Source organism: Pseudomonas sp. UBA6699, assembly GCF_002454615.1.
Lineage (GTDB): Bacteria > Pseudomonadota > Gammaproteobacteria > Pseudomonadales > Pseudomonadaceae > Aquipseudomonas > Aquipseudomonas juntendi.
Genome location: NZ_DKJF01000098.1, coordinates 1 through 55419 on the forward strand (window position 1 = coordinate 1; position 55419 = coordinate 55419).

58 protein-coding genes and 4 pseudogenes are annotated in these 55419 nt (G+C 63.6%); 29 read left to right on the top strand and 33 right to left on the bottom strand.

The features are described 5' to 3' along the window. The coding region (locus tag B3361_RS18390) for an anti-sigma factor family protein (RefSeq protein ID WP_414708902.1) at window positions 1–278 on the bottom strand (278 nt) is incomplete at its 3' end. After that, window positions 275–796, bottom strand: coding sequence for a sigma-70 family RNA polymerase sigma factor (locus B3361_RS18395; protein WP_009685428.1), 522 nt, complete (start codon window positions 794–796; stop codon window positions 275–277). The genes B3361_RS18395 and B3361_RS18390, both read right to left, overlap by 4 nt. Window positions 797–924: 128 nt before the next feature. Here B3361_RS18395 and B3361_RS18400 point away from each other — a divergent pair, with 128 nt between their 5' ends. The 5 genes from B3361_RS18400 (at window position 925) to B3361_RS18420 (ending at window position 4728) form a co-directional block, all read left to right on the top strand. Next, window positions 925–1971 (top strand): catalase family peroxidase, encoded by a 1047-nt coding sequence (locus B3361_RS18400; RefSeq protein ID WP_054904388.1) that lies wholly within the window; start codon window positions 925–927, stop codon window positions 1969–1971. Next, window positions 1968–2501: a cytochrome b gene (locus B3361_RS18405; RefSeq protein WP_054904387.1), complete on the top strand. Its 534-nt coding sequence runs from the start codon at window positions 1968–1970 to the stop codon at window positions 2499–2501. The genes B3361_RS18400 and B3361_RS18405 overlap by 4 nt, the downstream gene beginning before the upstream one ends. A gap of 72 nt (window positions 2502–2573) precedes the next feature. Further along, a complete protein-coding gene (locus tag B3361_RS18410) occupies window positions 2574–3779 on the top strand; it encodes an MFS transporter (protein ID WP_286920307.1) in 1206 nt (401 codons plus the stop codon). 81 nt (window positions 3780–3860) lie between these two features. Continuing rightward, a complete protein-coding gene (locus B3361_RS18415; RefSeq protein ID WP_003248033.1) occupies window positions 3861–4406 on the top strand; it encodes a cupin domain-containing protein in 546 nt (181 codons plus the stop codon). A gap of 4 nt (window positions 4407–4410) precedes the next feature. Next, window positions 4411–4728 (top strand): DUF7693 family protein, encoded by a 318-nt coding sequence (locus tag B3361_RS18420; protein WP_154211170.1) that lies wholly within the window; start codon window positions 4411–4413, stop codon window positions 4726–4728. Here B3361_RS18420 and B3361_RS18425 read toward each other — a convergent pair. Together B3361_RS18425 and B3361_RS18430 are read right to left on the bottom strand one after the other, a co-directional pair. Further along, window positions 4665–5279 (bottom strand): 2-hydroxychromene-2-carboxylate isomerase, encoded by a 615-nt coding sequence (locus B3361_RS18425; protein WP_054904407.1) that lies wholly within the window; start codon window positions 5277–5279, stop codon window positions 4665–4667. The two genes, B3361_RS18420 and B3361_RS18425, sit on opposite strands and share 64 nt — an antisense overlap. A 26-nt stretch (window positions 5280–5305) precedes the next feature. After that, window positions 5306–6037: an SDR family NAD(P)-dependent oxidoreductase gene (locus B3361_RS18430; RefSeq protein WP_029884833.1), complete on the bottom strand. Its 732-nt coding sequence runs from the start codon at window positions 6035–6037 to the stop codon at window positions 5306–5308. An 89-nt stretch (window positions 6038–6126) separates the two neighbouring features. On the opposite strand from B3361_RS18430, the gene B3361_RS18435 reads away from it, so the two are divergent. Further along, entirely contained in the window at window positions 6127–6687 is a 561-nt protein-coding gene (locus B3361_RS18435; RefSeq protein WP_054904385.1) for a TetR/AcrR family transcriptional regulator, read from the top strand. Here B3361_RS18435 and B3361_RS18440 read toward each other — a convergent pair whose 3' ends face one another. After that, window positions 6688–7722 (bottom strand): bile acid:sodium symporter family protein, encoded by a 1035-nt coding sequence (locus tag B3361_RS18440; RefSeq protein WP_144188453.1) that lies wholly within the window; start codon window positions 7720–7722, stop codon window positions 6688–6690. It abuts the gene before it with no gap. Between the two features lie 119 nt (window positions 7723–7841). On the opposite strand from B3361_RS18440, the gene ampC reads away from it, so the two are divergent. Then, on the top strand, window positions 7842–8984 hold the full coding sequence (ampC, locus tag B3361_RS18445; RefSeq protein ID WP_154211171.1) for a class C beta-lactamase: 1143 nt from the start codon (window positions 7842–7844) through the stop codon (window positions 8982–8984). A 300-nt stretch (window positions 8985–9284) separates the two neighbouring features. Next, complete coding sequence (locus B3361_RS18450) at window positions 9285–9617, top strand: hypothetical protein (RefSeq protein ID WP_029884829.1); 333 nt, start codon at window positions 9285–9287, stop codon at window positions 9615–9617. Window positions 9618–9662: 45 nt separating this feature from the next. Here B3361_RS18450 and B3361_RS18455 read toward each other — a convergent pair whose 3' ends face one another. From B3361_RS18455 to B3361_RS18475, 5 genes are all read right to left on the bottom strand, one after another. Beyond that, on the bottom strand, window positions 9663–9974 hold the full coding sequence (locus B3361_RS18455; RefSeq protein WP_054904382.1) for a hypothetical protein: 312 nt from the start codon (window positions 9972–9974) through the stop codon (window positions 9663–9665). Between the two features lie 129 nt (window positions 9975–10103). Then, window positions 10104–10292: a hypothetical protein gene (locus B3361_RS18460; RefSeq protein WP_003253897.1), complete on the bottom strand. Its 189-nt coding sequence runs from the start codon at window positions 10290–10292 to the stop codon at window positions 10104–10106. Between the two features lie 137 nt (window positions 10293–10429). Further along, the gene (locus B3361_RS18465) at window positions 10430–10750 is read right to left on the bottom strand and encodes a YbjQ family protein (protein WP_286920308.1); all 321 of its coding nucleotides are present in this window, start codon (window positions 10748–10750) and stop codon (window positions 10430–10432) included. A 129-nt stretch (window positions 10751–10879) separates the two neighbouring features. Then, complete coding sequence (locus tag B3361_RS18470) at window positions 10880–11764, bottom strand: EamA family transporter (protein ID WP_054904381.1); 885 nt, start codon at window positions 11762–11764, stop codon at window positions 10880–10882. Between the two features lie 252 nt (window positions 11765–12016). After that, window positions 12017–12628, bottom strand: coding sequence for an FMN-dependent NADH-azoreductase (locus B3361_RS18475; protein WP_009685442.1), 612 nt, complete (start codon window positions 12626–12628; stop codon window positions 12017–12019). Between the two features lie 133 nt (window positions 12629–12761). Here B3361_RS18475 and B3361_RS18480 point away from each other — a divergent pair, with 133 nt between their 5' ends. Both B3361_RS18480 and B3361_RS18485 read left to right on the top strand, forming a co-directional pair. Continuing rightward, on the top strand, window positions 12762–13664 hold the full coding sequence (locus B3361_RS18480) for a LysR substrate-binding domain-containing protein (protein ID WP_054904380.1): 903 nt from the start codon (window positions 12762–12764) through the stop codon (window positions 13662–13664). A gap of 8 nt (window positions 13665–13672) precedes the next feature. Continuing rightward, complete coding sequence (locus B3361_RS18485) at window positions 13673–14017, top strand: MmcQ/YjbR family DNA-binding protein (RefSeq protein ID WP_009685444.1); 345 nt, start codon at window positions 13673–13675, stop codon at window positions 14015–14017. 31 nt (window positions 14018–14048) lie between these two features. Here the strand turns inward: B3361_RS18485 and B3361_RS18490 are convergent, their stop codons facing one another. Together B3361_RS18490 and B3361_RS18495 are read right to left on the bottom strand one after the other, a co-directional pair. Continuing rightward, window positions 14049–14462, bottom strand: a complete 414-nt coding sequence (locus B3361_RS18490) for a DUF1294 domain-containing protein (protein WP_054904379.1) — start codon at window positions 14460–14462, stop codon at window positions 14049–14051. Then, window positions 14455–15285, bottom strand: coding sequence for an undecaprenyl-diphosphate phosphatase (locus B3361_RS18495; protein ID WP_054904406.1), 831 nt, complete (start codon window positions 15283–15285; stop codon window positions 14455–14457). The genes B3361_RS18490 and B3361_RS18495 overlap by 8 nt, the downstream gene beginning before the upstream one ends. A gap of 298 nt (window positions 15286–15583) precedes the next feature. On the opposite strand from B3361_RS18495, the gene mcpP reads away from it, so the two are divergent. The 10 genes from mcpP (at window position 15584) to B3361_RS18545 (ending at window position 26457) form a co-directional block, all read left to right on the top strand. After that, window positions 15584–17218, top strand: a complete 1635-nt coding sequence (gene mcpP / locus B3361_RS18500; protein ID WP_054904378.1) for a methyl-accepting chemotaxis protein McpP — start codon at window positions 15584–15586, stop codon at window positions 17216–17218. Window positions 17219–17304: 86 nt separating this feature from the next. Then, a complete protein-coding gene (pnuC, locus tag B3361_RS18505; RefSeq protein WP_029884823.1) occupies window positions 17305–17871 on the top strand; it encodes a nicotinamide riboside transporter PnuC in 567 nt (188 codons plus the stop codon). Further along, window positions 17868–18437, top strand: a complete 570-nt coding sequence (locus B3361_RS18510) for an AAA family ATPase (protein ID WP_054904377.1) — start codon at window positions 17868–17870, stop codon at window positions 18435–18437. Before pnuC ends, B3361_RS18510 begins: the two co-directional genes overlap by 4 nt. A gap of 332 nt (window positions 18438–18769) precedes the next feature. Further along, on the top strand, window positions 18770–19177 hold the full coding sequence (locus tag B3361_RS18515) for a hypothetical protein (protein ID WP_154211189.1): 408 nt from the start codon (window positions 18770–18772) through the stop codon (window positions 19175–19177). Window position 19178: 1 nt separating this feature from the next. Then, window positions 19179–19757: a hypothetical protein gene (locus tag B3361_RS18520; RefSeq protein ID WP_054904375.1), complete on the top strand. Its 579-nt coding sequence runs from the start codon at window positions 19179–19181 to the stop codon at window positions 19755–19757. A 50-nt stretch (window positions 19758–19807) separates the two neighbouring features. After that, window positions 19808–21256, top strand: coding sequence for a hypothetical protein (locus tag B3361_RS18525; RefSeq protein ID WP_054904374.1), 1449 nt, complete (start codon window positions 19808–19810; stop codon window positions 21254–21256). A gap of 61 nt (window positions 21257–21317) precedes the next feature. Further along, window positions 21318–21998 (top strand): C39 family peptidase, encoded by a 681-nt coding sequence (locus B3361_RS18530; RefSeq protein WP_009685453.1) that lies wholly within the window; start codon window positions 21318–21320, stop codon window positions 21996–21998. Between the two features lie 45 nt (window positions 21999–22043). Then, complete coding sequence (locus tag B3361_RS18535) at window positions 22044–22796, top strand: hypothetical protein (RefSeq protein ID WP_054904373.1); 753 nt, start codon at window positions 22044–22046, stop codon at window positions 22794–22796. Between the two features lie 46 nt (window positions 22797–22842). After that, window positions 22843–24123 (top strand): hypothetical protein, encoded by a 1281-nt coding sequence (locus tag B3361_RS18540; protein ID WP_029884820.1) that lies wholly within the window; start codon window positions 22843–22845, stop codon window positions 24121–24123. Between the two features lie 132 nt (window positions 24124–24255). Beyond that, window positions 24256–26457: an LTA synthase family protein gene (locus B3361_RS18545; protein WP_286920309.1), complete on the top strand. Its 2202-nt coding sequence runs from the start codon at window positions 24256–24258 to the stop codon at window positions 26455–26457. Window positions 26458–26511: 54 nt separating this feature from the next. Here the strand turns inward: B3361_RS18545 and ureG are convergent, their stop codons facing one another. The 14 genes from ureG to B3361_RS18615 all read right to left on the bottom strand — a co-directional run bounded on the left by ureG (window position 26512) and on the right by B3361_RS18615 (window position 41794). Continuing rightward, on the bottom strand, window positions 26512–27135 hold the full coding sequence (ureG, locus tag B3361_RS18550) for an urease accessory protein UreG (RefSeq protein ID WP_009685457.1): 624 nt from the start codon (window positions 27133–27135) through the stop codon (window positions 26512–26514). Between the two features lie 11 nt (window positions 27136–27146). Next, window positions 27147–27821: an urease accessory protein UreF gene (locus B3361_RS18555; protein ID WP_286920310.1), complete on the bottom strand. Its 675-nt coding sequence runs from the start codon at window positions 27819–27821 to the stop codon at window positions 27147–27149. Beyond that, window positions 27821–28366: a HupE/UreJ family protein gene (locus B3361_RS18560; protein WP_009685459.1), complete on the bottom strand. Its 546-nt coding sequence runs from the start codon at window positions 28364–28366 to the stop codon at window positions 27821–27823. The genes B3361_RS18555 and B3361_RS18560 overlap by 1 nt, the downstream gene beginning before the upstream one ends. Before the next feature lie 18 nt (window positions 28367–28384). Then, on the bottom strand, window positions 28385–28894 hold the full coding sequence (gene ureE, locus B3361_RS18565) for an urease accessory protein UreE (protein ID WP_054904370.1): 510 nt from the start codon (window positions 28892–28894) through the stop codon (window positions 28385–28387). Between the two features lie 10 nt (window positions 28895–28904). Continuing rightward, window positions 28905–30608: an urease subunit alpha gene (ureC, locus tag B3361_RS18570; RefSeq protein WP_009685461.1), complete on the bottom strand. Its 1704-nt coding sequence runs from the start codon at window positions 30606–30608 to the stop codon at window positions 28905–28907. Next, window positions 30605–30922, bottom strand: coding sequence for an urease subunit beta (locus B3361_RS18575; protein WP_286920316.1), 318 nt, complete (start codon window positions 30920–30922; stop codon window positions 30605–30607). Before B3361_RS18575 ends, ureC begins: the two co-directional genes overlap by 4 nt. Window positions 30923–30941: 19 nt before the next feature. Continuing rightward, on the bottom strand, window positions 30942–31244 hold the full coding sequence (locus B3361_RS18580; RefSeq protein WP_054904369.1) for an urease subunit gamma: 303 nt from the start codon (window positions 31242–31244) through the stop codon (window positions 30942–30944). A 9-nt stretch (window positions 31245–31253) separates the two neighbouring features. Continuing rightward, window positions 31254–32087, bottom strand: a complete 834-nt coding sequence (locus tag B3361_RS18585; protein ID WP_054904368.1) for an urease accessory protein UreD — start codon at window positions 32085–32087, stop codon at window positions 31254–31256. Between the two features lie 255 nt (window positions 32088–32342). After that, window positions 32343–33257, bottom strand: coding sequence for a site-specific integrase (locus tag B3361_RS18590; RefSeq protein WP_054904367.1), 915 nt, complete (start codon window positions 33255–33257; stop codon window positions 32343–32345). Between the two features lie 242 nt (window positions 33258–33499). Further along, window positions 33500–35767: an ATP-dependent DNA helicase gene (locus B3361_RS18595; protein ID WP_286920311.1), complete on the bottom strand. Its 2268-nt coding sequence runs from the start codon at window positions 35765–35767 to the stop codon at window positions 33500–33502. Next, on the bottom strand, window positions 35764–37413 hold the full coding sequence (locus B3361_RS18600) for a VRR-NUC domain-containing protein (protein ID WP_054912295.1): 1650 nt from the start codon (window positions 37411–37413) through the stop codon (window positions 35764–35766). The genes B3361_RS18595 and B3361_RS18600 overlap by 4 nt, the downstream gene beginning before the upstream one ends. A 125-nt stretch (window positions 37414–37538) precedes the next feature. After that, a complete protein-coding gene (locus tag B3361_RS18605) occupies window positions 37539–38900 on the bottom strand; it encodes an aminotransferase class I/II-fold pyridoxal phosphate-dependent enzyme (protein WP_054904292.1) in 1362 nt (453 codons plus the stop codon). Continuing rightward, window positions 38900–40288: a hypothetical protein gene (locus tag B3361_RS18610; protein WP_054904293.1), complete on the bottom strand. Its 1389-nt coding sequence runs from the start codon at window positions 40286–40288 to the stop codon at window positions 38900–38902. The genes B3361_RS18605 and B3361_RS18610 overlap by 1 nt, the downstream gene beginning before the upstream one ends. A 483-nt stretch (window positions 40289–40771) precedes the next feature. Continuing rightward, window positions 40772–41794 (bottom strand): zinc-dependent alcohol dehydrogenase family protein, encoded by a 1023-nt coding sequence (locus B3361_RS18615; RefSeq protein ID WP_054904294.1) that lies wholly within the window; start codon window positions 41792–41794, stop codon window positions 40772–40774. A 206-nt stretch (window positions 41795–42000) separates the two neighbouring features. Between B3361_RS18615 and B3361_RS18620 the strand changes: the two genes are divergently transcribed. The 6 genes and pseudogenes from B3361_RS18620 to B3361_RS18645 all read left to right on the top strand — a co-directional run bounded on the left by B3361_RS18620 (window position 42001) and on the right by B3361_RS18645 (window position 46476). After that, window positions 42001–42915: a LysR family transcriptional regulator gene (locus B3361_RS18620; RefSeq protein ID WP_029884809.1), complete on the top strand. Its 915-nt coding sequence runs from the start codon at window positions 42001–42003 to the stop codon at window positions 42913–42915. Window positions 42916–43226: 311 nt separating this feature from the next. After that, window positions 43227–43409: pseudogene (locus tag B3361_RS18625) on the top strand (AbrB family transcriptional regulator); the annotation flags it as partial. A 21-nt stretch (window positions 43410–43430) separates the two neighbouring features. After that, window positions 43431–43769: pseudogene (locus B3361_RS18630) on the top strand (aromatic alcohol reductase); the annotation flags it as partial. A 174-nt stretch (window positions 43770–43943) separates the two neighbouring features. After that, the gene (locus B3361_RS18635; RefSeq protein WP_225624672.1) at window positions 43944–45287 is read left to right on the top strand and encodes a chloride channel protein; all 1344 of its coding nucleotides are present in this window, start codon (window positions 43944–43946) and stop codon (window positions 45285–45287) included. A gap of 223 nt (window positions 45288–45510) precedes the next feature. Then, window positions 45511–46089 (top strand): annotated as a pseudogene (locus B3361_RS18640) (GNAT family N-acetyltransferase); the annotation flags it as partial. A gap of 27 nt (window positions 46090–46116) precedes the next feature. Continuing rightward, entirely contained in the window at window positions 46117–46476 is a 360-nt protein-coding gene (locus B3361_RS18645; RefSeq protein WP_054903858.1) for a cupin domain-containing protein, read from the top strand. A gap of 31 nt (window positions 46477–46507) precedes the next feature. On the opposite strand, the gene B3361_RS18650 is transcribed toward B3361_RS18645, so the two are convergent. The 3 genes and pseudogenes from B3361_RS18650 to B3361_RS18660 form a co-directional block, all read right to left on the bottom strand. Continuing rightward, window positions 46508–46924: a DUF6691 family protein gene (locus tag B3361_RS18650; RefSeq protein ID WP_009685506.1), complete on the bottom strand. Its 417-nt coding sequence runs from the start codon at window positions 46922–46924 to the stop codon at window positions 46508–46510. A 1-nt stretch (window position 46925) separates the two neighbouring features. Further along, window positions 46926–47351, bottom strand: a complete 426-nt coding sequence (locus B3361_RS18655; RefSeq protein ID WP_054903857.1) for a YeeE/YedE family protein — start codon at window positions 47349–47351, stop codon at window positions 46926–46928. A gap of 147 nt (window positions 47352–47498) precedes the next feature. Further along, window positions 47499–47975: pseudogene (locus B3361_RS18660) on the bottom strand (universal stress protein); the annotation flags it as partial. A 309-nt stretch (window positions 47976–48284) separates the two neighbouring features. On the opposite strand from B3361_RS18660, the gene B3361_RS18665 reads away from it, so the two are divergent. After that, window positions 48285–48521: a hypothetical protein gene (locus B3361_RS18665; RefSeq protein WP_054903856.1), complete on the top strand. Its 237-nt coding sequence runs from the start codon at window positions 48285–48287 to the stop codon at window positions 48519–48521. Between the two features lie 338 nt (window positions 48522–48859). Here B3361_RS18665 and B3361_RS18670 read toward each other — a convergent pair whose 3' ends face one another. The 3 genes from B3361_RS18670 to B3361_RS18680 all read right to left on the bottom strand — a co-directional run bounded on the left by B3361_RS18670 (window position 48860) and on the right by B3361_RS18680 (window position 51014). Next, window positions 48860–50407 (bottom strand): sensor histidine kinase, encoded by a 1548-nt coding sequence (locus B3361_RS18670; protein ID WP_054903855.1) that lies wholly within the window; start codon window positions 50405–50407, stop codon window positions 48860–48862. A gap of 248 nt (window positions 50408–50655) precedes the next feature. Then, a complete protein-coding gene (locus B3361_RS18675; protein ID WP_009685512.1) occupies window positions 50656–50838 on the bottom strand; it encodes a hypothetical protein in 183 nt (60 codons plus the stop codon). A gap of 38 nt (window positions 50839–50876) precedes the next feature. Next, window positions 50877–51014: a hypothetical protein gene (locus B3361_RS18680; RefSeq protein ID WP_154211174.1), complete on the bottom strand. Its 138-nt coding sequence runs from the start codon at window positions 51012–51014 to the stop codon at window positions 50877–50879. A 192-nt stretch (window positions 51015–51206) separates the two neighbouring features. Here B3361_RS18680 and B3361_RS18685 point away from each other — a divergent pair, with 192 nt between their 5' ends. Further along, window positions 51207–52214: a zinc-binding alcohol dehydrogenase family protein gene (locus B3361_RS18685; protein ID WP_054903854.1), complete on the top strand. Its 1008-nt coding sequence runs from the start codon at window positions 51207–51209 to the stop codon at window positions 52212–52214. A 139-nt stretch (window positions 52215–52353) separates the two neighbouring features. Then, a complete protein-coding gene (locus B3361_RS18690; protein WP_054903853.1) occupies window positions 52354–53211 on the top strand; it encodes an SDR family oxidoreductase in 858 nt (285 codons plus the stop codon). A gap of 28 nt (window positions 53212–53239) precedes the next feature. Here B3361_RS18690 and B3361_RS18695 read toward each other — a convergent pair whose 3' ends face one another. After that, on the bottom strand, window positions 53240–55312 hold the full coding sequence (locus tag B3361_RS18695) for a hybrid sensor histidine kinase/response regulator (protein ID WP_054903852.1): 2073 nt from the start codon (window positions 55310–55312) through the stop codon (window positions 53240–53242). Window positions 55313–55419 lie beyond the last annotated feature (107 nt).

Genomic DNA, 55419 nt, shown 5'->3' on the forward strand with positions numbered 1-55419 from the left:
GCCAGCACCATGGCCGCTGCCGCCGCCCAGCGCCGCTGCCGGCGTTGGCGCAGTTGCCGCCGCAGCTGGCCCAGCTCAAGCGCGGGGGCACCGGCTGGCTCGCCAAGCCCGGCCAGCGCCGTGCGCAGCCGCCGGGCATCGGTGCGCCAGCCTTCCACACGTGCCGCCGCCTGCGGGTTGGCCGCCAGCCAGGCTTGCACCTCGGCGCGCCGCGCCGGCTCCAGGCGCTCGTCGACGTAAGCGTGCAGTTCATCTTCGGTGGGGATAAGGCGCGTCATTTCAATCTCCGCAAGGCCGGTGGCTGGGGTGAGCCTTCGGTCAGTTCACGCAAGGCATTGCGCGCCCGCGAAAGGCGCGACATTACCGTGCCGATAGGAATGCCCAAGGCCTGGGCGGCCTCCTTGTAGCTCAGGCCCTCGACGCTGACCAGCAGCAGCAAGGCACGCTGCTCGGCACTCAGCCGGGAAAACGCTTGCAAGTCGGCCTGGGCCAGGATGATCGCTTCAAGGTTGTCACCAACGGGTTCGTCATCGCGCTCGGCACGGCCGAACCAGGACAGCCAGCGCGCATGCAGGCGCTCGCGGCGTTTACCGTCCAGGTACAAGCGATAAAGGATGGTGAACAGCCAGGCACGCAGCGCCTGCGCGTCGCGTTGCTGGTCTCGTCGGCTCAGCGCGCGCTCGACGGTAGCCTGCACCAGGTCGTCGGCGCTGCCCGGTTCACGGGTCAGCCATACGGCAAAGCGGCGCAAGCGGGCGAGCAGTTCGCGCCACTGCTGGTTGTCCAGGTCGTGCATGGTCAGGTCCGGCCTATGGGGCAGTCAGTGTAAGGGGCAGACGCGTGCAGGCCTATTTTATTCCCCCGTGGGAATAAATAGCGCGCTACCCCGTCGTACTCGCACCTTCACTGAACCGGACGCACACCATGAACTCACCTTTGCACGGCCCGGCCAAGGCCCTGCGCCTGGCCGCCATCGGCGCCGTGATGCTGGCCGCAGGTGCCGGCTTCGCGTATGCCGCTGGCTGGCTGGGCCAACCGCAGTTGACCCCGCAACGCATCATCGACACCTTCGAAGCCCAAGCCGGGCACTACCCCGGCTACCGCAAGAACCACGCCAAGGGGCTTTGCGTCAGTGGTTACTTCCAGCCCAGCGGCCAGGCAGCCAGCCTGTCCACGGCACGCGCATTCAGCCAGCCACGGGTGCCGGTCATTGGCCGTTTCGCCATCGGCGGGGCCAACCCGTTCGCCCCGGACACCAGCATACCGGTCCGCAGCCTGGCAATTGAGTTGACCACCGATGACGGCCAGGTCTGGCGCACCGGCATGAACAACCCGCCGGTGCTTGCCGTCAGCAACCCCCAAGGGTTCTACGAACAGGTGCTGGCCAGCGCACCGGTCAAGGCCACCGGCAAACCCGACCCGGCCAAGCTGCAGGCGTTCTTCGCCGCACACCCGGAAAGCGCAGCGTTTCGTCAATGGGCGGCCAGTTACAAACCCAGTGACAGCTTCGCCAGCACGCAGTACCACAGCATCAATGCCTTCCGCCTGATCGACACAGCCGGCGCGGCCCACCCGGTACGCTGGCAGCTGGAGCCACAGGCGCCGTTCGCCGCGCTGCCTGGGCAGGTCGACGACAAGTTGTTCCTCCAGCACGACTTGCAGCAGCGCCTGGCCCAAGGCCCGTTGCGCTGGACCCTGCGCCTGGTGCTGGCGGAACCGGGCGATGCGGTGGATGACCCGGCCCGCCCCTGGCCTGCCGAGCGGCGCAGCGTGGACGCCGGCACCCTGGTGCTGGAGCAGGTCGATGGGCCCGAACAAGGGGCCTGCCGCGACATCAACTTCGACCCCCTGATCCTGCCGCAAGGTATCGAAGCCTCCAACGACCCGATCCTCGCCGCCCGTTCCGCCGCCTATTCGGAATCTTTCAACCGCCGCAGCCGTGAATCGCTCGGCACCGGAGCCCGCCCATGAAGCCCGAAGCCTTCCACCCCCTTGCCCGCGCGCTGCATTGGTTGATGGCCGTGCTGATCCTGGCCATGCTGTTCATCGGCGTGACCATGGTTGCCGACCTGTCGTTGCGCCACCCTGTACTGATCAGCCTGCACAAGGCCACCGGCCTGGCGTTGCTGGTGCTGGTCGTGCTGCGTATTGGCGTGCGCCTGGCCGTACCCCATCCGCCGCTGCCTGCAGACCTGCCAACCGTGCAGCGCTGGGCTGCCCGCGCATCGCACCTGGCGCTTTATGGCCTGATGCTGGCGATGCCGCTGCTGGGCTGGGCCATGCTGTCCGCCGGCGACTACCCGCGCCCACTGGGCCTGCCCGCGATCGCGCCGCACAACCTGCAGCTGTATGCCGTGCTGCGCCAGGCCCATGGTTGGGCAGGCTACTTGCTGTTCGCCACCGTATTGGTGCATGTCGGTGCGGCGCTGATGCATGCCTGGGTGCGCCGCGACGGCGTGTTGCGTAGCATGTGGCCTGGCCCCCTGCGCGGCAATCAATGACCTGAGGCAGCCCAGGGCGGTCGACCTCCATCAATGACCGGCTGTCACCGGCCCTACTGCCCTGGAAACCCCATGACCCTCGCAAAGGATCCTGCAACGCTCAGCCCAGCCAGCACCCTCGATCTACGCCCGCTGCTGCTGGCCAACATGGCCTGTACGATGTCGATGATGGCCTTCGTCGCCTTGATCGGCCCGATCGCCCGCCAGTTGGGCATGGCCACCTGGCAAGCCGGCGCCGCCATTACCGTGGCCGGCGTGGTCTGGGTATTGCTGGCCCGCCCTTGGGGCCGCGCAGCTGACCGCCTTGGCCGTCGGCGCGTATTGCTGCTGGGTAGCGCGGGTTTCACCCTGGCCTACTGGCTGTTGTGCCTGTTTGTCGAAGGTGCACTGCGCTGGATGCCAGGTGCAACAATGGCCTTCATCGGCCTGATGGTCGCCCGCGGTTGCATCGGTGCCTTCTATGCCGCCATTCCGGTCGGCTGCAACGCCCTGATCGCCGACCATGTCGGGCCGCAGCAGCGGGCACGGGCCATGGCTTCGCTGGGGGCGGCCAACGCCGTGGGCCTGGTGGTCGGCCCAGCCCTGGCAGCGCTGCTGGCGCGGCATAGCCTGAGCCTGCCCTTTCTGGTCATGTCGCTGCTCCCTGCCAGTGCCTTCGTGGTGCTGCTGTTGGCCCTGAAGCCACAGGCGCTTGCACACAGCCACGCGCCCACCCCGGTCAGGCTCAACGACCCCCGCCTGCGCCGGCCGTTGCTGGTGGCGTTCAGCGCCATGCTGAGTGTGACCGTGTCGCAGATCACCGTCGGCTTCTTCGCCCTTGACCGCCTGCACCTGGGGCCAGCCCAGGCCGCCCAGGCTGCCGGCATTGCCCTCACCACCGTGGGTGTGGCGCTGATGCTGGCCCAGGTCCTGCTGCGCCAGCTGCAGTGGCCACCGCTGAAGATGATCCGGGTCGGTGCCACGGTTTCGGCGCTGGGCTTTGCCAGCGGCGCGCTGGCGACCACCGCCCCTTGGCTGTGGGCCTGCTACTTTGTGGCGGCGGCGGGCATGGGTTTTGTATTCCCGACGTTTTCGGCCCTGGCCGCCAATGCCATGCAGGCCGGCGAGCAAGGCGCCACGGCCGGCTCCATAGGTGCAGCCCAGGGTATGGGCGCGGTCATCGGCCCGCTGGCCGGGACCTTGGTCTATGCCGTGGACCCGCGCTTGCCATTCCTGGCCGTGGCAACGCTGTTGTTGCTGGTCGGGCTGTGGCCAATCCCGCGTGAACAAAGGCGTTGAGAAGCACAGCGCGCAACGCGGCAGAGTATGTTTTAATGCGCATCGCTCGTTATTTTAAACACCTCTGATTACAAGGCGGCTATGGACACGGGGACGCGACTCAAACTGGTGCGGGAACGCAACAACCTCTCCCAACGGGAATTGGCCCGCCGTAGCGGGCTGACCAACTCGACGATCTCGCAGATCGAACAGAACCGCGTGAGCCCTTCGGTCAGCTCCTTGAAAAAGCTCCTCGAAGGCATTCCCATGAGCCTGGCGGAGTTTTTCAGCTTCGACGAGCCGGTACGTGAAGAGCGCTATGTGTTCCGCGGCGGCGAACAGCCAGACCTGGGCCGTAACGGCCTGCGTATGCTATTGGTCGGTGCCAGTGTCGAAGGCCGGCAGATGCGCATGTTGCGTGAGCTGTACGCGCCGGGCGCAGACTCCGGCGAACCGATCGTGCATGCCGAAGGCGAAGAATGCGGGCTGGTCACGCGGGGGACTGTGGAGCTGTGGGTCGACGGCCAGGTCAGCGTGCTCAACTCGGGTGATGGCTACTACATCCCCACCACCCTGCCGCACAGCTTCAAGAACATCGGCCCGGACGAGGCCGAGATCATCAGCGCCAATACCCCGGCGAACTTCTGACGGCATGAACAGCCGGGTGGTCTATCAACGCCTGCGTGACGCAGCGCTCGGTATCCATACCCTGTCGATAGCCCAGCGCCATGACCACGCCCTGGTGGACGTGATCATCGACGGCTGGCAACTGACCCTCGCGCTGGACAGCGAGGGCCTTGCCCAGTGCATCCACTGCACGGCCCCGTGCGGGGCGCAGGCGGGGCTCGATGCCTGGCAACGGTATGGCAGCAACCCCTGCGATCTGCTCAGCCAGTGGGAACGCACTCAGCTGGAAAGGCTGCTCGCCCCCTGCTGCAGCGCTGCCTCGACGAAGTCCAGGCGGTCCTGACCGAAGAACATGTCTTCGCCGACAAAGCACGTCGGCGCACCAAATACCCCCCGCTGCACCGCAACCTCGGTCGCCTGCCGCAGTGCTGCCTTGATTTCGTCATCTGCTGCCAGTGCGTGAAACGCGTGTGGGTCAAAGCCGCCTTCAGCCAGGGTGGCGTCCAGTACCGCCACATCGCTCAGGGTGCGCTGCTGGGCAAACAAACCCTTGAACAACACCGCCAGCAGCCCCTCGAAACGCTCCGGCGCGCGTAATTGCGTACCCATGACGCCTCGCATCAAGTGCAGCGTATTGACCGGAAAACCCGGCGGCAGCCCAAACGGCACCCCGTAGCGGGCGGCAAAGCGCGCCAGGTCGGTGAACATATAGCGCCCTTTGGCGGGGATCATCGCTGGCGAAGCGTTGCCCGTGGCCTGGAATACGCCGCCCAGGAGCATTGGCCGGTAGTGCAGCGTTGCGCCGTGGCGGGCGCATAGCGCCGGCAGCTGGGTCCAGGCCAGGTAACTGGCTGGGCTACCCAGGTCAAAGTAGAAATCGACGTGCTTGTGCATGGTCATGTCCTTGCAGGGAAAAGGGTTTACCAGCCTTCCATCCAGGGCCGCAGGTCCAGCTCGAAGGTCCAGGCGTCGCGGGGCTGGGCGTGCAGGAACCAATAGCTGTCGGCGATGTGTGCAGGGTTCAGGATGCCACCCTCACCCTTGAGGGCGTAGCGCTCGGGGAAGCTGTCGCGAATGAAGGCAGTGTCGATGGCCCCGTCCACCACCACATGGGCGACATGAATATTGCGCGGCCCCAACTCGCGGGCCATGCTCTGGGCCAATGCACGCAAGCCATGCTTGGCGCCGGCGAAGGCGGCAAAACCGGCCGCACCACGGGTTGCGGCGGTGGCGCCAGTGAACAGCAGCGTGCCGCGCTCGCGCCGGACCATGCGCCGCGCTACCGCCTGGGCAGTCAGAAAGCCGGCGAAGCAAGCCATTTCCCAGATCTTGAAATACTTGCGTGGGGTTTCGTCCAGAATGCTGCATGGCACATTGGCGCCGATATTGAACACAAAGGCTTCGATCGGGCCGATATCGCGCTCGATGGTTTCGACCAGTTCCGCCACGTCGTCTTCCTTGCGCGCATCGGAGCCGAACCCGTAGGCCTGGCCACCGGCAGCGCGTATTTCTTCCAGCAACGGCTGCAGCTTGTCAGCCTGGCGCCGGGTGACACAGGCGATATAGCCCTCGCGGGCAAAACGCTTGGCAATCTCGCCGCCGGTGGCATCCCCCGCACCAATCACCAGCACGACTTTTTGTTGTTCCGACATGCCTGCACCCATTGATGAATGATCGTTTAGTAAACGAACGCTATGCTACTATGCCGGCTTTCGTCAAGCCGTCTTGCAGAGGCACGCCCATGCGCTACCCAAACGAACACAAGCAGCAAACCCGTGAACGCTTGCTCGCCAGCAGCGGTGCGCTGGCCAAGCGCGGGGGCTTTGCCAGCACGGGCGTTGCCGGCTTGATGAAAGCCATTGGCCTGACCGGGGGGGCGTTCTACAACCACTTTCCGTCCAAGGATGACCTGTTCACCGAGGTGGTCCGGCAGGAACTCTGCAACAGCCCACTCGCCCGGCTGGCCAACCAAGGTGCCAGCCGCGAGCGCCTGGCCCGCTGCCTGCAGCAATACCTTAGCCTGGCGCACCTGCACAACGCCGAGCAGGGTTGCCCGTTGCCGCCGCTAGGGGTGGAGATAGCCCGCGCTGACACGCCTGTGCGGGAAGTGGCCGAGCACTGGTTAGTGCAGCTGCACCAGGCCTGGAGCGCCACCCTGGAGGATGAGCAGTTGGCCTGGGTATTGATCAGTCAGTGCGTGGGCGCGCTGCTGGTTGGCCGCATGCTGGTCAGCGAAAGCGTGCAAGGCCAGGTGCTTGGCGCCAGCCGCGCGTTTGTAGAACGCGCGCTGGAGGGCGACTGATCACGGGTTGGCTGGGGGTTGGCGGGGGCCCGCCGCAGCACGTTCAGCGCCTGCCAGAGCCTCTGGCAAACCTTGCTCACGGCTGGCATAACGCTGCGCCAGCACCGCGCACACCATCAACTGGATCTGGTGGAACAGCATCAGCGGCAGGATCATCGCGCCAATGCCACTGCCCACGAACAGCACCTGCGCCATGGGTACACCGGTGGCCAGGCTTTTCTTCGAGCCGGCGAACAGGATGGTGATACGGTCCTCGAGGTCGAAGCCCAGCGCCTTGCCCAACAAGCGGGTAGCGAACAACACCACCGCCAGCAGAATGCCGCATACCGCGAACAACCCCGCCAGGTGCTGCGACGAAACCGTGTGCCACAGGCCGGTCACCACTGCCTCGCTGAAGGCGGTATACACCACCAGCAGAATCGACCCCTGGTCGACCACCTTGAGCCAGCGGGCATTGCGCTTTACCCAGGCGCCAATCCAGCGCCGCGCGATCTGCCCGGCCACGAATGGCACCAGCAGTTGCAAGGTGATCTTGAGGACCGCATCCAGGCCGGAGCCAGTATCGCCACTGGCGCCCAGCAACATCACCACCAGCAATGGGGTGAGGAAGATACCCAGCAGGCTGGACGCCGCCGCACTGCAGATGGCTGCCGGCACATTGCCGCGGGCCAGCGAAGTGAAGGCGATGGCCGACTGCACGGTTGCGGGCAAGGCGCACAGGTACAGCACACCCAGGTACAGCTCAGTGCCTACAAGTGGCACGAACAGCGGCTTGAACGCCAACCCCAGCAGCGGGAACAGCACGAACGTGCAGGAGAACACCAGCAGGTGCAGGCGCCAATGCCCGGCGCCTGCGATGATCGCCTCACGCGACAGCTTGGCACCGTGCAGGAAGAACAGCAGGCCGATGGCGAGGTTGGTCAGCCAGCCGAAGTACACCGCGCCGTCGCCCGAACAAGGCAATACGGTGGCAATGCAGACCACCCCGAGCAAGGCCAGGGTGAAATTGTCGAACAGCATGCGCAAATACTTCATCACGGCTCCCGTCTTGTCATTGTGCAAGGGCAGACGATAAGGTTTCCGGCTTTTCAGCGCTAACGCCGGAACCCCCTGGGGTATCGCTCAACGGACACCATGCACACAAGGAACCGCTCATGCCGCGCTTGCGCAAGGCTTTGATTGCCACCACCATCACGCTTGCCTTGGGCCATACCACCGCCCAGGCTCACGACCCGTTGCAGGCCAAGGTCGACCAGGTCGTCCGCCCGCTGATGCAGGAGCAAGGCATCAGCGGCATGGCGGTGGCCATTTATGCCCACGGCCATGCGCACTATTTCAGTTACGGCGTGGCCAGCAAGGCCGACAGCGTGCCGGTAAGCCGCGACACGCTGTTTGAAATCGGCTCGTTGAGCAAGACCTATACCGCCACCTTGGCCGCGCTGGCCAGCGCGCAGGGCAAGCTGGACCTGTCGGCGCCGGCCAAGCGTTACCACCCGGCGTTGGCAGGCGCCCCTATTGGCGAGGCGTCCGTTCGCGACCTCGGTGCCTACAGCGCGGACTGCCTGCCGCTGCAGTTCCCGGATGACGTCCAGACGCCGCAGCAGGTCGTCGATTTCTTCCGGCACTGGCAACCACGCGCCAAACCCGGCACCCAGCGCTGCTACTCCAACCCTAGCCTGGGCCTGTTCGGCGACCTGGCCGCCCGCGCACAACAGCAATCGTTTTCGACACTGATGAGCGAAGGGCTGTTGGCACCGATGGGCCTGCGCGCCACCTATCTGCAGGTGCCCGCCAGCGCCCAGGGCCTGTACGCACAAGGTTACGATGCCGCCGACAAGCCGGTACGCGTCGGCCCCGGCCCCTATGCCGACGAAGCCTACGGGATCAAGACCAGCGCCCGCGACCTGCTGCGCTACGTGCGCCTGCACCTGCAACCTCAGGGCCTGCCACCGGCGCTGCAGCAAGCCTTGAGCATTACCCGCCAAGGCTACTTTCAGGTCGGCGCCATGACCCAGGGCCTGGGTTGGGAGCGCTACCCCTCCCCGGTCGCACTGGACACGCTGGTCGATGGCAACAGCCCAAGGCTGATCCGTGAACCACAGCCAGTCACGCGCTTGCAGCCAGCCCAGCCGGCGCTGCCTGCGGCCTGGTACAACAAGACCGGCTCCACCAATGGCTTTGGTGCCTACGCTGCGTTCGTGCCCGCCGAACAGCTGGCGGTGGTGTTGCTGGCCAACCGCAATTACCCCAATGAGGCCCGGGTCCGTGCCGTCTTTGCGATCCTTTCCGGCCTGTAGAAAGGCCGCGGATTGTCGAACAAATCGACACTTTGTAGTGAAAAGAAATATTCACTACAAAATGGTTGACGCCGTTCATCGCCCTTGTGCATGATGAAGCCGTCCCCCTGATCGGGGGCGGTGGCAAGGGTATTCCAGACGGTCTGCGCGGTAACGCGGGCCGTTCGTGGAGCGGGAAACTGTCCAAAAGGCAGCGTGAGAAAGCCCCTGTTGCGATGCTGCTGTAGCAGCGTTGGTAGTGTGCTACACCGTGGTAGCGCCAACTGTGAAAATCACCTACGAATGGGTAATGGGGGCTTTATGATGAACTTGAACAACAATCCGACCATCGACCAATTGGCCCAGCTGTTCGCCGGCCGCAAAGACAGCCTCGACGACCACCTGCTGTGGGTCAGCCAAACCGGTGAAGTGCGCCTCGATCGCCTGCCACCGAATACCGTCGAAGCTGAATTTGAAGAGCACCTGCCCAGCATGCGTGCCCGCTTCAAGGTCTACCGTCGTGGCCAAGGCTACGTTGGCAAGAAGGCCGCCGCCGACACCGAGTTCGTTGGCCGTGTGCTGCAGACCCTGCAACAGGAGTGGCCCGCTGCCCGTGAGCAGCAGGCAGTCAAGGTGATCGAACCGCTCAATTGAGGTTGCCACCGTTAGCAAAGCCCGGCCTGAACAGGCCGGGCTTTTTCATGCCTGGCGCCGCTGGCGGCGGGCGGGCGGCAACGGCAGTGCCCCTGTCGCCATGGCCCTGGCGCGGTCGACACCCCAAACCATGGCACGGGTCATGGTCTCGCCCGGCCGCGCGGGGTAGTACTCCTCCACCAGCGCCCGCCCATCCCCGGCATACAACCCCAGGAACAATTGCGTTGCGCCCAGGCGCGACAAGCGCACCTGCACGTCAAGTGTGGTGCCATCGCTGAGCGCTTCGTCGTGGCTGCGGCTGTGTAGTTGGGCGTCCGCCCAGTGCCAATAAGTCTCTTCCCTGACGCGCATGAGCATCCAGTCCTCCGTTGCTCGAATGTGGCGTCAGCAAAGCACAGGCTTGGCGATCCGGCGAGTGTTACCCAATCATTTCATGAGGCGGGTCAACGAATGGCCATAAAAAGTCCGCCGTCGGGCAGCGCGGGGTTACTTCTTCAGCGGCACCCGTGGCATGAAGCGGCCCTTTTTGCTGCGCTGCAGATGGGCAGGCTGAAGCTGCTCGGAGTCATCCAGGGTCATGTGGGCGAACCCAAGCCGGAATGCCGCCTGGCCGCAACGCACCTGGCTGTTGATCGGAAACGCATCGTTAAGGTCTTCGAAAAAAGATTCGCTCATGCCCTGTCTCCCTGAGCGGCAACGCGCCGGCAACCAGAAAAGTTGCCAAGTGACGCGGCCTGTAAAAGTGAGACTAGTCGGTCATTTACAGACCAGCCGGGCAAACCCCAGGCAGCCGACCAGTGGCAAACCGGCCTTCAGCGCAGGCGCACTGCGGTGCCGGTGACAAACACGACGACCATGCCGCCTTGTACCGAAGGCATGCTGATCTCGTAATCCACACCGACTACCGCTTCGGCTCGCAACTGCTGGGCGCGCGCCTTCAGCTCTTCGGTTGCCTGCTCGCGGGCCTCGCGCAGTGCGCTTTCCAGGGTCTGCGAGCGACCACCCAGCACGTCGCGAACACGGGTAAAAAAATCGCGGACGAAATTGATGCCCTGGACCGATTCGGCGCTGACCACGCCGAGGTATTCGGCAATCGGGCGGCCTTCAAGTTGACTGGTAGTGGAAATGATCATGCAAACGCTCCGTTGGCCTGGTCTCGAACAATGAGGCCGAGTCTAACAGAGCCGCACCTGAGCAACCGGCAATGGGGCCTTACCACCCGGTCAACGCTTCAGCCGTCACCCCCCCCCACTACCCTCCTGTCAGGCGCTGGCCGCACGCAAGCGCTGGCCGATCCGCGCGCCGAATACGTTCACCAGCAGCCCGGCCATCACCAACACGGCGCCCCAGCCCTGAATTGCGGTCAGCCGTTCGCCCAGCAGCAATGCCGACGAACTCAAGCCGATCACCGGCACCAGCAGCGAAAAAGGCGCGACCTTACCGGCCGGGTGGCGGGACAACAGCTTGCTCCACAGGCTGTAGCCGATCATGGTGGCGACAAAAGCCAGGTATGCCAGCGCCAGCACCGAGCTGAGGCTGATGTTGGCAAGCGCATGGCCAATACGCTCTGGGCCTTCCAGCCACCAGGACAACGCCAGGAACGGCAACGGCGGGATCAACCCACCCCAGATCACCAGCGCCACCAGGTCAACCGAGCCAAAGCGCCGGGTAATGATGTTGCCCAGCCCCCACATGGCCCCGCCACACAATGTCAGCAGCAGCGCCACCATCGGCACGTGGCCACCGTCTTCGCTGCCGATCAGGGCCAGGCCACTGGCCGCCACCAGTAGCCCCAGCACACTGGCCAGGCGCAGCCGTTCACCGAGGAACAGCGCGGCGAAGCCGAGCGTGAAGAATGCCTGCGATTGCAGAATCAGCGAAGCCAGCCCTGGTGGCATGCCGCTGTACATGGCCTGGAAGAGAAAGGCGAACTGGCCCAGAGAAATGGTTGCGCCGTAGGCGATGAGCCAGCGCCAGGGCAATTTGGGGCGCCTGACCAGCAACACCGCGGGAAACGCCACCAGCAAAAAGCGCAGTGCCCCCAACAGCATCGGCGGCAAGCCGTCGAGGCCAACCTTGATGACTACAAAGTTGACTCCCCAGGCAACAATCACCACCAGGGCGATGAGCAGGTCCTTGAGCGGCACGGCAGCTTCCTTCTTCAGGCGTTCTAGACATATTTCGTTACAGCATAAGGCTATAACTCTGAAGAGGACCAGCACAGTTGTGGCCTAGGGTGGCGCAACAGTCCGACTGTTGCGTCAACCTGTAACGTTGATGCATAACGCAGAAAACCCGCGAACACTGCGTATTCGCGGGTTTCCAGTGCCCTTGAGCAGGGCACGATCAGCAGCGCGGACTTGCCGGCACCTGAGCCTTGCAAGCCTTATCGCTGTGCATCAAGCCGCTGCAAACAGCTCATTGGCGATCTGCGCCTGTGCGGCGTCAAGCGCCTGTGTACGCTGCTCCGGGCCGTAGGCCAAGCCGTGAGCGCGGACGATTTCCAGGTCGGTGACACCAATGAAGCCCAGGAACACCTTGAGGAAGTCTTCATGCCCAGCACCCGTTGGCTGGCCAGCGTGCAGGCCACCCGCGGTGGAAACCAGCACTACCTTCTTGTTACCGCAAAGCCCCTCGGGGCCCGCCTCGGTGTAGCGGAAGGTCTTGCCGGCCACGGCAACGCGGTCGATCCAGGCCTTGAGCTGGGTCGGCACGCTGAAGTTGTACATCGGCGCGCCTATCACCACGGCGTCGGCGGCCAGGAATTCCTCCAGGGTCTCGGCACTGAGCTTGGCCTCGAATGCCTGGGCGGCGTCGCGTACGTCTTCCGGGGTGCCAGCGGCTACCAGCGTGGCAGCAGAGAAGTGTGCAATGGCATCGGCAGCCAGGTCGCGGTACACCACTTCAACGCTCGGGTCTGCGGCTTTCCAGGCTTCGACCACCTCGCGGCTCAACTGGCGGGATGCGGAATTGTCACCCAGGATGCTCGAATCGATGTGCAACAGTTTCATGGGACTCTCCTGTGAATGAAGACCGCATCACTTGGCGATCACGATGGGTAGAATCCTACCGGAGTGATTAATGACTGATAAGCCGCAGAAAATGCGTTAGTTTGTCTCATAAGTGGAACAATGAGACCTGTTCATGCAAGACCTCAATGACCTTTTCTATTTCGCCCGCGTAGTGGAAGCCGGCGGTTTTGCTGCAGCGGGGCGCCAGCTGGGCATTCCCAAGTCACGCTTGTCCCGGCGCATCGCCGAGCTCGAAGAGCGCCTGGGCACCCGCCTGCTGCAGCGCACCACCCGGCAGTTGAAACTCACCGCAGTGGGCGAGCGCTACCTGCATCACTGCCAGGCCATGCTGCTGGAGGCTGAAGCCGCCAATGAAACGGTGGCCAGCATGAGCAGCGAACCACGCGGGCGCTTGCGTGTGTCCTGCCCCGTGGCGCTGGCCCACGCGTTTCTGCCGCAGGTGATCAGCCGCTTTCTCGAGCAGTACCCGCTGGTGCAGTTGGACATGGTACTGCTCAACCGCCGGGTGGACCTGATTTCCGAAGGTATCGACGTTGCCCTGCGCGTGCGCGACCTGGGCGATGAAGACCCGGCCTTGGTCACCCGCCGCCTGCGCCAGGCGCAAATGCAGCTGGTTGCCGCCCCAGGCTTCGCCGACCACATCCGCGACCCTGCCGAACTGGCGACGTTGCCGGTACTGGGCGCCGCCGAGGCAGACCGGCTGGTGCACTTTCGCCTGCTGGGCCCCAACGGCAAGCAACAGGACCTGGCCCTGGAGCCACGCCTGGCGATCGACGATTTCGTAGTACGTAATGCCGCTGTACGGGCTGGCCTGGGCTTTACTGCATTACCCAGCATGTTTTGCGAGGCGGAGCTGGAACGCGGCGAGCTGGTACGCCTGCTGCCTGAATGGTCGCTGCCAGGTGGCTACCTGCAGGCGGTGTACCCGCACCGGCGCGGCCTGTTGCCGGCTGTACGGGTGTGGATCGACCACCTGGCGGCATCGTTCGAGGCGTGTGGGGAGCGATACGTATGAACGCGAACATGAGCGAAGCCGAAGTAGCGGCATTCTGCCTGGAGCTGCCGGGTGCCCAGGAAGACTACAAGTGGGGCGGTATCCGGGTGTTCTCGGTGGCCGGCAACAAGATGTTCGCGGTACTCGACCTGGCCGGCGCAGGGCTGTCGTTCAAGGTGGCCGACGATTTGTTTCTCGGCTATTGCGACCGCCCTGGAGTGCGACCTGCGCCTTACCTGGCACGGGCACGCTGGATCAGCATGGCGCCGCCCTACCCCATGGGCCGGGACGAATTGCGTGACTTGCTGCAGCGTTCGCACCAGCTGGTGGTGCGACGGTTGCCGAAGCGGTTACAGGTGGGTTTGCTGCTGTAATACCGCCTGCCCCCCGCTTCGGTGCCGCACTTCACCCTAAAGGCAGAAAGCGCCCATCGAAAAACAGCCAGTCGGCCCAGAACACCTGGTGCAACAGCACAATCGCCCAGAACAGCAGCTGGTACGAAAACTTGCGTGTCTTATGCCGGAACAGCTGCTGCGCCAGCAACGCACCCGGCCAGCCACCCAGCAGCTCGCTGGCATGCAGCACTTTCTCGGGCGTGCGCCAGGCCTGCTGACGTGCCTGGTGTTTGTCCTGCCAGTACAGCATGACGCTGACCAGGCTCATCGCCGGGTACAGCGCCAATGGCCACCAGGCCTGGTCGAGCCAGGCCATGCGAGCCGCGCCTAGCCCTGGCAGCACGCACAACACGGCCAGCACCAGCAGTTTCAGGCGCAGGTTGCGTACCCCGTCCAGCGGCGCGGCACGCCGCAGCTCAGCCATGAACCGAGGTCCAGTTGACCCAGCCGAACTGCCAGGTAGCCAGGATGAACAGGCCGAACACGATGCGATACCAGGCAAACGCGGCATAGCTGTGGTTGGCAATGAACTTGAGCAGCGCACGCACGGCGATCATGGCGAAAATGAACGACGTGACGAAACCGATGGCGAACACCGGCAAGTCTTCCGGCTGGAACAGGTGGCGGTACTTGTAGCCCGAATACACGGCCGCGCCGACCATGGTCGGCATGGCGAGAAAGAACGAGAACTCGGTGGCCGCTTTGCGCGACAGACCGAACAGCAGCCCGCCGATGATGGTCGAGCCCGAACGCGATGTGCCGGGGATCATCGCCAGGCACTGCACGAAGCCTATTTTCAGCGCATGGCTCCAACGCATGTCGTCGACATGGTCAACTTCTACCCGATGCGTGCGCCGCTCGGCCCACAACATGATCACCCCACCCACCACCAGCGCTGCCGCCACGGTGACCGGGTTGAACAGGTACTCGTGGATCAGGTCGGCGAACAGTACGCCCAGTACAACCGCAGGCAGGAATGCCAACAACAGGTTACCGGTAAAGCGCCGTGCCTTGGGTTGGCTGCGCAAGCCGAAAACCACTTCGCAGATCCTGCTGCGAAACTCCCACATCACGGCCAGGATCGCAGCCAGCTGGATGATGATGTTGAAAGCCATGGCCCGTTCACCGCCAAAACCGATCACGTCGGCGACGATGATCTGGTGGCCGGTACTGGAAATCGGCAGGAACTCCGTCAGCCCCTCTACTACGCCCAAGATGATTGCCTGGAAGGCAGTCCAAAAATCCATCATTCCCCCGGTGGAGCGCTGCTCGCAGCAGGCTCCTTGTTCTTGATCTATTGACGATTGCCGCACGCGGACCGGCTTTTTACAGCGACTGTTGGGACCAGCGCCAGTGGAAAAGTTCACGGCGGCTAAAGGTTTCATCTTGCGCGGCCGAAATCCTGTCAGAGCACCTTTGCAAATCCGTTACGCAACCTTCTGCAGACTGTGACAAAGATAGCACTTAGCCATTAGTCGAGTGGGGCATGGCTGCAAACCGTGCTTGGATGCAGCTGAATAAAAAGAACAATGGGGGAGCGGCTGGATGAACACTTTGAGATCAATGTCGATCAGCCAACGCCTGTGGCTGATCCTGGTGGTGGCGGTGGCCATGCTGGTGGTGCTGGGGCTGCTGATGCTGCGCCAGATCCACGGCGACCTGTACCAGGCCAAGGCCGAAAAGACCCGCCATGTGGTGGAAACCGCTGCAGGGGTACTGGCCTATTACCAAGGGCTGGAGGCAGCCGGCACGCTAAGCCGTGAAGCCGCCCAGCAGCAAGCGCTGCAAGTTGTCCGGGGGCTGCGCTACGACCACGACGATTATTTCTGGATCAACGACCTGGGGCCGAAGATGATCATGCATCCGACCAACCCCAAGCTCGACGGCCAGGACCTGTCAGCCATCCGCGACCCCGACGGCTTTGCCGTGTTCAATGAGATGGTCGCCCTGGCGCGCCAGCACGACGCGGGCCCGGTCAACTACCGCTGGCCCAAGCCCGGGGCGAGCGAGCCGGTGGCCAAGACCTCCTACATACAACTGTTCAAGCCATGGGGCTGGATCATCGGGTCGGGCGTGTACGTCGATGACGTGCAGGCCGAATTCGCCCGCCAGTTGCGCGATGCCTCGCTGGTTGGCCTGGGCATTGCCCTGCTGATGGCGCTGGTGGTGATGCTGATCGCCCGCAGCATTGCCCGCCCCCTTCAGGAAGCGGTGCAGGCCATGGGCAACATCGCCAGTGGTGAAAGTGACCTGACCCGGCGCCTGGACACCCATGGTCGCGACGAAATCACCCGCCTTGGTGAACACTTCAACCGCTTCAATGGCAAGCTGCAGGGCGTGGTCGGCCAATTGCAAGGGGCCGCCCATGCGCTGGCCCAGTCGGCCGGGCACGTGGGTGACAATGCCGGGGCCGCCGAGCAGCGCAGTGCCCAGCAGTCGTTGCAGATGGACCAGGTGGCTACCGCCGTGAACGAAGTGACCTACGCCGTGCAGGACGTGGCCAAGACGGCCGAGCAGGCTGCCGGGGAAATGCACAGCGCCCAACTGCAGGTCACGCAGGGCCAGCAAGCCATCCACGGCAGCCTGGCGCAGATCGACCGGCTGTCCCTGACCATCGACCAGGCTGTGCAAGTGATCCGCGACCTGGCCGCGCACAGCACGCGCATCGGCGGCGTGCTCGACGTGATCCGTTCGATTGCCGAGCAAACCAACCTGCTGGCGCTGAACGCCGCCATCGAGGCGGCCCGGGCCGGGGAGCAAGGCCGCGGCTTTGCCGTGGTCGCCGACGAGGTGCGCCTGCTGGCACAGCGCACCGCGCAGTCCACGGCCGAGATCCATACCATGATCGAGCACCTGCAAAGCCAGTCGGACGCCGCTGTGCGGGCAATCGACACCAGCAGCGAGGCCTCGCGCCAGACCGTCGAACAGGCCCGCGAGGCCGGCGCCAGCCTGGACGCCATCAACCAGGCGCTGAACAACCTCACCGCCTTGAATGCGTCCATTGCCAGTGCCACCCTGCAGCAGGCGCATGTGGTCGAAGAGATCAACCGCAACGTACAGGACACTGCCGGGCTGTCCCAGCAAACCGCCGATGCGGCGCGCCAGTCCAGCGTTGCGGGGGTGGCCTTGGGCCAGTTGAGCGAAGAACTGGAGCAGTTACTGCGCCAGTTCCGCGTGTAGTACGGGCTGCCGGCGGGCGCGGCTACACCTTCGCCCGCCGAACAGCTACAATCGCGCCCCTTCCCCGCAGCCTCCAAGGATCGCCGATGTCCGGCCTTGAACTCATCGCCGCCGTCCTCGGCGTCATCGCTGTCTGGCTCACGGTCAAGCAGAACGCCTGGTGCTGGCCGATCGGCCTGGTCATGGTGCTGATCTATGGCTGGCTGTTCTATGAGGTGAAGCTGTATTCGGGCATGTTGCTGCAACTGGCCTACGCCCTCCTGCAACTGTACGGCTGGTGGCAATGGCAACGCCCCGACCGCGCTGAAGACGCCCGCCAGGTCTCGCGCTTGCAAGGCCCGGCGCTATTTGCCGGCCTGGCCGTCGGGGTGCTGCTGAGTGCCGCCCTGGGCGCGGCCATGGCCCACTGGACCGACGCCGCCATGCCGTGGCTGGACGCAACCCTGACCGGCTTCAGCCTGGTGGCACAACTGTGGATGGCGCAGAAGCGCCTGCAATGCTGGGCCCTCTGGGTGGTGGTCGACACCCTGTATGTCGGCCTGTACCTGCACCAGCAGCTGTATTTCACGGCAGGCTTGTTCGCCGTTTTGACCCTCATAGCCGTACGCGGCTGGCTGGAATGGCGGCGAGACCCGGCATTGGTGCAGCCATGAGCACGGTGCAGGCGACGAAAGTACTGGTGCTGTGCGGCCCCGAGTCCAGCGGCAAAAGCTGGCTCAGCGGGGTGATCCAGGCGCATTTTGGCGGTTTGGTGGTGGCCGAATACGTGCGTCACTTCATCGAGCAGGAGCGCCGCGATACCTGCTACGCCGATATCCCCAGCATTGCCCGTGGCCAACTGGCATGGGAAGACCAGGCCCGCGAGCAGGCGCCCCCCTTGCTGATCCTCGACACCCACCTGCTCAGCAACATGCTCTGGAGCCATGCCCTGTTCGGCGACTGCCCAGCCTGGCTGGAACAGGCCCTGCTCGCCCGGCATTACGACCTGCACCTTTTGCTAAGCCCACAAGGCGTGGAATGGGTCGCCGACGGCCAGCGCAGCCAGCCGGACGTGCGCGATCGGCAACGCTTTTTCGAAGACAGCCGGGCCTGGTTGCAGCAGCATGGCCAGCCCCACCAGATAATTGAAGGGAGTTGGCCACAGCGCCAGTTGTTGGCCCTGGAAGCGGTGGCTAGGCTCCTTGATAGCGATAAGCCAGCCTGCCGTGCCGAGTGTTAAGCCACTGACACAGCCCCCTGCGGTACAACCCCCGAAACCAGGCGGCTGCTCCCACTAGCAGGGTGAGTGTCAAGCGGGTGAAACACCGCTGCGAAATCTCCCTTCAAGCGACGCCACAGCAGGCCCGCCCGGCCATGCCGGTGTGCAACTGTTTCACGGCTGAAACACCACACCCCACCTACGTCCCAGCTGTCATCGCCAAGCGCCTGATTTTCATACCAATTCAAAAAGCGGCACACCTTCTGCTCTGTCCTTCGCATCGCTGATCAGGCCCAGTGTTCAAAGAAGGAAGTGCCGTCGTGAGGAAACCAGCCAACCACCTTTATCACGCCATGCTGGTGGGCTGCGTACTGGGGTCACTGAGCCTGACGGCGCAGGCCGACAAGGGGATCATCACCATCACCCGTGACGTGCAGGTGCGCAACGCAACCGTGCCCCCCCTGCGGCCCGATCCCAATCCGACCACGGTCAACGCCAACCCCTCTGCCTATGTGCTCAAGCAGACCAACGAGCTGAGCGACGGCGACTTCGCCGCCATCAGCAGCGGCGCTGGCATCAGCAACATGATCACCCAGCAGACCAACAACCTGGGCGGCAACCTCGGCAACCAGAACCAGTTGCCCAACCTGGCCGGCGGCCGCGGTACCGGTGGTTCCGGTAACGGCATCGCCAACATGGTCAACTCCAGCGTGCAACGTGGCCTGGCGCCGCTGCAAATCCTGACCGGCGGGGGCAAGTGAGATGAAGTACATGCTGCTGATGCTGGCTGCGGTGTGCAGTGCGCCCGCCTTCGCCCAGTCCCCCGTTCCGGTCATCAACAACGCTGACATCGACAGTTCCGGCAGCCGCTACCAAGGCAACCTCAGCGTCAACCAGGCCGCCGGGGACCAGCAGCAGCAGGCCAATGCCCGCGCCATCGCCGTTGGCCCCGAGGCCAACGCCAGTACCCAGATCCGCCAACAGCTCAACACCCCCGCCGACCCGAGGATGGACGCCCGCGCGACCATTCAGGGCAACGCTTTCAGTAATGCCAGCGGCGCCCTGGGGGTGAACCAGAGCGCAGGCGCCAACACCCAGCAAGCCAATGCCATGCGCATCAGCATTGGCGCACAACCGCAAAGCATCGACGACAGCGTCCTCATGCAACAGAACGTGACGCTGCTCAACAACTCCGGAGCAACGGATATCCCAGCCGGCTATCGCCAGGTCACCACCAGTGACCAGGCCTTCACCGGTAGCCGTGGGGTGATCCAGTTGAACCAGAGTGCCGGGGTGGGAAACCGCATGGCCAACACCTTGAGCATCCGGGTCGCGGACTGACCCTTTCAGTTAAGAACGACACTTAACCTACTAGAGTACGGAGAATCACCATGAAACCCTCGATGGCAATCAAGCCTCTGGTTTTCGCAATTGCTGCGGTCATGGCTGTTGCTGTACAAGCTGGGCAAAACGACCGGCGCGGTGACTACCATAATGGCAACAACAATGGCCAGCACACGCCTCCTGCCACCAAGATCCCGGTGTATGCAACCGCCAATGCCTGGGACACTCAAACCAGTACCAACAACCGCATCACCAACCAAGGCACCATCAACGAAGCCGAGATGAGCGACTCGGGCACCGGCTCCAGCGGCAACGTCGGCATCAACGTCGCGGCCGGTAATGGCAACCAGCAGGACAACGCTGCAGCCATCGCCAACGCCGGCTCCGAATCGAGCCTGGACAACAGCTTCGTGTTCGGCATGGCCAACGCCACGGCCGACGTGGTGCAAACCAGCCGCAGCAACCGGGTAGACAACTACTCGACGCAATCGTCGGCGCTGATGAGCGGCTCGGCCAGCGGGGCTGAAGGCAACATCGGCATCAACGTGGCCGGTGGCGACCTCAACCAGCAGAAAAACACCATGGCCATCGCCAACACCGGCGCTCCATTGGGCAACGCCACGGCGACCGCCTCCGCCAACCAGTCCGGCCCAGGCCTGACGGTGAACAACAGCGCCGACCGCACCTACCGGGTAGACACGCTGACCTTCACCACTTCGGCCAGCGGCTCGAGCTCGCGTGATGGCACCTTCAACTCGAGCGACGACCGCAGCGCGTCGTCGAGCTTCAGCGTGGCCGGCTCGCAAAGCGCCAGCAACAGCGGCTCCAGCGGCTGGAACTCCAGTGGTTCGAGCAGCGCCAATGCCAGTGGCTCCAACAGTGCCAGCGCCAGCGGTTCCAACAGCTGGGGCATGAGCGGTTCGGCCAGCGGTTCCAACAGCTCGTCCAGCAGTGCCAGCCTGAACGCCAGCCTGGCTGCAGCAGCCGACGCGACCCGCACGGTCACCACCGACGACGGCCGCCGCGAACGCTCGCGCACCAGCAGCTTCGATGGTTCGCTGAACGCCTCGCTGAACGCCTCGATCGACAAGTCGCACGAAAGTGCCTATGACTCGTCCTTCGAGAAGGCATTCGACTCGAACTACGACAAGTCGCACCAGTCCTCCTACGACAAGTCGCGCGATTCTTCGTACACCAAGTCTCATGAGTCCTCGTACGAAAATGCTTCCGCCTCTGACTTCTCCAAGTCTGGCGAGCAATCGCATCAGTCCTCCAACGACGTCGCCAAGAGCTACAGCGAAAGCAGTGCTTACGACTTGAGCAATACCGTGTCCTTCCAAGTGCTGACCCCGACCGGCTGGGCCAACCCTGTTACCAACACTGCAACCCTTAGCGGTTCGGTCAACGGTGGCAGCGGCAACCTGGGCGTGAACGTGGCCGCCGGTGTAGGCAACCAGCAGAGCAACTCGCTGGCCATCTCCAACACCTCGTTCTAACGCTGCAATCAAGGCCCCCTTCGGGGGGCCTTTCTTCAACAGAACAAGAAGGCATCCGATCATGCGCATTATCGCCTTGGCGTTTTTACTGTGCCTGGCCAGCGTGAGCGAAGCTGCACAAATGCCGCTGGCGGTATTGCCGGGCGGCGCCGTGGTGTTCAAACCCCTGCAAAGCGTGCGCGAGCGCAAGTTCGCCGACCTGGTGCAACAGAAAACCGACTTCAGCTGCGGTGCTGCTGCCCTGGCGACCATCCTGCGCCAGGCCTACTGGCTGGATGTGGACGAACACCAGATCATCGAAGGCATGCTGGCCCACGCCGACCAGGACCTGGTGCGCACCCAGGGCTTTTCGATGCTCGACATGAAGCGCTACGTGGAAAGCCTGGGCATGCGTGCCCGCGGCTACCGTGTAGCGCCCGATACCCTGCACAGCGTGCGCATTCCGGTGGTGGTGTTGATGGATGTGCGTGGCTACAAGCACTTCGTGGTCATGCAGAAAGTCGACAAGGGCTGGGTGTATGTCGGTGACCCAGTGCTGGGCCACAGGCGCTACAAGGTAGACGACTTCCTCAAGGGCTGGAACGGCATCATCTTCGCCGTGATCGGCCAGGGTTATGACAAGAACAATGTCTTGCTCGACCCGCCTCTGCCGCTGACCGCCAAGGGTCGAGTGAACAACTTCACCCCGGTGCAGGACGCAGAGCTGCTGGACTTTGGCTTCATCAAAAGCGACTTCTTCTAACGATACGTCCAATGATAAGGAGCATGACGCTCCCGGGAGCCCGCCATGAACAACCCCTTCCTGCTGGCATTGGCCTGCCTGGCTGCCAGCCTGCCGGTTCATGCAGAAACGTTCAAACCCATCGAACTGAAGGACCAGGAACTGGCAACTTTGCGTGGTCGTTACGTGATGCCGGGGCGCATCGTGAGCTTCGGCATCGTCATGAGCAGCACCTGGCAAAATGCCAAAGGCGACGTGATTGGCGCCAGCAGCAGCCTGCAGGTGCAAGCGTCGACAATCAAGCCACAATTCTACGTGTCGACGATCAATGAAAAAGGCACCGGCAGCGCGGCTGGGGCGGCCGCTGCGTCCGGGACCGGCAGCGTGACCGGCGGTGCCGGGCTGGCCACCAGCGAGGGCGTCACCCAGGTAGTGCGCGCCGCCGGTGATAACAACGGCGCATACAACAACGTCGACATCAACGTCACCAAGGCCAACCAGGCACCGGTGGTGCAACAGCAGGGCCAGGCGCTGGCCGCAGGCCAGACGCTGAACGCAGAAAACGGCGCCGGTTCGCTGAGCGTATCGGCCAGCGGCGTGGGCGTGCAGCTGAACATCAACGCCAGCAACAACCAGGGCAGCAGCATGCAACGCCTGGCCCAGGGCGGCCTGATGCAGAACACCACGCTGCTGGGCAACGGCAACCTGGTCAGCAATGTCACCTCCCTCAACGTGGTCATGCGCGAGAGCATGCCGACAGCGGCTTCGCTCAATGGCAGCCTTGATCAGCTTAAAGGCCTTCGCACTTTCGGATACTGATCTACGCTCAGTCTCATCAAAAGTAGTTGGAAGGGACGGCAACTCCATGCACCGATCTTTTACGCTCAAGGCTTTTGTTTGTCTGACTACCCTGGCTCCGGCCACATTGCTGTATGCCGCTGCCGACCCGCAGGTCGAGGCACTGAAGCAGGAACTGACCGAACTCAAGCGCCGGTATGAGGCCCAGCAGCAAGCGTTGATGGTGCTGGAACAACGCGTGCGGCAGGTTGAAGAAGCCCCGGCGGCGGCCCCACCCAAACGCCTGGTCAAGTCGCCTGCCGAAGGCGTGAAGGGTGGCCAGACGGTAGCGTCCGGCGCCCCTGGCACCACCGGCAGTTCCTATGGCCAGGCCCTGGCTGCCGACTCGGAGCCGGCGCAGAGCGTGTCCAACCTGTATGACGAGGCCAGCGGCTTCTTCGGTGGCGGCAAGTTCAGCTTCGAGACCGGCCTGACCTATACCCACTACGACACCCGTGCACTGACCCTCAACGGGTTCCTGGCGCTGGACTCGATTTTCCTGGGCAGCATCAACCTCGACCGCATCAAGGCCGACAACTGGACCTTGGACATGACCGCGCGCTACAACCTGGCGCAACGTTGGCAGTTCGACATCAACGTGCCGGTGGTGTACCGCGAATCCACCTACTCGTCCGGCGGTGCCGGCGGCTCGGGCGCGGCCACCTCCGATGCCACCGTCACGCGTGACCCGGAAATCGGCGATATCAACGTTGGCGTGGCCTACAAGTTCCTCGACGAAGACGAAACCTGGCCGGATGCCGTGGCCACCCTGCGGGTCAAGGCGCCGACCGGCAAGGACCCCTATGGCATCAAGCTGCGCGAGGTGGACGGCAACAACAACCTGGCGGTACCGGACAGCCTGCCGACGGGCAACGGCGTGTGGTCGATCACCCCAGGCATCTCGCTGGTCAAGACCTTTGACCCGGCCGTGCTGTTCGGCAGCCTGTCCTACACCTACAACATGCAGGACTCGTTCAGCGACATCAGCCCGCAGGTCAACAGCAAGGTGCCGGGCGACGTCAAGCTTGGCGACTCCTGGCAAATCGGCGGGGGCATCGCGTTCGCGCTCAACGAGAAGATGAGCATGTCGTTCTCGGTGTCGGACCAGTTTGCCCGCAAGAGCAAGATCAAACCGGATGGCGGTGACTGGCAGTCGATTTCCAACAGTGACTACAACGCCGCCAACTTCAACATCGGCCTGACCTTCGCCGCCAGCAACAACCTCACCATCGTGCCCAACTTGTCCATTGGCCTGACCGACGACGCCCCGGACTTTTCCTTCAGCCTGAAATTCCCCTACTACTTCTGACCTATGCCATCAGCCGGGCCCGCGACTACGGGCCCGGCTTTTGGTAACCACCCTTGTAGCGCCCGCCTTCCCGCCCGCCTGTTATCATTCAGCACAGTTTCATGACGATTCAATGGCAAAAGGGAAGTTTTTGTGAAGAACCTGTCCGACCACCCACAGGCCCGGCTTGCCGCTCTGGCAGGCCTGCTGTTGGTGATCCCACTGGGTGCGCGCGCCATGCTGGGTTGGTCCAACCCGCTGGGCTACCTGTCAGACCTCGCCCTTGGCAGCCTGCTGCTGTTACTGCTGCAGCGCCGCCCGTGGTGGCTGGCACTGCCGATGTTGCTGGCCTGGGCGGCCCTGTGGGTCGCCTCGGCCGAACTGGTCAGCGCGGTGGGCCGCTTGCCCACCAGCGCCGACCTGGCCTACCTGGCCGACCCGCAGTTCATGGAAAACTCCACCGGCGGCGGCCTGGCCCATGCCTGGCTGCCCTGGCTGATGGGCGGCGGCCTGCTGGCGTGGCTGGTTCTCGCCTGGCGCGGCCGTGCGCAGCGCGGCCTGGCGCTGCCGCGCAAGGCCTGGGCCATCCCGGTCGTGCTGTTCGGCGCCCACTGGGGCAGCCAGCAACTGGCCCCTTCCGATGCCGACCAATGGCGGCAATACAACCTGGGCCATCAGTTGCTGTCTGCCGGGGTGGGCCAGGTACAGCGCCAGGCCGATGAGTGGCTGGGCACTTCCATGCCCTTCACCCCCCTGCCCAGCACCGGCCTGACGCAATCCGACCTGCACGGGCAACGCCTGCTGGACGGCCCGGGCCGTGCGCGCAATTTGCTGGTGATCACCCTCGAAGGCATCCCCGGCGCTTACCTGCGGCCCAACCGTCAGGCGTTGAACAGCCCCTTCGACGAAGAGCTCATGCCCAAGCTCAGCAGGTGGGCCGAGCGCGGCATGAATACCCCGGACTACGTACTGCACACCCACCAGACCATTCGTGGGCTGTACGCCATGCTGTGTGGCGACTATGACAAGCTGGCCAACGGCACCCCCAAGGGGGTTGAGCTGCTGACCCAGAACGAACGTAACCAGGCCTGCCTGCCGGCGCAGTTGCGCCAGGCCGGGTTCACCACCCATTACCTCCAAGGTGCGGGCCTGCGCTTCATGGCCAAGGACCGCATCATGCCGCATGTCGGTTTCGAGGCTGTACATGGCTTGGAGTGGTTTGCCAACAAGAACTACCTGGACTTCCCCTGGGGCAAGGACGACCGCGCGTTCTTCGAGGGCGCATTGAGCTACGTGGGCCATTTGCAGCAGCAGGACAAACCCTGGATGCTCACGTTGCTGACCGTCGGTACCCACCAGCCCTATTCCGCGCCGGCGGAGTACCTCGAACGGTTCGACACGCCGAAACAGGCGGCAGTGGCCTACCTGGAAGACGCGGTTGCGGCGTTCCTCGACAGCCTCGAACGCCAGGGGGTACTCAAGGACACGCTGGTGGTGCTGACCTCCGACGAGTCGCATGGCATCGACGGCGTGCGCCTGGCGTCCTCCTGGGGCTTCAACCTGACCCTGGCCCCGGAGCAGGCCCAATTGCCACGGCTCAAGCAAGGGACTTATGGCCACATCGACCTTGCCGCTTCACTGCTCGACTACTTCTCGCTGCCGATCCCCATGGCCCTGGGCGGTCGCTCGCTGTACCGCGACTACGACACCGGCCGCGAAATGATCGCCTACACCAACGGCATGCTGCGCTACCACAACGGCCAAGGGGTGTTTACCGAGTGCGATTTTCAACAACGGTGCCGGCGTTACGCCAGTGAGGGCTTCATCGCCGGGCAGGCCCGCTACCTTGGCAGCGGCGATAACCTGCTCGGGCAGCAGATCGGTGCCCTGGCCGGCGTGCTCGACCAGTCGCTGCTGCAGACGCCGCTGAACCTGCGCTACCAGTTTGGCGGCCCTGCGCCGATCAGGCTGCGCAAGCACATTCAGGATGATTGGGCCGACAACCTGATCGGTGCCCAATACCTGGAAATGCCAGGGGGCTCGCGTACCCGGGTACGCATCAAGGTCCGCTCGCTGGACCCAAGGCACGTGGCCTATATCCAGCTCAAGGCCAAGCAACTGGAACAGGACGTACCGCTGGGCCTGCCTGCCGAGGTGCAAGTCACCACCGATCAGCCACTGGAGATGGACTTCCGCTTCGACAACCCGACCGATCGCAAGGCGTTTTCCTTCCACTTGCTGGGTTATGGCGGCGGCCAGGTGGAAGTCAGCGACTTCAGCGTGATAACCGCGCTGCCTGGCGATGAAGAGGCAGCCGAGGAACTGGGTGACGAGCCTATCGCCCATTCTGGCTGAACAGGCGACAGCTCTGCGGTGCGTGGCACCGCCTACGCCGGTGTGCGCGGCGGTTTAACCGCGCACACCCAGCATTCCGCGTTCGACAATGAAATCGATCACTGCCTGCAGCCCCTCACCTTTCTTCAGGTTGCTGAAGGTCCATGGGCGCTGTGGGCGCATGCGCTGGGTATCGCGCTCCATCACCTCCAGCGAAGCCCCCACATACGGTGCCAGGTCGGTCTTGTTGATCACCAGGAAGTCGGACTTGGTGATGCCCGGGCCACCCTTGCGCGGAATCTTCTCGCCCTCGGCTACGTCGATCACGTAGATGGTCAGGTCGGCCAGCTCCGGGCTGAATGTGGCGCTGAGGTTGTCACCGCCGCTTTCCACGAAAATGACTTCGAGGTTGCCGAACTTGCGCGCCAGCGCCTCGACCGCCGCCAGGTTCATGGAGGCGTCTTCGCGAATCGCCGTGTGCGGGCAGCCGCCGGTTTCCACCCCGACGATGCGCTCCGGCTCCAGCGCGCCGGCTTCGGTGAGGATGCGCTGGTCTTCCTTGGTGTAGATGTCGTTGGTGACCACGGCAATCTGGTAGTGATCGCGCATGGCTTTGCACAGGGCTTCGAGCAGTGCGGTCTTGCCGGAGCCGACCGGGCCGCCGACACCGACGCGCAGGGGTTGTTGATAGCTATGCATGCAGGCAGTCCTCAGGAACGGAACAAACGGGTGTATTGGGTTTCGTGACGCGATGAGGCAATGGCCAGCAACGGCTGGCCACCCCCGAGCTGGTCGTCACCCAGGGTCAGGGCCTGGTCGATGGCTGCGGGCAAATCGGTGGCCAGGTCACGCAGCAGGGTCTGGGCCGCCTGCTGGCCGAACGGCACCAACTTGACGCCGGCCATGACCGCGCCCTCCAGCCAGGCAAAGCCATGCCCCAGGGCCAGTTGGCGCAAGGGGATGGCCCAGTGCACAGCCAACCAGGCCATGCCGCCCAACTGGGTCAGCTCGAGGCTGGTACGCCACGCCGGCGCCTGGCCCAGCTGCCAGCCGTCGAGTAGCCGTGCCAAGGCCGCCCCGCGCTGCTGTTCTTCCAGGCGCAACTCGGCGGTTTCACGGTTGGCCAGCAAAAAGCGGCTCCAATGAGCAAAGGCTTGCGCGTCCTCGGCCTGGCAGGCCTGGTACAAGCGGGCGAGCACCGGCCAGTCCAGGCCGGCCAGGGTGTCGTGCAACTGCTCACGCTGCCACGCAGTGAACCCGTGCACATCCCTTACCCAGCCCGCCTCCACGGCCCACTCCAGGCCCTGTGAATAGGTGAAGCCACCTACCGGCAGGCCTGGGCTGGCCAGTTGCAGCAGGCGCAGCAACGCCAGATCGCTGTTCATCAGCCGGCCAGTACCAGCGCGGCGCCGGCCAGCAGGCCACCGCCGAAAGCTTTTTGCAGGCCAGCATGGCGGCGCAGCAGGCAACCGACCGCAAAGCCGGCGGCCAGCAACAGCCCGCTGACCGTGACAAAGCCGGCGCTGAACTGCCAGAACGCGCTTGGCGTGGCCTCGACGCCATGCGCCCAGCCATGGAACAGCGCGAACACCGGCATCGCCAAGGCCAGCAGTTGTTGCCGGCCAGGCAGCAGCACGGCACCTGCGGCCACCAGCAGCGACACAGCGATCAGCGTTTCCATGCCCAGCACGTCCCCGAACAGATGCCCACATACCGCCCCGCCGAACATCGCGGCCAGGGTCGCCAGTGGCAAGGTCAGGTTACGCCGGGTCAGCGCCGCCAGTACGCCGGTGCCCAGCAGCATCAGCAGGTGGTCGAGCCCGGTCAGCGGGTGCAGAAGGCCGTCATGCAAGGGGTTGCTGTCATGCCCGGGGTGGGCGAAAGCCGGCACGGCCAGCATCAGCAGAAACAGGGCGAAAGTCTTTTTCATCGGTTGCTCCAGGGCAGTTCAGGAATGGGCAGGCAAGCGCACGAACGGGTGATCGTGGCCGTGATCGTGGCCGTGAGCGTGGCTGTGGCTGTGTGGCGCACTTTGGTAGGCACCCGCTTCGGGCTCGAACGGGGCCTGCTCGGCCTCGACAGTCAGGCCCAGGCCACGCAGCATCTCGTCCAGCACATGGTCGTGCTGGAAGCGCAACAGGCCGGGCTCGATCTGCAGCGGGACATGGCGGTTGCCCAGGTGGTAGGCCGCGCGCGCCAGCAGGTGCGGGTCGGCACAGCGCACGGTGGATACCGCCTCGGGCGCTGCCAGCACGCGGATCAGCTGGGTGCCCTCGGCATCGGCCAACAGCTCGCCGCCACGCAGCAGGTGGCCACGCTCCAGCATCAGGCCGGCTTCGCGACCATCGTCCAGCGTCACCCGCAGGCGGCTCTTGATGCGGCTGTCCACATCGAGGGTGACGGTACCCGTGACAGCACGTGCGCCGGGTTCGGTAATCCGCTGGGTCAAGACAATCATCGGTGCTCCTTCAGAACAGGAAATAGCGCTGAGCCAGCGGCAGTTCACTGGCCGGTTCGCAGACCAGCAGCTCGCCATCGGCACGCACCTGGTAGGTTTGCGCGTCGACCTCGATCAGCGGTTGCAGGGTGTTGTGGACCATGTCCGGCTTGCGCACCCGGCGGCACCCGTCCACCACGCCGATCAGGCTGCGCAGGTTCAATTGCTCGACCAGGCCACGGTCCATAGCGGCCTTGGGCAGGAAGGTCATGCGCGTGGCATGGCGGGCTGCGCCCAACGCGCCGAACATTGGGCGGTAATGCACCGGCTGGGGCGTAGGGATGGACCCGTTGATATCGCCCATGGGCGCGGTGACGATCATGCCGCCCTTCAGTACCAAGGCGGGCTTGACCGCGAAAAATGCCGGCGACCACAGCACCAGGTCTGCCAGCTTGCCCACTTCGACCGAGCCCACCTCGTGGCCGATGCCATGGGTGAGCGCCGGGTTGATGGTGTATTTGGCGATGTAGCGCTTGACCCGGAAGTTGTCGCTGTAGTGGGTATCCGGTGCCAGTGGGCCACGGCGCAGCTTCATCTGGTGCGCCACCTGCCAGGTGCGCAGCACCACCTCGCCCACCCGGCCCATGGCCTGGGAGTCGGACGAGGTCATGGCGAAAGCGCCCATGTCGTGGAGGATGTCTTCGGCAGCGATGGTTTCACGGCGGATGCGCGACTCGGCAAACGCCACGTCCTCGGCAATGCTTGGGTCCAGGTGGTGGCAGACCATGAGCATGTCCAGGTGCTCGTCCACCGTGTTGATGGTGTACGGCAGTGTCGGGTTGGTCGAGGACGGCAGCACGTTGGCCTGCCCGGCCGCACGGATGATGTCGGGGGCATGGCCGCCACCGGCACCTTCGGTGTGGAAGGTGTGGATGGTGCGGTCACCGATCGCCGCCAGCGTGTCTTCGATACAGCCGGATTCGTTGAGTGTGTCGGTATGGATCGCCACCTGGATATCCATTTCTTCGGCTACGCCCAGGCAACAGTCGATGGCCGCCGGTGTCGAGCCCCAGTCCTCGTGCAGCTTGAGCCCGACCGCCCCGGCAGCGATCTGCTCGCGCAACGCTTCAGGGCGCGAGGCGTTGCCCTTGCCCAGCAAACCGATGTTGATCGGCAGGCTGTCGGCAGCCTGCAGCATGCGCGCCAGGTACCACGGGCCCGGGGTGCAGGTGGTGGCGTTGGTTCCGGTAGCCGGGCCAGTGCCGCCACCGATGAAGGTGGTTACACCGCTGTTGAGCGCCTCGTCCACCTGCTGCGGGCAGATGAAATGGATGTGCGAGTCGACCCCCCCGGCAGTGACGATCTTGCCCTCGGCGGCGATCACTTCGGTGCCTGGCCCTACGGGTATGTTGACGCCTGGTTGCACGTCGGGGTTGCCGGCCTTGCCGATCACGGCAATACGCCCGTGCTTGATGCCGATATCGGCCTTGACGATACCCCAGTGGTCGATGATCAACGCGTTGGTCAACACCAGGTCCATGGCCTCGGCGGCCAGCATCTGGCCCTGCCCCATGCCATCGCGGATGACCTTGCCGCCGCCGAACTTCACTTCTTCGCCGTAAACGGTGTAGTCCTTCTCTACTTCGACCCACAATGCCGTGTCGGCCAAGCGCACACGGTCACCCACGGTAGGGCCGAACATGTCGGCATAGGCCTGGCGGGAAATTCGGCTCATGCCCTGCCCTCCAGTGCGCCCATCACCTTGCCCTGAAAGCCGTAGACTTCGCGCTTGCCAGCGTAGGCCACCAGTTGCACGGTACGGGCCTGGCCCGGCTCGAAGCGCACGGCAGTGCCGGCCGGGATATCCAGGCGAAAGCCCAGGGTTGGCCCGCGCTCGAACACCAGCGCCTCGTTGACTTCGTAGAAGTGGTAATGCGAGCCGACCTGCACCGGGCGGTCGCCATGGTTGGCTACGCTGACACTGACCGTGGCGCGGCCACTGTTCAATTTGATGTCGCCAGCGGCGACCTGGATTTCACCTGGGATCATGCGGCGTTCCTCGGCAGGTTCAGACGATCGGGTCATGCACGGTCACCAACTTGGTGCCATCCGGAAAAGTCGCTTCGACCTGTACGTCGTGAAGCATCTCGGCGATGCCAGGCATGACCTGGTCACGGCTCAACACCTCGCGGCCCATGCTCATCAGCTCAGCGACGGTGCGCCCATCACGGGCCCCTTCCAGCACGGCGGCGCTGATCAGCGCTACGGCCTCCGGGTAGTTGAGTTTCAGGCCACGGGCCAGGCGCCGTTCTGCCAACAAGGCGGCAGTGAACAGCAGCAGTTTGTCTTTCTCTCTTGGGGTCAGCTTCATGGCGCTCTCTCAGGTGGCCCAGATACGTGGCGGGCAGGCAGGCAGGCCGAGAACGGCCGGGCGCAGCACATGCCACAGGCGTTGCAGGGTGCGTTGCAAATGTTGGTTGTCATGGTCGAGCAGGCGGATCACCAGCAGCGAACCGAGCAGCGTCGCGCCGGCAGGGGTGCCCAGCTCATCGAGCATGGGCCTTACCTGCTCCAGCAATGCCTGATCGGCCGGCGCGGCACAGAAGGTGGCTAGCAGTGGGTGGCCACCGAGCTTGCCCAGCTGGCCGCCTTCGATACGCAGGCGCTCATGCAGGCCCGTTTCGCCGGCCAGGGTGATGTGCAACAGGCTGTCGAGGGCACCCTGGTCGAACCGTTCGAGCATCACCGGGCGGCCCAGGCACAGCGTTTCCCAGGCCAGCAACCGGGCGCCGGGCTCAAGGATGAAGTGGCTGGCGAGCCTGGCACGGGCACCGGAGAAGAAAATGCTGTCCTGGGGCAACCATTCCAGGGTGCTGCCAGCGGCCAGGTGGAAGCGCTGGGTCAGCCGTGCGGTCGGGCCGATGCTGCGGTAAAACTTGCTGGCACCGGGCATGGTCAGCAGGGCGTGGCTGCCAGCTTCCAGCTGAATGTCGAGCTCCAGGCGATCGCCGGCAACGATGCCACCCGGCGGGTGCAGAACATACACATGGCAGGGTGCACCTTCCGGGTAGAACGGGCGCTGCACCAAAAGAGGTCCGAAATGTTTCCATGCACCAAGGCGGGTCGTGCCCGCACGCTGGACAAAGCGCAATTGCAGGTGGGCGCTCCAGCCTGCATCGTCTTGGTGGTGTTCGATCTGCTCCGCGAGCGACATCCTGCGGCCCCTAAAATTCGTGGCCTGCTGGCCGGTAAGAGGGTCAGCGGCGGGCGCCGGTTAGTGCGCACGGCCTGACCACTCGATCAAATTCGCAGGCTGGATATAGCAGGTTGCGGGCCAACTCCGCAGGTGAAGGCAGATGAATTATTTTTACCGCTCGCTCCGCCATCGGGCACCGCCGCGGGGGCCGCACAAAGCGGGGGCGTGCCCAGGCCCTGTTTCGGTGCTGGCGAGGCCTACGCTGGTCGGCGCTCAGTAGTCGAAACGGTCTACCGCACGGCGGCGTTCGTTGTCGTCACGCCGGTCGTAGATCGCCGTGGTCTGGATGTTGGCATGGTGTGCCAGCTTTTGCGCAATCGACAGGTCGTGCTCCTCGATCACCCGGGTGATGAACGCGCGGCGGAAGTCGTGCGGCATGATCTTGACCCCCACCTGCGCGCCGCGCTGGCGGGCGATGTAGTAGATGGCATGCTTGGTGATACGCGCCCGGGTGATGTGGTTGCCGCGGCGGATGCGGTTGAACAGGAACGGGTCATCTTCGGCACCGGCCGGCAGGGCCTGGCGACGCAGGTCGAGCCACGCCTGCAGCTTCTCGAACGCCCAGGGCGGCGCGTACTTGATCAACTGGTGGTTGCCCTTGCCCACCACTTGCAGGCTGCGCGCGGCGAAGTCAACCTGGGCAAGGTCGATGTCGACCGATTCCGACTTGCGCATGCCTGTGCCATACAGCAAGGCAATGATCGCCGCGTCGCGCACCCCTTGCGGCCGCGGGTCGGCAGCGCACACGTCCATCAGTTCGCGAATCAGGCTACGCCGCAGGTTGCGCCCGGGCGGCAGGCGGGTGCCGGTTGCCGGCTTGACCTCGCGGATGCGTAGCAACTGCTCGTGGTCGATCAGGCCCTGGCGCCAGGCCTCGTTCATCACCCCGCGGATGGCGTTGACGTACAGCGAAGAGCTGTTCGGCGCGTAACCATCGGCCCGCAGGGCGGCCACCAGGGCGATCACATGGCCGGGCTCGAGCCGATGCCAGAGAACGTCGACGATATTGCAGTCGACGAACCCCAAGCGGTCGGCGGCGTCCTGAAGGATGTAGCGCATGGTTTGCTGGCTGGATGGGGCCAGGCGGGCCATGTACTGCAGCAGCGGATTTTTCGAGAGGTCGGACAAAACGTGAATCCTGTAGCGGGGCGTTGGCCGGCAGCACAGCGGGCCGACGCTGGAGCAGATCAAAACGGCGTGCCGGCGAGTCTGCATGACAAACTAACGGTCGGGCCATTCTGGCCCAAGACAGTGCCATCACCTTGATATACAAGGACTTTGTATCAGGCATGGAAGGTGATCTTACCCCAATCGAGCCCCCTGAACGACCTTGGGCCTGCCTGCGCAGTGCCAGGTGCTGAACGCAGCGGTCAGGTACACTGCTCACCTTGCGGCCACCAGCCCGGGAACATCTGCTGCACCCTCGGCTCGGCGAAACGCTCATCGATCAATACCAGTACGCCACGGTCCTGGTCCCCCCGGATCACCCTCCCCGCTGCCTGGATCACTTTGCGCACCCCGGGGTAGAGATAGGCATAATCGAAACCCGCGCCAAATTGCCGACCCAGGCGCTGCTTGAACTGCTCGTTCACCGGGTTGACCTGGGGCAGCCCGAGCGTGGCGACGAAGGCGCCGATCAGGCGGGTGCCGGGCAAGTCCACCCCTTCACCGAACGCACCACCCAGCACGGCAAAGCCGATGCCTTGGCCGTCGGCGACAAAGCGGTCGAGGAACGCCTGCCGGGCCGACTCGTCCATGCCCGGGGCCTGGGCCCACAATGGGATCTGCGCGTGGCGCTCGGCCAGCAGCCCGGCGACCTGCTGCAGGTACTCGAAACTGCTGAAGAACGCCAGGTAATTACCCGGCTGGCGCTCATACTGCCGGGCAATCAACTCGACGATCGGCGCCAGCGAAGCCTGGCGCTGCTGGTACCGGGTAGACACCTGGCTGGCAATGCGCACCTGCAGTTGTTCGGCACGAAACGGCGCTGCCACTTCCAGCCACGCCGTATCGGCCGGCATGCCCAGCAGGTCGCTGTAGAACTGCCGCGGGCTCAGCGTGGCAGAGAACAGGGTGACACTGCGCGCCGCGCGCATGCGCGGTGCCAGCAGCCGTGCCGGGGTGACATTGCGCAGGCACAAGGTCGCCAGCCGGCGCTTGCGCGGCCCTTGGCGCTGGCTGATATCGAACAGGAAATGCTCGTCGAACAGTTCGGCTACCCGGCTGAACTGCAAGGCCTGGTAGAAGAACTGCAGCACCTGCGGGTCGATGTGCGTGGGCGCCTGGTTCATCTGCTCCTGGATCAGCCCGATACACTGCTGCAGGGCGCGCAAAAGGTCATGCGGCAGCGCTTCGCTGGCCTGGTACGGTGCCCGTTGCTCTTTGTACAGGGCGTTCCACTGGCGGTTTAGGCGGTCCAGCGCACTGCCCAGCCCATGGGGTTTGCTTTGGCGCAACGCCAGCAACTGCCCCTGATCGAGGCTGGCGCTGTACATGCCCCGCCCGCGCTCGACCAGGTTGTGAGCCTCGTCGACCAGAACCGCGACCCGCCACTGGTTGAGCTGTGTCAGCCCGAACAGCAAGGCGTGGGCGTCGAAGTAATAGTTGTAATCGGCAACCAGAACGTCGGCCCAGCGGGCCATCTCCTGGCCCAGGTAGTACGGGCACACCTGATGCGCCAAGGCCACTTCGCGCAGCTGGGTACGGTCCAGCATCGGCACGGCCGCAGCGGCCGTGCGCGCGGCCGGCAAGCGGTCGTAGAAGCCGGCCGCCAGCGGGCAGGACTCGCCATGGCAGGCTTTGTCCGGGTACTCGCAGGCTTTGTCGCGAGCGATCAGTTCCAGGGTGCGTAGCCCGGGCTGATTATCGCCCGTGGTGATCTGCCGCATGGCATCCAGCGCCAGCGCACGGCCCGGGGTCTTGGCCGTGAGGAAGAACAGTTTGTCCAGTTGCTGGGGCACCATGGCTTTGAGCAACGGAAACAAGGTACCCAGGGTTTTGCCGATGCCGGTGCTGGCCTGGGCCATCAGGCAACGGCCAGTGCTCACCGCCTTGTACAGGGTTTCTGCCAGTTGCCGTTGGCCTTGGCGGAACGCTGGGTAGGGAAAGCGCAGCGCCTGAAGGCCGTGGTCACGTTCGGCAAGGCGCTGCTGCTGGAACTGGGCCCAGCCCAGAAAGCGCTGGCACTGGACCTGGAAGAATGCCTGCAACTCAGCGGCCGTGCAGTGCTCACTGAACAGGGTCTGGCTATCGCTGTCGACGTCCAGGTACACCAAAGCCACCTCGATGCTCGCCAGTTGCCGGGCCTGGCACATCAGCCAGCCGTACACCTTGGCCTGCGCCCAGTGCAGCTGGCGGTGGTTGGCCGGTTGCCGGGCCAGGTCGCCACGGTGAGTCTTGATCTCTTCCAGCCGATTGCAGGCAGGGTCGTACCCGTCGGCACGCCCCCGCACCCGAAGGCCTTCAAACTGGCCCTCCAGGGTAATTTCCGACTCGTAGCCGGCCGCACGCCGGGCCACTACCCGCTGGTGGCCCTCGATGCCCTCCTGGGCGGTGGGCGACGGCGTGAAGCGCAGGTCGAGGTCGCCGACCTTGGCACTGAACTCGCACAAGGCACGCACCGCCACGCTGTAGCTCAAGCGGCGTCACTCCAACGCACATGGCAGACCGCGACGGGCAGGCCGTGCTCCTGGCAGAATGCCAGCCAGCGCAGCTGGTTGTCCTGCAGGCGGTCACCGGGGCCTTTGACCTCGACCATGCGATAACGCCCCTGCTCGGGCCAGAACTGGATAAGGTCGGGCATGCCCGCACGGTTGCTGCGAATGTCCTGCAGCAGGCGCACGAAGCAGTGCTTCAACTGCGCAGCCGGCAGGCAGGCCAGGGCCTGCTGCAGCAGCGCCTCGCTGAGCATCGACCAGAACACGAACGGTGACTGCAGCCCGTGTTTGGCTGCATAGCAATCCAGGATCGCCTGGTGGTGGCTACCATCGTCGAGCCGCGCCAGGCATTGCTCGAACAGGGCACTGCGGCGCTGCTGGAAGTCGCTGTCGTGCAGGTCTTGCGGCGCGGCCTGGAACGGGTTGAAGAACGCGCCAGGCACAGGGGCGAAGATCGCCTCCCAGCACAGCAGGCCAAACAGGCTGTTGAACAGCGTGTTCTCCACATAGTGGGCTTGCCCGCCCTCGGCGGCCAGGTGCTGGCGCACGGCCTCTTCAACGCCTAGCGCGGCGTGCTCGCGGGGCAATTCCAGTTCGATCAGTGCCAGCGGCGCCACGCGCTGGCGGCGCTGTGGCGGGCCACCGAGCTTGCGCGCCAGGCGCGGCAGCATACGTTCCAGCGCCTGGACCTCCAGTGCATTGGCCGGTGCCGCTGCCAGTTGCAACGCCAGGGCATGGGCCTGCGGCCAACGTTCGCTGCGCTCCAGCACCCGCACCTGGCGAATACGCGCCTGGGCATGGCTGCACTGCGCATAAACCGCCATGGCCTGGTCCCAGTCACCCAGGCGCTCGCATTGCTGGCCCAGGGCGAACTGCAACCGCGCACGGCGCCGGGCCAGCCAAGGGTTGTCGCAGTGCAGGTGCTGTATTGCCGTGATTACCGACTGAGGGTGTTCGCCCTGCTCCAGGCGCTCGGCACACTCATGCAGCACCATGGCCAGGTCGATATCGGCGCGTTGCTGCAGGGCACGCGAATCGGCGCTGAAGGGCACCTGCTCGTAGCGCAGCAGCCCCAGGTCGGCAAGCACGAACTCTGACCAGTCCTGGTAGAGGTTGCCGAAGAACAGCAGCCGCATGCGGTCGCAGAGCGGTTGCAGGCACCACTGCAAGATGCGCAACTCACTGCCCGGGTACCACTCGGCCAGAGACCGGGCGGCCAGTTGCAGCGGCTGCAGCTGGGCCAGCAAGTCATGCTTGGCAGCACGCGGGCGGCTCAATTGGGCGGCGAAACAGCACGCCAGTTCGTCTTTGCGCAGCAAGGCGAACAGTTGCTCCAAGTGCAGTTGCTCGGGCTCGCGGACCCAGCCCAGGGCCTTGAGTGGCTGCAGGGCGAGTTCGGTGTCGCCTATTTCCTCATAGACGAGGCGGTCGCTGCGAAACAGTTCGCCCTTGCGCATCACCATGCGCACCATCAAGGCCTGGGCTGGCGCGCTCAGTTGGCCGAAGGCATGGATGAACGCCAGTTCCTGTTCATCGAGCAGGTCCTGGTAGCGCTGTTCGACCCACAGCAGTACCTGGCGGAAGTTGTGCAGGTAATAGAACGGGTCGTCGACGGAGTGGGCAATCACGGGCTGGGTCAGGTAGCGGGAACAAGGCACTGGTTATACATACAGACCCAGGGGCCTGGCAAGAGCCGTGGGTCAGCTCGCCCCTGCAAGAACCGCCGCGATCGCGCCCTTGGGCATGCAGTGCCCTATGATTCAGCGGGGAACCGCCGCACCCGCCTGCGGCGAAGTTCCAGGGCCTGGGCCAGGCGCTGCACGGCTTGTTGCAGGTCGCCTGGGCAGTCGCCCAGCCACATCAGCGCCAGGTGCTGCCGGTAGCGGCCGTGCAAGCTGAACTGTTCCCCCGGCAATGCATGCAATGCGCAACCTGCCAAGGCCTTGGCAATGGCATCCCAGGCCAGCGGCTGCTCGAAGCGCACCCACAGCATGCGCCCGCCTTGCGGGGGCTCCAGCACCACCCGCTGGGCAAACTGCGCGGTCAGCGCGCAGGCGAGGTTTTGCGTGCGCTGCTGCAGGTTGCTGCGCAACGCCACCAGTTGCGCTTCGATATCACCCTTGGCCAACAGGTGGGCCAGCGCCAGCAGCCGCAGCGGCGCAAGGCGGAACGCCCGCTCGCAGAACGCCTTGGCCAGGGCGGTATCCAGGCTCAGTACGTAGGCATACGGCGCTTCGGGCCCTACTGCAGCCTCGAACGCCCCCATAATCATCAACCTGCGCGGATCGACCCAATCGCGCAGGCGGGTCACGGGTGGGCCACTGTAGCAAAGCTCGCTGTCCAGGTCGTTCTCCAGCAGCCATACGCTGTGCTGGCTCAACAGCAGGCCAAGCTGCTGCTGGTAATGCAGGGAGACCAGCCGCCCTTGCGGCAGGCCAAGGCAGGACGGCATCACCAGCAGGCGGACCGGCTCGCAGCCCAACAGCCTGGCCACGGCCTGCAGGTCCGGGTTGCCACGTGGATCGGGTGGCACCTCCAACACCCGCATGCCAGCGCGCGCCAAAGCACGCAGCACGTGCCCGCAACAGGGCGACTGTACCAGCACCGTGGTGCCCCTTTGCAGGGCCAGCGCTGCAAGCAGCGTTTCCAGCAACGCCGGAACATCCGGGGCCAACTGAACGTCATCGGCCCGCCAGTACTGGCGCGAGCAACGGGTGTAACGCTCCGCCAGCGCGTCGCGCAGGCGCGCACTGCCCTGCACTTCCCAAGGGCCAGCGCCGCGCTCGCGCTGGCGGGCCAGGCGCCGCTCGTGGGTGAACAAGGCGCGCTCCAGCAACGGTTGTGCGAGCTGGGGCGCCTGCCGGGGCATACCACCTTGCTGCAGGTCAGCCAGGCGAACGAAATAGCCCGAGCGTGGCAGGCAGTGCACGCGACCCTCCTCCTCCAGCAGGCTGTAGGCGCTCTGCACCGTTGCCAGCGATACCCGCAGCCGCCGCGACAGCTCACGCAAGGACGGCAGCCGGTTCGGACCACCAGCCGTCGCCTGACCAATCAACGCTTCCAGGTAGCGGTAGACCCGCCTATAAGCGAACTCGCCGGCCGCTGTTCGCGCCATCAAGGTTGCCTCATGGGGCTGTGCCGCCGTTCAGCGGCGTGGCGCGGCAACAGCCGCAAGTGCGCGTCGCGGCGCGCCAACGCACTGAGCAGGCGCCACGCAGGTAGCGGCATCTTACCGCCGTAGACTGCCCGCAGTTGCGCCAGTGATAGCCCACTGGTGTTCACCAGCCAGGCTTTGACCGCCGCGGGGCAAGGTTTGCCTTGCATGGCCCGGTGCAGGTAAGGCAGCGCCACCAGCATGTCGGCATGGCGAGCGCGCAGAAAACGCTCGAGGTTCTTGCCCTGCCTGGCGAACGGTTTGCACAGCAGGCATTCCAGTTGGGCCTGGCTGAGGCCATAGGCCTTGCCAAACTGCAGCACAGGTTCGTCGGCAGGCTTGCTGTCGCCCGGCGCCCCCGCCAGCCTCAAGGGCGGCCGGGTGGCTTGAGGCTCCAGGCTGCGGGCCCGCAGTTCCTGCAACTGGGCCAAGGCCAATGGGTCGACGAACGCGGCCAACGGCGAGCAGGCCGTCTCGGCCGCCGCGAAGTGCCAGCCCAGCATGGCATCCAACTGCTGCCCGCCCAGCAACGGCGGCAGCAGGTCATCAATGGCTATCAGCCGCACCGGCCCCCCCTTGAGCGCGGTCCCCGCAGGCTGATCCGCCGGGTTGCCGGGCGCCAGCCCCGTGGCCCCTTGCAAGCGCGCCAGGCCCTCGGCCAGCGTCGACAGGCAATGGTGCGCCAGGTAAGGGCCACGTTGCCCCGCCAAGCGCTGGCTACGCAGCGCCCACGCCAGGTAGCGGCGGCGCTGCCCTGCGGGCAAGGCGGTGACCATTGCGTCGGCGGGCGCCTGAGCCTGCAGCGCGAAGCTTACGGCCGCCGCCAGTTCCAGGTGCAGGCGGCTACCCAGCAACGCTTCTGGCCTGGCATCGATCAGGTGGCCAAACATCAGCAGCGCTTCCCTGGTCGGCAACCAGCGCTCGGACGCCACACGGGGGCGGCAACTGAACGGCACCACTTCGCGCCCCTCGATCATTTGCAGTTGCACCCGCGGGTCATCCTGCATGAACAGCGCACTGAAGCCTTGATCGAGCCCTTGCAGCGTAGGGCTGCCGGCCACCGGCAAGCTCACCACCAGCACGCGCAGTTGAAAAGTAACCGGTGCACGCATGGCGATGCTCAGTTGCGCAGCACGCAACATCGCCAGCAGCCGAGCACCCTGGCGGTCACTGCCTTGCAATACCTGCAGGCGAAAGGTGCCGATATATTCAGGCCCGCCTGCGGCTACCAATAAACGTTGTATCAACAACTGCAAGGAGGCCCGTTGCGCCTGTGACATATGGGCGAGCAAGCGTTCGAGCACTTGCTGGTAGATATAATGCATTGCCTGGTCGTGAATAGCAGTCACGGATCACCTCACCACTTCAAGTCGCCGGCGCACGCCCAAGCAAGTTGTTCAGGCTTACACTGCGCCAGGCTTTTACAGAAGAAACTTCCTACAAATGAATAAAGTGACGTGAGCCTTCACTGTCGCCAGGCCATGGAGAAGAATTCACCCCTGCAATGCTCTGATTCAGGCCTAGCCGTACGCATCCCTTACTCCTTGCACAAAGTATCATTGCGCCATTATCGAGTGATGCGAAGCGAATTGAAGATACAGATCACGGTAAAAAAACCATTCAGCAAAGCGCTAAATTCACCTTGACCCTCTAACCACGCACATGCAACCGCAAATGATTGGCGGCATGTTTCCATTGGCATTTAATTAATGAATTATATGTAGTCCGCTTCGTCTTTTATTGTAGGAATATTCCCACTTTAACGATGACGTTACTTTATTCCGCGCACAAAAAACCCGGGGCTGGCCCGGGTTCACGGTGAACTGCAGTGATCAATGCTGCGCCATATCCAACACCACGCGCCCACCGCAAGGGCACTGGTCCATGTAGCGATGCGCCTCCACCACCTGCTCGAACGGGTACACCTTGATGATCTGCGGGGTCAGCAACTGGTCGGCGGTGAACTGGTTGATATCACGCAAGGCACGCTGCAGCGCCACCTGGTCCTGGCTGATACCCAGTTCCGGCTTGCCAGTGAAGTTACCGATGCAGTGCACGTAGAACTGGATGTTCTTCTGGAAGGCCGCGCAGGCTGGGAACGGCGTCTGGTTGCCGCCTTGAAGGCCATACAGTACCAGGCTGCCCCGCGGTGCCAGCACATCGCCCAGCAACGACATCTGCGGCCCGCCCATGCCGTCCAGAACCATGTCCACGCCGCGCCCATCGGTGTACTTGCCGACCTGCATCAGCAGGTCCTGCTCTTCGGTGACGATTACCTTGTCGGCGCCCAGGCCCAGCAGGTAGTCACGCTGCTCGGCATCCTTGGTGGCGGCGAACACTTTAAGCCCCAGCGCCTTGCCCAACTGCACGAAAGCGGGGCCGGCACAGTGGCTGGCGTCGGTAACAAGCGCAGTCTGCCCGGCCTTGGCCCGTGCCAGGTCCACGTAGGCGAAATAGGCAATCAGCAGCGGCGTATAGTGCACGCTGGCCTCGATCGGGGTGAGCACCTGCGGATAGCGTGTGATCGCGGTCCGTGGCAGCACGATGACATCCCCGTATACCGGGTGGTCATTGGCGCTGGTAGCGGGAAAACTGGCAACGCGGTCACCCACGGCAATGTCTTCGATCCCTTCACCAACCGCCGTCACCACACCGGCCATCTCATGGCCGATACCGGCCGGCAGGCGTGCCTGCGAGGGCGCCAGGTTCTGCCGCCAGAGCACGTCATACCAGCTGACGCCAACCGCCTCGACGCGAATTTGCACTTCGTCGACAGCGGGAGACGGTTCGGCCTGCTCCTCGCAACGGAGCACATCGGCAGCGCCGAACTTGTGGAAACGGATCATGCGGGACATCGCAAACCTCGCCTTTGTGAACCTCTAATTACCACTGACTCTATCCGGGCTTTTGCAGTTAGACCACCAGTGGTCATTAATAGTCGACATGCCTGTCATCGATTGGGCACCTGACATTCCCTGCAATTGGCTCCCGTAAACCCGTGCAGGGTAACAGCCTTTGGCCTTAAGATTCACCCCTGCCCCCCTTCAGGCGAAGCGCACCGATGAATCGAAACGACCTGCGTCGTGTAGACCTCAACTTGCTGATTGTGTTCGAAACGCTGATGCACGAGCGCAGCGTGACCCGTGCGGCGGAAAAACTGTTCCTGGGCCAGCCGGCCATCAGCGCGGCCTTGTCGCGCCTGCGCAACCTGTTCGACGACCCGCTATTCGTACGCACAGGCCGCAGCATGGAACCCTCGGCGCGGGCCCACGAAATCTTCGCGCTGTTATCGCCCGCGCTGGATTCGATTTCCACCGCGGTGAGCCGCGCAGCCGAATTCGACCCTGCCACCAGCAATGCCGTATTCCGCATCGGCCTGTCGGACGACGCCGAATTCGCCCTGCTGCCGCAACTGCTCAAGCGCATTCGCGCCGAGGCCCCTGGCATCGTGCTGGTGGTGCGCCGGGTGAACTACCTGCTGATGCCGACCCTGCTGGCCTCAGGGGAAATCTCGGTGGGCGTCAGCTACACCAGCGAACTGCCCGCCAACGCCAAGCGCAAGGTGCTGCGCCGCAGCGCGCCGAAACTGCTGCGCGCCGACAGCGTGCCTGGCAGCATCACCCTGGACGACTTCTGCGCGCGGCCACATGCATTGGTGTCGTTTGCCGGGGACTTGTCTGGCTTTATCGACGAGGCGCTTGACGAGCTGGGTCGCAAGCGCCATGTCGTGCTGGCGGTACCGCAATTCAACGGGTTGGGCAGCTTGCTGGCGGGGACCGATATCGTGGCGACGGTACCGGACTACACCGCCGATGCGCTGACGGCTGCCGGCGGGTTGCGGGCGGAGGACTTGCCGATACCGGTACGTAGTTTCGAGCTGCACATGGCCTGGCGTGGCGCGCAGGATAACGACCCGGCGGAGCGCTGGCTGCGGTCACGGATACAGATGTTTTTTGGGGATCCGGACAGTCTTTAGGGGCGACGAATCCGGTTAATGGCTGAGCTTCACTACAAGACTCGACACATCGCTTGCACAGTTCTCACTACCTTGGCGATCACACAGCCCTACGGGTTGCGCTGTCGCGCAGAGATCCCAATTCGTAAGCGCCTCGCGGGCTGTATGGGAGCGGGCGTGTCGAGGCGTTGAACCGCCGCGACTAATCCAACGCGGTGGCTGGCACCGGCTACGCCGGTATTCGCGGCGGTTCGACGCCTCGACATGCCCGCTCCCACAAGCCCCCGCTAAATCAATAAGTTGTGGATTGTTATATGAGAGAGCGCCGATTCAGCTGCGTAGACACCACCCATGAAGACCCTGCCATCGGTGCGTTCCTGGGTTTGCTGGAGGCTGATATCCGAAGCGGACGCAACCTCACCACCCTGCCGGAAAACTTGGGGCAAACCATGCTCGCCAACGCAAACCACTCCGTAAACCTGGACGAAGATATCGACGGTGAGGTCGCGCTCTGATGGTGCGACATAGCTGGACCCCCAGACGACATCGGCGCTCTCACGGCGGAAATCGTCTTCTTCGAACCTCGCTTGCGCAACGAGATTGTCTATCTTGCAGGCGACACGGTTTCGTATGGGCAAGTCGCACACATCCTCGAGCACGCGCTGGGTCGTCCTTTCAAAACCAGCGTGTGGACTGTCCCGCACCTGATGGACGAATTGAGAAAAGACCCTACTCATCACATCAAAAAGTACCGTGCTGTATTCGCTCAAGGCAGAGGGGTGGCTTGGCCAAAAGCGGGAACCTTCAACGAACAGCAGGGGATTCCAGTAACCACCGCAGAGCAGTGGGCTCGGGCGAATCTTGCGAGCAAGTGAGCGCGACGACAGAAGCTGGCTTGCGAGAAACGCCTTGGCTCGACAGGGGATGCTGAACGACGAAAAGCGCAAGGCTATCCATACAGCACATCCGATCCCTGCGCCGTATTCGAGTAGGCCAGCCTGCGAAAACACGCCATACTCACGGCTTTACAACTCAGCCGTGTGTGGCCAATGTCCGAACCGAGTCGTCCAGTCCCTACCCTCTTTCGTCATTCACGCTGGCGAGAATGGCGTCAGCGGCTGGCGTTCTGGATCGGGGCGCTGCTGGTAGGGCTGGTTGCGCTGGCTTTCGCTTGGCTGGCCGACGAGGCCTTCGCCTCGTTCAAGCGTTTGGTGGTCCGGGCACCCTGGGCTCCCCTGCTGATAACCCCAGTGGGTTTTGCCCTGCTGGCCTATCTGACGCAACGCTGGTTTGAGAATGCCAAAGGCAGTGGTATTCCCCAAGTCATCGCTGCCCTGGAAATACCCTCTCGACGGCTGCGAGCCCGATTACTCTCGCTCCCTGTGGCTGCCGCACGCATGAGCCTGACTTTGGGCGCGCTGCTGGTCGGAGGCTCGGTTGGCCGCGAAGGCCCCACCGTGCATATCGGCGCGGCTGTGCTCTATACCTTTGGCCGGCGCCTGGGCCTGCATGGCCGGCGAACAATCGCAGGCCTGGTGCTCGCCGGCGGCGCAGCAGGTATCGCAGCGGCCTTCAATACCCCATTGGCGGGCATTGTGTTTGCCATCGAGGAATTGAGCCGCACGTTCGAGCAACGATTTAGCGGGCTGGTGCTCACTGCGGTACTGATCGGCGGCGCCGTCACCCTCGGCTTGATGGGGCATTACGCCTATTTTGGCGAAATCAGCGGTCGTGTGCCGACGGGCTGGGGCTGGAGCGTCGTACCGGCTTGTGCAGTGCTGGGTGGGCTGCTGGGTGGCTTTTACGCCAAGCTTGTGCTGCCAACCGACAAGGGATTGCTAGGCCGCCTATGTGCGGCACGCGGGCGTTATCCCGTGCGTTTCGCTGCGTTCTGTGGGCTGTTGCTGGCCACTTTGGGGCTCGTGTCTGGCAATCATGTATTTGGCACTGGGTACGAAGAAACACGCGCTTTGCTTGAAGGCCAGCCCATCACGGACTCAAGCTTTCTGCTGTGGAAGTTCTTGGCCAATGTCGTTTCCTACCTCTCCGGTATCCCTGGCGGTCTGTTTTCGCCCTCGCTCAGCATAGGTGCGGCATTTGCGCCCGTGTTGGGTTTGATCCCCAGTGTCGACCCGCAAGCATGCGCACTGCTCGGCATGGGTGCCTACCTGGCGGGTGTCACGCGCTCACCACTCACTGCCTCGGTCATCGTGCTTGAACTGACGCACAGCCCGGACCTGGCCATTCCCATGCTGGCAGCGACACTGATGGCCGCCGCCATCTCTGGCTGGGTATCGCCCGTCTCGCTCTATCATGCGCTGGCCAGGCAGATCATCGACAAGCTGCAGGTTCCGGCGCCGGCCGTTTCCAAACCTGGCGCTCGCGAGCAGTGAATAATCCTGCTTTTCCCGCCTGATGACACGCGCCTGGGACTCGAGCATCCGGGCCGAAAAATGGGTGTTGGCCAAGGTCCTGACCAGCGGATGCACCCAAGTGCATGTTCATACCGTCGCGCATTGTGCCGACAGTGTTCGCCTGGAGCATCATGCCCGCCCTGCAAAGCACCTACCCTCCCCCGGTCAACGGTGTAAACCCGCCACCCCGCCACCCGATCCCATGGAAGCCCTGGACATGCTTACCCACTTCAGACCTGCCGAGGCCTCGGACGCGCCGGATATCGCGCGCTTCTTTCAACTGACATCAGAAGGCATGGCCGATTACATATGGAGCAAGCTGGCCGCGCCGGGAGAAGCATTGCTGAGTGTGGGTGCGGCTCGCTATGCCAGGGAACAGGGCGATTTTTCATACAAGAACTGCCTGATGGCCACCTGCGAAGGTCGCGTCATCGGCATGATGCACAGCTATGCACTGCATGCGGCCCCTGACCGGCAGGTCGAGACAGATCCGGTACTCGCGCCTTACGCCGACATGGAAATACCCGACACCCTGTACATCTCCAGCCTGGCCCTGGATGAGGCCTGGCGCAGCCAGGGCCTGGGCGTGCAGTTCCTTCGCCACGCCCAGCAACGCGCCGAGGACCTCGGCTTGCAGGGCCTGTGCCTGATCGACTACGCGGAAAACCACGGTGCACGGCGCTTCTACGAACGCCATGGCTTCAAGATCGTGAAAACCTGCCAGATCGTGCCGCACCCGATGCTCGCCGTCACCGGCGAAGCCTATTTGATGTATCGCCCTAACCCCCAACCCGCTCGAGAAATAACCATGACCCAGAAACTGACCGTGTTCCGCGAGATGGATATCCAACCGGTGCGCGACCTGCCCTTCTTCGAAGAGGTGGTGGAAGGCGACCCGCACACGCTGACGTCCAAGTACTACCACGATGAACAGCAGGGTCGTATTTCCGGCGAATGGGAGGCCAGTACCGGAGCGTGGCGTATCGACTACAAAGTCTGGGAATTCTGCCATGTGTTAAGCGGGCGCTGCGTGATCGAGCTCGACGGCTGTGCGCCGGTCACCCTCGCCGCTGGCGACACGTTCATCATCGAGCCCGGCGCCAAAGGCAAGTGGACTGTGCTGGAGGACATGAAAAAGAACTTCGTGATCCTCGTGCCCGCAAACTAGTCGGCGCAGGCGCGTGGGCGCGCCTGTCAATTCAGCGGCGTGACGCTTCCACGGCGCTGAATACCAGCATGCCCACGAGCATGGCCGCCACGAACAGCCAGGCTTGCCAGTAACCGCCTACCAGCAGCACCAGTGCCGGGCCCGGGCAGATGCCAGCGATCCCCCAACCGACCCCAAACATGAGGCTGCCGCCCACCAGCCGCCGGTCGATGTCGCGCCGCGTCGGCAACTGCATCCGGCCACCCAGCAACGCCACGCTGTGCCGCCGCGCCCAGGTCATGGGCAGCAAAGCGATGCCGATGGCGCCAACCATGACCAGCGCCAGCGAGGCATCCCAGCGCCCGGCCAGGTCGAGAAACCCGAGCACTTTCGCGGGGTTTGCCATGCCGGATAGCAACAACCCCAGGCCAAACAACACGCCAGCCAGAAAACCACTGAGCCGCTGCATGTCAGTTACCTGCCAGCACATGACGAAGGATATAGACGGTGGCAAACCCGGCCACCATGAAACTCAGCGTTGCTACTGCCGAGCGCGGCGACAATCGGGAAAGGCCACACACACCATGGCCGCTGGTGCAGCCTGCAGCGTAACGGGTGCCGAGGCCGACCAGCAGCCCGGCGACCACCAGCCACCCGGGCGAAACCGTAAAGTGCGCAGACGGCAGGGCCGTAAACAGTTGCCACAGCAACGGCGCGGCGAGGATGCCGAGCAGGAATGACGCTTTCTCGCCACGCCCCTCCCCGCCACGTTGCAGCAACGACCCGAGCAGGCCGCTGATACCCGCGATACGCCCATTGGCCACGGCAAACAGCGCAGCAGCCAGGCCAATCAAGGCGCCGCCTGCCAGCGCCGTCCAAGGGGTGAAATCGTTCATGCACAACGCCTCGAAAAATGCCACGTAAGGGAAACACCGACGTCGACATTATGGCATTGCTGGCAGGCAGCCTCCATTGACGGTCGCGAACAGTGCCTGTGCCAACGCACCGCAGGTGCTGTCGTGCAGCCCATCACAACTGCCAAGTCAACCTTGAGAACGCTCAGGCGAGATCACCAGCACACTGGACGACAAGCGATGCAGTACCCGTTCGGCCGTACTGCCAATGAACCAGCCGATACCACGGTGGTGATAACTGCCCATCACCAGCACGTCGGTGTCATGGTTGTCCATGAACAGGGCCAGCGCCTTGGCCGGGTCACCGATGCGCATATGACGGTGCTCGACCGCTATGCCGTTACGCTCGGCCAGCGCCTGGAAGGCATCGCTCTGGGCTTCATGAAGTGTGTGCGCCAAGTTGGAGTCGAACAGGAAGGCGTGTTCCCGACTACCGTCGGCGTCCAGGTACATCGAGCCCAGGTCGTAGGCATAGAGCAACTCGATTTGCGCATTGCACTGCAAGGCCAGTTTCAGCGCCTCGCTGATGATCTGGTCATTGAAACCCTCGATCTGATCCTCTGGCCTGGACAAGTCCACCGCCGCCAGGATGGTGCGGGGCCATGCTCGGCAGACTTGACGTTAGTCAACTGACGCGCTCACGACAACGGCATTCATCCCAACGCGGGTATTTGACGCAGATCAACCGGTTGCCGGACGCCAGGCACAACCTGACCCCATCGCAACGCCCTCACCCGTCAGGCAAGGTATCGTCAACCTGCGCGGCAGCCTGGTGGAAACACTCGACATGCCGGCTCTGCTGGCCCTGGAGAAAGGCGAGCCTGCCAATGGAAGACTGCAAGCCCTGACCGTGCCATGCTAGATACGCTGATGGCAGTAGCGCCGCTGCTGCGCAATCGATAGAGGTTCACTAGCATGGACGACACACTCGCCAAACTCGACCACTACATCGAAACCCTCGGCCCCATCGCCGATGCCCTCGAGCAGCAGGTTGGCCCCTGCCCCGGTACGCGCCCAGCGCTGATCGCGTGGCTGATGGAATGGAAGGGCAGCCACCCGGCACACAGTAAAATCGAGGGTGATCCGCCCTGCTTGCCTGCCAGCCTGAAAGCGGCCTACCGCCAATGGGCGAAACTGCCGGCCAGCGAATAAAGGTAATCAGCCCGCTTAGCGATTGCCGCAGGCCGCTGCGCACGGAGCATTGCGAGGTTACCTGCGGTCGAACGCTGCTGGAGACCGATGGCGACCTCAGCCAGTACCTGTACCCTGCCGAGGTCACCCGCCCGGGCTTGTCAGTACTGCCCGCCGAACACCGGCCCGAATACAGCTCGCCGCCTGCGGCCGGGCTATATAGCTGCGGGGGCTGCGGCTTTGCGACCTACCATGAGGCTGAAGATACGCGCTGCTGCAAACGTTGTGGCCATGGCGTCTGGTCGCCGGCCCTGGACGCCTTGCCCAGCCGATAAGGCAGGCTGCCAAAGCCGGCAAGGCTAGAGCTTGAAGCGGACATGAATACAGCTCTTGCTGGCCTGGCGGTCGATGGTCACCGCGGCGCTACCATACCCGGAATAGCTTTTGACCAGGCGCATACCCAGGCCGGTGCCCGTCGGCTTGGGGTAGTTGTCCGGGAAGCCATCGCCTTCATCGCGAACGGTGAGCAATGCATGGTCGCCTGCATGCTTGACCAGCACCTCAATGGTGCCTTTGCCGTACTTGAGCGCGTTGGTGATCAGCTCGGAGATGACCAGGCCCAGGGGCGCCATACGTTCAGGCGGCAGCACGAAATCATCTGCCTCCAGAACGATCTTGCGGTCTGCCAAGGCCTTGCCCAAATCGCCGAGCAATGCATTCAGATATTCTTCAGCATGCACGTCTTGGTCTTCAGCGGTCTGGTACAGCCGCTCGTGAACACTGGCAATGGTGACTACCCGGCCAGCCGCGGTTTCAAGCTGCAGCTTGACCGCCGCGTCGGCTGCCAGGTTTGCCTGCAGCAGCAGCAGTGTGTTCACCAGGTGCAAACTGTTCTTGACCCGATGATGAATCTCCTCCAGATAGAGGTCGCTGCGGTCTTGCCTGGTGTTCTGCGCCTCGATCAGGGACAGCAGTTGGGCCTCGTACTGATGCCGTGCGGTGATGTCGCGCGAAACGGCGATCACTCGCTCAACCTGGCCATTCACGCCCATGATCGGCGCCACCGTCACATCCCACCATCTCGGCTCAGTAGCCGATAACGGGCAATACGCTTCGAACCGAATGGTCTCGCCAGCGCCGACTTTACCCAGCGCCTCCCACACAATCGACCTCGATTCCTCTGGCCACAGCTCATGCCAGCCCTGGCCTGTGACTTCGGCAGCGCTGGCGTTCATGAAGGTCAGGCCAGCTTCGTTCATGAATTCGATGTGCCCGTCGGCAGACATGATCTCCACCCAGTCAGGGCTGGCATTGAGGATCGTCTCGGAATAGGGGTCGGGGTGAGGCGCCTCGACCCCTGCGGCAATCCGTTCGGCAGCCAGTGAAATGACGGTAGCGATCCCTTCCAGGAACACCAGGTCGCTTTCCACGAAATCCTCACCGTTGCTGCTGTCGGCCTCAAGCACGCCGAATGGGCCGAGTACACCGCGAATCGGTACATTGATCGCGCGCTCGATACCGTATTTTTTCAGCAGCTCAGGGGTGCGGAACCTATTTTCCATGCCCAGATGGTTCGACAGTACCGGCCTGTAGGTGGCCAGCGCATACCCTGCCGGGCTGGCTTCATCTGCACCCACGGTAGCCCTGCCGATGTCTGCAGCATCCCAGCCAACCCCATGGGACAGGACGAAACCGTCGCCGTCCAATTCAGGCTGGAGCACCTTGGCGTAGCGCGTATTCATGCCCTCGGCAACCACTTCACAGGCGCGCGTCAGCAGCAGGTCGAGTCCTGTGACCTGCAACGACACCACGCCAAACTCGACAACCAGCTCATGTTGTCGGTGAAGGCGTGCATGGGTTCGATTCAAGACTGCACGGATCGTTTCGTCCGTAGGTAGCTGCTGCATAGGGTTCCCTTTGTAGTGTGCAGGAACGCGTCCAGCCTCCATACGCAGCGAAGGCGGTTCGCTTACCGCCCTCCTACAATAGCCGCTAATCGATGTACGCGCGCCAGTGCTCGCCCCGCTGCGCCAGCGTAGGGCTGGACGTCAATGGTCACTTTACGCGGTAAATTCAGGGGGCGGTGCATATTATGACGAGGCGTGCAGCAGCGCTGTGCCTGTTCAGCCGGTGGGTGGCGCCCCCTGCAGCGTTGCTACAGCTCATACGGGGTGGCCATGGGCCGCGTAGCACGCTGGCTCAAACCTTCTACCGCGGTAACCCGGGCAATTTCAATACCATTGCGCACGATGACAACCACCGTGCCATAGATGACTTGTTCGAGGATGTACTCAAGGCTGGTCTGGGCTTCGGACAGGTCATATTTGACGTGGTGCACGATGGCGTTCCTTTTGGGAGGTTCGATTGGGGTGAGGTTCACCCCGCAGGCAAGCGGCCCGTGTAAGGCCAGATGCTGGTCAATATGATGATGCGCCCGCCGGGGAATGTGCTGCCTAAAAACGCCACCGCTGAAAAGATTTTCGATTGTTTATTCTGATTTTCCAGAATTTGCACATTATCTATTCATTGAGGTGAATGTCTGATCACTTCACAGCCCCATCAGGGCAAGCGCAAACCGGGGCCGGGTCGCGAGGCCCTCAATGCATTTTCACGCCTGCAGAGAAAGTCTTGCTTCATGCAGGCTGTTTTTCCAATCACTTGAAATGCTTAGCCTGCACCCACTTTCCCAGCCTCTGGATACAACCCATGAAAGCCGTCGTCTATACCCAACCCGGTTTGCCCATTCAGGACCCACAGTCGCTCTACGACACAGAATTGCCCGCGCCCCAGGCGGGTGCCAGGGATCTGCTGGTCGAGGTCAAGGCCATTGCGGTAAACCCGGTCGACACGAAAATACGGGCAAGCCGTGGCGGCCAACAGCCACAGGTGCTCGGCTGGGACGCTGTCGGGGTTGTGCGCGAGGTAGGCCCTGAAGTGACGTTGTTCCGGCCCGGCGACGAAGTGTTCTACGCCGGTGCCATCGACCGCCCGGGCAGCTACAGCGAGCTGCATGTAGTTGACGAGCGTATCGTCGGGCACAAGCCCCGTAGTCTGAATAACGCTGATGCTGCGGCGTTGCCGTTGACCTCCATCACCGCCTGGGAGTTGCTGTTCGACCGCCTGGGCATCGCAGAGCAGGCTGGCCAAGGGCAAAGCCTGCTGGTGGTCGGCGCTGCCGGCGGGGTGGGCTCCATCCTGATCCAGCTTGCCAGCAAGCTTACGCAATTGACGGTGATCGGTACCGCCTCCAGGGCTGAAAGCCAAAAGTGGATCGAGGAACTGGGTGCGGATCATGTCATCGACCACACCCGGCCGATCGCCGCTCAGCTTGCAGCGCATGAACTCGAGTGCGTGGACTATGTGATCAGCCTGACGCACACCGATACCTACCTGGACCAGTTGGTAGAAGTGCTTCGCCCTCAAGGCAAGCTGGCGCTGATCGACGATCCGGCGCAGCTGGATGTCGTGCCCCTCAAGCGCAAGTCACTGTCGCTGCACTGGGAGCTCATGTTCACCCGCTCGCTGTACCAGACCGACGACATGATCAAGCAACATCATCTGCTCGAACGCGTCTCCAGCCTGGTCGACAAGGGCGTGCTGCGGACTACCCTGGGCGAGCACTTCGGTGCAATCAATGCCGAGAACCTCCGGCGTGCGCACGCCGTCATCGAGAGCGGCAAGGCCCGGGGCAAGATCGTGTTGGAAAGCTTCTGACCGGAGCGCGAAGCAATCGCGCCTTGGTTCACGAGCGGGGGTGGCACCGCTCGTCGCTTCCTCGGCGCATTGGAACCAACGCGCAGGTACCAGCCTCCTCGAACCGGTATGAGCATTCTCAACTGCAGGAGCTTTTACCATGCGCGACTACCCTACCCCGCCGTTCCCGTCTCAACCGCAGAGCGTTCCTGGTACGCAGCGCAAGATGGAGCCATACCCGGATTGCGGCGAGCAGTCCTATACCGGCCATGGCCGGCTTGCAGGCAAGATCGCCCTGATTACAGGGGCCGACAGTGGCATCGGCCGGGCGGTGGCCATCGCTTATGCCCGGGAAGGTGCAGATGTTGCCATCAGCTACCTCGACGAGCATGAGGATGCGCAGGAAACCGCACGCTGGGTCGAGGCGGCAGGCCGCCAATGCCTGATGCTGCCTGGTGACCTGGCGCACAAGCAACACTGCCAGGCCATCGTGGCCAAGACCGTCGAGCGGTTTGGCCGCATCGATGTCCTGGTGAACAATGCCGCGTTCCAGATGGCCCACGAAACCCTGGAGGAAATTGACGATGATGAATGGGTGAAAACCTTCGATATCAACATCACCGCCATTTTCCGCATTTGCAAGGCGGCGTTGCCTTCCATGCCCAAGGGCAGCTCGATCATCAATACCAGTTCGGTGAACTCCGACGACCCCTCCCCCAGCTTGCTGCCGTATGCGGCGACCAAAGGTGCCATCGCCAACTTCACGGCCGGCCTGGCGCAGTTGCTGGGCAAAAAGGGCATTCGCGTGAACAGCGTAGCCCCGGGGCCCATCTGGACCCCGTTGATTCCGGCGACCATGCCCGACGAGGCGGTCCGGAACTTCGGCTCCGGCTACCCCATGGGGCGCCCTGGGCAACCCGTCGAGGTTGCGCCGATCTACGTGCTGCTGGCATCTGACGAAGCCAGCTACATCAGCGGGTCGCGCTATGCCGTGACAGGTGGTAAACCGATTCTTTGACGGCAGAGCCGCCCTGCCAACCCCGGCATTATCGTTCGGGCTGCGCGCCTAGCATGGCATGTACCCTGGCCACCAGTTCGTCTACGGCGAAAGGCTTGGTCAGTAAAGCCGATGGGTCGCGCAGAAGCTCGTGCTCGAACAAGGCCGGGTTGGTGAAACCCGTCATGAAGATAACGGGCAGCGCCTTGCGAATCTGGCGGCTGGACGACGCCATCTGAAGACCGTCAATGCCGCCAGGCAGCCCGACATCCGTTACCAGCAAATCGATGCGTGTGTCGGAAGACAGCAGCTGCAAGCCAGCCTGGCTATCCGCCGCCTCGATGACCGTACACCCCAAACCGCCGAGCACATCACTGACGAACAGGCGCACGGAGGGTTCATCGTCAACGACCAGTACAGTACGGTCAGACCACCGGCCACACAGGCCATGCTCGAGTGCTGCGCGGCCCGCCAACTGCGGCTGGCCCCTCTCTGCCGGCAGGGACAATTCAACCCGCGTCCCTACCCCCTCCTCAGAACTGATCCTTACCTGGCCACCCGACTGCTTGGCAAAACCGTAGACCATCGACAAGCCCAGCCCAGTGCCTTCGCCTATCGACTTGGTGGTGAAGAACGGCTCGCACGCCTTGGCGAGCGTATCTGCACACATGCCCATACCGTTGTCGGTGACGCTGATGGTCAGGTACTCGCCTGGCTGCAGTTCGGCATCCAGCCCAGGGCCTGCCTCCAAGGTATGGTTGGCCGTAGCGATCGTGATCGTGCCAGGCTTCTGCGCCAGGGCATCGCGGGCATTGATGCAAAGGTTCAACAGGGAGTTTTCGACCTGTACCGGGTCAACCAGGCACGCGGCCAACTGCGCGTTCAGATTGACCTTGAGGGCAATCGACGGTCCGACCGTGCGGCTGATAAGGTCCTTCAAACCCTCGACCAGCTCATTGACATCGGTGCGCACGGGCAGCAACGGCTGCCGACGGGAAAACGCCAGTAACCGGTGGGTTAACGCTGCGGCCTTCTGCGCTGCCCGGTGCGCGACTTCGAGGTAGCGCTCAACGTCTGCAGTGCGCCCAGCCTTGCCGCGCATCCGGGCAAGGTCAAGGCTGCCAATGATGCCTGCCAGCAGGTTGTTGAAATCGTGGGCGATGCCACCAGTGAGCTGACCGATGGCCTCCATTTTTTGCGCCTGGCGCAGTGCCTCCTGCGCCGCCTCACGCTCGGCAACCGCTTCGCTGACCCGCTTTTCCAGCGTGCGGTTCAGCTCCAGCAGTTCAGCTTCCGCCTGCTTGCGCCCGGAAACGTCAATCGATGAGCCGATCAGGCCGATGATCTGCCCGGCTTCATCGACCAGCGGGGCCTTGACTGACAACCAGGTGGTTGCCGAGCCATCGGGCATGTCGACCCGCTCTTCAACCTGCACGGTCTTGCCGCTGCCCATCACCATCCGATCCGTTTCCATCACCTGGCGCGCCTGGTCCTTGTCTTCCAGGAACTCCAGGTCGGTCTTGCCCAGGTAGAATTCGGGCGGTTTGCCAATCAGCTGCGTCGCGCCGTGGTTGGCAATCAGCATCCTGCCGTCGAGATCCTTGGCGTAGACCACGCCCGGCACGGCGGCCGTAAACGTGCGCAACAGCGCCGAGACCCGATCGCGTTCCGCTTCGGCGGCCCTGCGCGCTTCGATGTCCATGAGCACACCCGGGAACCGCACGGCTCGCCCGCTATGGTCCAGCTCGGCATGGCCGTTGGCTTCGATCCAGTGGTAGACACCGTCCTCGTTACGCACGCGGTATTCACAGCGAAACGCTCCGCCGTTGGCCACTGCCCGCTGGATATCCTGATGCACCCGCGCACGGTCATCGGGGTAAATCGCCGAAAACGCTTCAGCCAAGGGGATGCCGGCCTGACACTGCTGCGCAGGAATGCCGAACGAACGGGAGAAACGCTCGTCTGCAGTGACCCGATCGTTGGGAATATCCCAGACCCAGGTACCGACGATAGCGGCTGCCTCCAGCACAAGTCGCAATTTTTCCGAGGAATCATCTGCAATAGAGAGTAATTCAGAACGGGTATTCAATGCCGACGGTGCGGCAACCCCCTCTTTATTCATGATCCACCTCTGTGGGAGCCTCATAATCCTGGCAATGTCGGCAGCCGCTGCTCACCGACATGTGACGCTGGTATAGGTCACGGACCAAGCTGTAGACGAAGGTGTAC

What these genes read in the sequence shown, in the direction of transcription:
- B3361_RS18475 (WP_009685442.1), bottom strand. Translation starts at nt 12,628, where the DNA reads ATGAAACTGTTGCACATCGATTCGAGCATCCTGGGTGACAATTCCGCA.
- ureC (WP_009685461.1), bottom strand. Translation starts at nt 30,608, where the DNA reads ATGAGCCGAATTTCCCGCCAGGCCTATGCCGACATGTTCGGCCCTACC.
- B3361_RS18530 (WP_009685453.1), top strand. Translation starts at nt 21,318, where the DNA reads ATGCGCATTATCGCCTTGGCGTTTTTACTGTGCCTGGCCAGCGTGAGC.
- B3361_RS18585 (WP_054904368.1), bottom strand. Translation starts at nt 32,087, where the DNA reads ATGTCGCTCGCGGAGCAGATCGAACACCACCAAGACGATGCAGGCTGG.
- B3361_RS18485 (WP_009685444.1), top strand. Translation starts at nt 13,673, where the DNA reads ATGAGCGAAGCCGAAGTAGCGGCATTCTGCCTGGAGCTGCCGGGTGCC.
- B3361_RS18395 (WP_009685428.1), bottom strand. Translation starts at nt 796, where the DNA reads ATGCACGACCTGGACAACCAGCAGTGGCGCGAACTGCTCGCCCGCTTG.
- B3361_RS18410 (WP_286920307.1), top strand. Translation starts at nt 2,574, where the DNA reads ATGACCCTCGCAAAGGATCCTGCAACGCTCAGCCCAGCCAGCACCCTC.
- B3361_RS18620 (WP_029884809.1), top strand. Translation starts at nt 42,001, where the DNA reads ATGAATCGAAACGACCTGCGTCGTGTAGACCTCAACTTGCTGATTGTG.
- B3361_RS18480 (WP_054904380.1), top strand. Translation starts at nt 12,762, where the DNA reads ATGCAAGACCTCAATGACCTTTTCTATTTCGCCCGCGTAGTGGAAGCC.
- B3361_RS18695 (WP_054903852.1), bottom strand. Translation starts at nt 55,312, where the DNA reads ATGAATAAAGAGGGGGTTGCCGCACCGTCGGCATTGAATACCCGTTCT.
- B3361_RS18560 (WP_009685459.1), bottom strand. Translation starts at nt 28,366, where the DNA reads ATGAAAAAGACTTTCGCCCTGTTTCTGCTGATGCTGGCCGTGCCGGCT.
- B3361_RS18465 (WP_286920308.1), bottom strand. Translation starts at nt 10,750, where the DNA reads ATGATCATTTCCACTACCAGTCAACTTGAAGGCCGCCCGATTGCCGAA.
- B3361_RS18665 (WP_054903856.1), top strand. Translation starts at nt 48,285, where the DNA reads ATGGACGACACACTCGCCAAACTCGACCACTACATCGAAACCCTCGGC.
- B3361_RS18450 (WP_029884829.1), top strand. Translation starts at nt 9,285, where the DNA reads ATGATGAACTTGAACAACAATCCGACCATCGACCAATTGGCCCAGCTG.
- pnuC (WP_029884823.1), top strand. Translation starts at nt 17,305, where the DNA reads ATGTCCGGCCTTGAACTCATCGCCGCCGTCCTCGGCGTCATCGCTGTC.
- B3361_RS18425 (WP_054904407.1), bottom strand. Translation starts at nt 5,279, where the DNA reads ATGCACAAGCACGTCGATTTCTACTTTGACCTGGGTAGCCCAGCCAGT.
- B3361_RS18685 (WP_054903854.1), top strand. Translation starts at nt 51,207, where the DNA reads ATGAAAGCCGTCGTCTATACCCAACCCGGTTTGCCCATTCAGGACCCA.
- mcpP (WP_054904378.1), top strand. Translation starts at nt 15,584, where the DNA reads ATGAACACTTTGAGATCAATGTCGATCAGCCAACGCCTGTGGCTGATC.
- B3361_RS18670 (WP_054903855.1), bottom strand. Translation starts at nt 50,407, where the DNA reads ATGCAGCAGCTACCTACGGACGAAACGATCCGTGCAGTCTTGAATCGA.
- B3361_RS18615 (WP_054904294.1), bottom strand. Translation starts at nt 41,794, where the DNA reads ATGTCCCGCATGATCCGTTTCCACAAGTTCGGCGCTGCCGATGTGCTC.
- B3361_RS18435 (WP_054904385.1), top strand. Translation starts at nt 6,127, where the DNA reads ATGCGCTACCCAAACGAACACAAGCAGCAAACCCGTGAACGCTTGCTC.
- B3361_RS18430 (WP_029884833.1), bottom strand. Translation starts at nt 6,037, where the DNA reads ATGTCGGAACAACAAAAAGTCGTGCTGGTGATTGGTGCGGGGGATGCC.
- B3361_RS18400 (WP_054904388.1), top strand. Translation starts at nt 925, where the DNA reads ATGAACTCACCTTTGCACGGCCCGGCCAAGGCCCTGCGCCTGGCCGCC.
- ureE (WP_054904370.1), bottom strand. Translation starts at nt 28,894, where the DNA reads ATGATTGTCTTGACCCAGCGGATTACCGAACCCGGCGCACGTGCTGTC.
- B3361_RS18495 (WP_054904406.1), bottom strand. Translation starts at nt 15,285, where the DNA reads ATGGATTTTTGGACTGCCTTCCAGGCAATCATCTTGGGCGTAGTAGAG.
- B3361_RS18525 (WP_054904374.1), top strand. Translation starts at nt 19,808, where the DNA reads ATGAAACCCTCGATGGCAATCAAGCCTCTGGTTTTCGCAATTGCTGCG.
- B3361_RS18515 (WP_154211189.1), top strand. Translation starts at nt 18,770, where the DNA reads ATGCTGGTGGGCTGCGTACTGGGGTCACTGAGCCTGACGGCGCAGGCC.
- B3361_RS18415 (WP_003248033.1), top strand. Translation starts at nt 3,861, where the DNA reads ATGGACACGGGGACGCGACTCAAACTGGTGCGGGAACGCAACAACCTC.
- B3361_RS18455 (WP_054904382.1), bottom strand. Translation starts at nt 9,974, where the DNA reads ATGCTCATGCGCGTCAGGGAAGAGACTTATTGGCACTGGGCGGACGCC.
- B3361_RS18645 (WP_054903858.1), top strand. Translation starts at nt 46,117, where the DNA reads ATGACCCAGAAACTGACCGTGTTCCGCGAGATGGATATCCAACCGGTG.
- B3361_RS18575 (WP_286920316.1), bottom strand. Translation starts at nt 30,922, where the DNA reads ATGATCCCAGGTGAAATCCAGGTCGCCGCTGGCGACATCAAATTGAAC.
- B3361_RS18440 (WP_144188453.1), bottom strand. Translation starts at nt 7,722, where the DNA reads ATGAAGTATTTGCGCATGCTGTTCGACAATTTCACCCTGGCCTTGCTC.
- B3361_RS18605 (WP_054904292.1), bottom strand. Translation starts at nt 38,900, where the DNA reads ATGGCGCGAACAGCGGCCGGCGAGTTCGCTTATAGGCGGGTCTACCGC.
- B3361_RS18510 (WP_054904377.1), top strand. Translation starts at nt 17,868, where the DNA reads ATGAGCACGGTGCAGGCGACGAAAGTACTGGTGCTGTGCGGCCCCGAG.
- B3361_RS18460 (WP_003253897.1), bottom strand. Translation starts at nt 10,292, where the DNA reads ATGAGCGAATCTTTTTTCGAAGACCTTAACGATGCGTTTCCGATCAAC.
- B3361_RS18650 (WP_009685506.1), bottom strand. Translation starts at nt 46,924, where the DNA reads ATGCAGCGGCTCAGTGGTTTTCTGGCTGGCGTGTTGTTTGGCCTGGGG.
- ampC (WP_154211171.1), top strand. Translation starts at nt 7,842, where the DNA reads ATGCCGCGCTTGCGCAAGGCTTTGATTGCCACCACCATCACGCTTGCC.
- B3361_RS18535 (WP_054904373.1), top strand. Translation starts at nt 22,044, where the DNA reads ATGAACAACCCCTTCCTGCTGGCATTGGCCTGCCTGGCTGCCAGCCTG.
- ureG (WP_009685457.1), bottom strand. Translation starts at nt 27,135, where the DNA reads ATGCATAGCTATCAACAACCCCTGCGCGTCGGTGTCGGCGGCCCGGTC.
- B3361_RS18690 (WP_054903853.1), top strand. Translation starts at nt 52,354, where the DNA reads ATGCGCGACTACCCTACCCCGCCGTTCCCGTCTCAACCGCAGAGCGTT.
- B3361_RS18635 (WP_225624672.1), top strand. Translation starts at nt 43,944, where the DNA reads ATGTCCGAACCGAGTCGTCCAGTCCCTACCCTCTTTCGTCATTCACGC.
- B3361_RS18405 (WP_054904387.1), top strand. Translation starts at nt 1,968, where the DNA reads ATGAAGCCCGAAGCCTTCCACCCCCTTGCCCGCGCGCTGCATTGGTTG.
- B3361_RS18655 (WP_054903857.1), bottom strand. Translation starts at nt 47,351, where the DNA reads ATGAACGATTTCACCCCTTGGACGGCGCTGGCAGGCGGCGCCTTGATT.
- B3361_RS18520 (WP_054904375.1), top strand. Translation starts at nt 19,179, where the DNA reads ATGAAGTACATGCTGCTGATGCTGGCTGCGGTGTGCAGTGCGCCCGCC.
- B3361_RS18420 (WP_154211170.1), top strand. Translation starts at nt 4,411, where the DNA reads ATGAACAGCCGGGTGGTCTATCAACGCCTGCGTGACGCAGCGCTCGGT.
- B3361_RS18580 (WP_054904369.1), bottom strand. Translation starts at nt 31,244, where the DNA reads ATGAAGCTGACCCCAAGAGAGAAAGACAAACTGCTGCTGTTCACTGCC.
- B3361_RS18555 (WP_286920310.1), bottom strand. Translation starts at nt 27,821, where the DNA reads ATGAACAGCGATCTGGCGTTGCTGCGCCTGCTGCAACTGGCCAGCCCA.
- B3361_RS18490 (WP_054904379.1), bottom strand. Translation starts at nt 14,462, where the DNA reads ATGGCTGAGCTGCGGCGTGCCGCGCCGCTGGACGGGGTACGCAACCTG.
- B3361_RS18540 (WP_029884820.1), top strand. Translation starts at nt 22,843, where the DNA reads ATGCACCGATCTTTTACGCTCAAGGCTTTTGTTTGTCTGACTACCCTG.